Origin of the sequence: Aquabacterium sp. G14, assembly GCF_037482285.1 — a bacterium.
Classification (GTDB): Bacteria; Pseudomonadota; Gammaproteobacteria; order Burkholderiales; family Burkholderiaceae_C; genus Aquabacterium.
This window is the reverse complement of the sequence record NZ_JBBEYB010000001.1, coordinates 226,045-282,690: the sequence shown is the minus strand read 5'-3', so window position 1 is coordinate 282,690 and position 56,646 is coordinate 226,045. Positions and strand designations below refer to the sequence as shown.

Annotated in this window: 48 protein-coding genes and 1 pseudogene (1 of these 49 only partly in view); 23 read left to right on the top strand and 26 right to left on the bottom strand. The window is 66.3% G+C overall.

Annotated features, from left to right (window positions below; all coding sequences use genetic code 11):
- Positions 1–455, bottom strand: partial view of a cation-translocating P-type ATPase gene (locus WIT60_RS01325; RefSeq protein WP_339582145.1) — the start only. Its footprint begins 2,125 nt before the window's first position; only the first 455 of its 2,580 coding nucleotides appear in the window; it begins with the start codon at positions 453–455; its stop codon lies beyond the left edge, outside the window.
- Between the two features lie 185 nt (positions 456–640).
- On the opposite strand from WIT60_RS01325, the gene WIT60_RS01320 reads away from it, so the two are divergent.
- On the top strand, positions 641–2,251 hold the full coding sequence (locus WIT60_RS01320; protein WP_339582144.1) for a methyl-accepting chemotaxis protein: 1,611 nt from the start codon (positions 641–643) through the stop codon (positions 2,249–2,251).
- Between the two features lie 28 nt (positions 2,252–2,279).
- On the opposite strand, the pseudogene WIT60_RS16955 reads toward WIT60_RS01320, so the two are convergent.
- From WIT60_RS16955 to leuA, 4 genes and pseudogenes are all read right to left on the bottom strand, one after another.
- A pseudogene (locus tag WIT60_RS16955) lies at positions 2,280–4,229 on the bottom strand (putative bifunctional diguanylate cyclase/phosphodiesterase).
- 247 nt (positions 4,230–4,476) lie between these two features.
- A complete protein-coding gene (locus tag WIT60_RS01305; protein ID WP_339582143.1) occupies positions 4,477–6,384 on the bottom strand; it encodes a PAS domain-containing sensor histidine kinase in 1,908 nt (635 codons plus the stop codon).
- Between the two features lie 76 nt (positions 6,385–6,460).
- Positions 6,461–7,072 (bottom strand): methyltransferase domain-containing protein, encoded by a 612-nt coding sequence (locus tag WIT60_RS01300; RefSeq protein WP_339582142.1) that lies wholly within the window; start codon positions 7,070–7,072, stop codon positions 6,461–6,463.
- Positions 7,073–7,084: 12 nt separating this feature from the next.
- Positions 7,085–8,764: a 2-isopropylmalate synthase gene (gene leuA, locus WIT60_RS01295; protein WP_339582141.1), complete on the bottom strand. Its 1,680-nt coding sequence runs from the start codon at positions 8,762–8,764 to the stop codon at positions 7,085–7,087.
- Between the two features lie 112 nt (positions 8,765–8,876).
- Here leuA and WIT60_RS01290 point away from each other — a divergent pair, with 112 nt between their 5' ends.
- From WIT60_RS01290 to WIT60_RS01250, 9 genes are all read left to right on the top strand, one after another.
- Positions 8,877–9,368: an Lrp/AsnC family transcriptional regulator gene (locus WIT60_RS01290; RefSeq protein ID WP_339582140.1), complete on the top strand. Its 492-nt coding sequence runs from the start codon at positions 8,877–8,879 to the stop codon at positions 9,366–9,368.
- A gap of 68 nt (positions 9,369–9,436) precedes the next feature.
- Positions 9,437–12,403: a monovalent cation/H+ antiporter subunit A gene (locus WIT60_RS01285; RefSeq protein ID WP_339582348.1), complete on the top strand. Its 2,967-nt coding sequence runs from the start codon at positions 9,437–9,439 to the stop codon at positions 12,401–12,403.
- Positions 12,403–12,747 carry a Na+/H+ antiporter subunit C gene (locus WIT60_RS01280; protein WP_320364507.1) on the top strand — a complete coding sequence of 115 codons (345 nt, stop codon included), beginning with the start codon at positions 12,403–12,405 and terminating at the stop codon, positions 12,745–12,747. The genes WIT60_RS01285 and WIT60_RS01280 overlap by 1 nt, the downstream gene beginning before the upstream one ends.
- Positions 12,744–14,465 carry a monovalent cation/H+ antiporter subunit D gene (locus WIT60_RS01275; protein WP_339582139.1) on the top strand — a complete coding sequence of 574 codons (1,722 nt, stop codon included), beginning with the start codon at positions 12,744–12,746 and terminating at the stop codon, positions 14,463–14,465. The genes WIT60_RS01280 and WIT60_RS01275 overlap by 4 nt, the downstream gene beginning before the upstream one ends.
- Entirely contained in the window at positions 14,462–14,953 is a 492-nt protein-coding gene (locus WIT60_RS01270; protein WP_339582138.1) for a Na+/H+ antiporter subunit E, read from the top strand. The genes WIT60_RS01275 and WIT60_RS01270 overlap by 4 nt, the downstream gene beginning before the upstream one ends.
- Positions 14,950–15,228, top strand: coding sequence for a K+/H+ antiporter subunit F (locus WIT60_RS01265; RefSeq protein ID WP_339582137.1), 279 nt, complete (start codon positions 14,950–14,952; stop codon positions 15,226–15,228). Before WIT60_RS01270 ends, WIT60_RS01265 begins: the two co-directional genes overlap by 4 nt.
- Positions 15,225–15,626 (top strand): Na+/H+ antiporter subunit G, encoded by a 402-nt coding sequence (locus WIT60_RS01260; RefSeq protein WP_339582136.1) that lies wholly within the window; start codon positions 15,225–15,227, stop codon positions 15,624–15,626. Before WIT60_RS01265 ends, WIT60_RS01260 begins: the two co-directional genes overlap by 4 nt.
- Before the next feature lie 65 nt (positions 15,627–15,691).
- Positions 15,692–16,594 carry a patatin-like phospholipase family protein gene (locus WIT60_RS01255; RefSeq protein ID WP_339582135.1) on the top strand — a complete coding sequence of 301 codons (903 nt, stop codon included), beginning with the start codon at positions 15,692–15,694 and terminating at the stop codon, positions 16,592–16,594.
- 1 nt (position 16,595) lies between these two features.
- Positions 16,596–19,727, top strand: a complete 3,132-nt coding sequence (locus tag WIT60_RS01250) for a putative bifunctional diguanylate cyclase/phosphodiesterase (RefSeq protein ID WP_339582134.1) — start codon at positions 16,596–16,598, stop codon at positions 19,725–19,727.
- Positions 19,728–19,738: 11 nt separating this feature from the next.
- Here the strand turns inward: WIT60_RS01250 and WIT60_RS01245 are convergent, their stop codons facing one another.
- Complete coding sequence (locus WIT60_RS01245) at positions 19,739–20,830, bottom strand: GGDEF domain-containing protein (RefSeq protein WP_339582133.1); 1,092 nt, start codon at positions 20,828–20,830, stop codon at positions 19,739–19,741.
- Between the two features lie 238 nt (positions 20,831–21,068).
- Between WIT60_RS01245 and WIT60_RS01240 the strand changes: the two genes are divergently transcribed.
- Positions 21,069–23,309, top strand: coding sequence for an NADP-dependent isocitrate dehydrogenase (locus WIT60_RS01240; RefSeq protein ID WP_339582132.1), 2,241 nt, complete (start codon positions 21,069–21,071; stop codon positions 23,307–23,309).
- Between the two features lie 91 nt (positions 23,310–23,400).
- On the opposite strand, the gene WIT60_RS01235 is transcribed toward WIT60_RS01240, so the two are convergent.
- From WIT60_RS01235 to yghU, 3 genes are read right to left on the bottom strand one after another with little or no spacing between them, the layout of a single operon-like run.
- Complete coding sequence (locus WIT60_RS01235; RefSeq protein ID WP_339582131.1) at positions 23,401–24,237, bottom strand: M90 family metallopeptidase; 837 nt, start codon at positions 24,235–24,237, stop codon at positions 23,401–23,403.
- A gap of 52 nt (positions 24,238–24,289) precedes the next feature.
- Positions 24,290–24,925: a glutathione S-transferase family protein gene (locus WIT60_RS01230; protein ID WP_339582130.1), complete on the bottom strand. Its 636-nt coding sequence runs from the start codon at positions 24,923–24,925 to the stop codon at positions 24,290–24,292.
- Positions 24,916–25,800 (bottom strand): glutathione-dependent disulfide-bond oxidoreductase, encoded by an 885-nt coding sequence (yghU, locus tag WIT60_RS01225; protein WP_339582129.1) that lies wholly within the window; start codon positions 25,798–25,800, stop codon positions 24,916–24,918. Before yghU ends, WIT60_RS01230 begins: the two co-directional genes overlap by 10 nt.
- Positions 25,801–26,012: 212 nt before the next feature.
- Here yghU and WIT60_RS01220 point away from each other — a divergent pair, with 212 nt between their 5' ends.
- A complete protein-coding gene (locus tag WIT60_RS01220; RefSeq protein WP_339582347.1) occupies positions 26,013–26,921 on the top strand; it encodes a class I SAM-dependent methyltransferase in 909 nt (302 codons plus the stop codon).
- A gap of 3 nt (positions 26,922–26,924) precedes the next feature.
- Here the strand turns inward: WIT60_RS01220 and WIT60_RS01215 are convergent, their stop codons facing one another.
- Genes WIT60_RS01215 through WIT60_RS01180 form a run of 8 tightly spaced genes read right to left on the bottom strand, consistent with a single transcriptional unit; the run spans position 26,925 to position 35,282 of the window.
- Positions 26,925–28,610 (bottom strand): sigma-54-dependent Fis family transcriptional regulator, encoded by a 1,686-nt coding sequence (locus WIT60_RS01215; RefSeq protein ID WP_445207624.1) that lies wholly within the window; start codon positions 28,608–28,610, stop codon positions 26,925–26,927.
- 11 nt (positions 28,611–28,621) lie between these two features.
- Complete coding sequence (gene cynS / locus WIT60_RS01210) at positions 28,622–29,065, bottom strand: cyanase (RefSeq protein WP_339582128.1); 444 nt, start codon at positions 29,063–29,065, stop codon at positions 28,622–28,624.
- A gap of 54 nt (positions 29,066–29,119) precedes the next feature.
- A complete protein-coding gene (locus WIT60_RS01205; RefSeq protein WP_339582127.1) occupies positions 29,120–29,932 on the bottom strand; it encodes an ABC transporter ATP-binding protein in 813 nt (270 codons plus the stop codon).
- 58 nt (positions 29,933–29,990) lie between these two features.
- Positions 29,991–30,857 (bottom strand): nitrate ABC transporter permease, encoded by an 867-nt coding sequence (gene ntrB, locus WIT60_RS01200; RefSeq protein ID WP_339582126.1) that lies wholly within the window; start codon positions 30,855–30,857, stop codon positions 29,991–29,993.
- A gap of 1 nt (position 30,858) precedes the next feature.
- The gene (locus WIT60_RS01195) at positions 30,859–32,250 is read right to left on the bottom strand and encodes a CmpA/NrtA family ABC transporter substrate-binding protein (protein WP_339582125.1); all 1,392 of its coding nucleotides are present in this window, start codon (positions 32,248–32,250) and stop codon (positions 30,859–30,861) included.
- A gap of 48 nt (positions 32,251–32,298) precedes the next feature.
- On the bottom strand, positions 32,299–33,528 hold the full coding sequence (locus tag WIT60_RS01190) for an FAD-dependent oxidoreductase (RefSeq protein WP_339582124.1): 1,230 nt from the start codon (positions 33,526–33,528) through the stop codon (positions 32,299–32,301).
- Positions 33,525–34,676, bottom strand: coding sequence for an acyl-CoA dehydrogenase family protein (locus WIT60_RS01185; protein WP_339582123.1), 1,152 nt, complete (start codon positions 34,674–34,676; stop codon positions 33,525–33,527). The genes WIT60_RS01190 and WIT60_RS01185 overlap by 4 nt, the downstream gene beginning before the upstream one ends.
- A gap of 33 nt (positions 34,677–34,709) precedes the next feature.
- Entirely contained in the window at positions 34,710–35,282 is a 573-nt protein-coding gene (locus WIT60_RS01180; RefSeq protein WP_339582122.1) for an OsmC family protein, read from the bottom strand.
- Between the two features lie 394 nt (positions 35,283–35,676).
- On the opposite strand from WIT60_RS01180, the gene WIT60_RS01175 reads away from it, so the two are divergent.
- Genes WIT60_RS01175 through WIT60_RS01165 form a run of 3 tightly spaced genes read left to right on the top strand, consistent with a single transcriptional unit; the run spans position 35,677 to position 37,646 of the window.
- Positions 35,677–36,168, top strand: coding sequence for a DUF2844 domain-containing protein (locus WIT60_RS01175; protein WP_339582121.1), 492 nt, complete (start codon positions 35,677–35,679; stop codon positions 36,166–36,168).
- A complete protein-coding gene (locus WIT60_RS01170) occupies positions 36,165–37,424 on the top strand; it encodes a DUF3443 family protein (protein ID WP_339582120.1) in 1,260 nt (419 codons plus the stop codon). Before WIT60_RS01175 ends, WIT60_RS01170 begins: the two co-directional genes overlap by 4 nt.
- A 27-nt stretch (positions 37,425–37,451) precedes the next feature.
- On the top strand, positions 37,452–37,646 hold the full coding sequence (locus WIT60_RS01165) for an oxidoreductase-like domain-containing protein (protein ID WP_339582119.1): 195 nt from the start codon (positions 37,452–37,454) through the stop codon (positions 37,644–37,646).
- Between the two features lie 4 nt (positions 37,647–37,650).
- On the opposite strand, the gene WIT60_RS01160 is transcribed toward WIT60_RS01165, so the two are convergent.
- The 5 genes from WIT60_RS01160 to metE all read right to left on the bottom strand — a co-directional run bounded on the left by WIT60_RS01160 (position 37,651) and on the right by metE (position 43,367).
- Positions 37,651–37,968: a DMT family transporter gene (locus tag WIT60_RS01160; protein ID WP_339582118.1), complete on the bottom strand. Its 318-nt coding sequence runs from the start codon at positions 37,966–37,968 to the stop codon at positions 37,651–37,653.
- Between the two features lie 69 nt (positions 37,969–38,037).
- Positions 38,038–39,189 (bottom strand): flavin monoamine oxidase family protein, encoded by a 1,152-nt coding sequence (locus WIT60_RS01155; protein ID WP_339582117.1) that lies wholly within the window; start codon positions 39,187–39,189, stop codon positions 38,038–38,040.
- On the bottom strand, positions 39,186–39,848 hold the full coding sequence (locus tag WIT60_RS01150; protein ID WP_339582116.1) for a cupin domain-containing protein: 663 nt from the start codon (positions 39,846–39,848) through the stop codon (positions 39,186–39,188). The genes WIT60_RS01155 and WIT60_RS01150 overlap by 4 nt, the downstream gene beginning before the upstream one ends.
- A 24-nt stretch (positions 39,849–39,872) precedes the next feature.
- Positions 39,873–40,235, bottom strand: a complete 363-nt coding sequence (locus WIT60_RS01145) for a hypothetical protein (RefSeq protein ID WP_445207630.1) — start codon at positions 40,233–40,235, stop codon at positions 39,873–39,875.
- Between the two features lie 840 nt (positions 40,236–41,075).
- Positions 41,076–43,367 carry a 5-methyltetrahydropteroyltriglutamate--homocysteine S-methyltransferase gene (gene metE / locus WIT60_RS01140; protein WP_339582115.1) on the bottom strand — a complete coding sequence of 764 codons (2,292 nt, stop codon included), beginning with the start codon at positions 43,365–43,367 and terminating at the stop codon, positions 41,076–41,078.
- Positions 43,368–43,471: 104 nt separating this feature from the next.
- Here metE and WIT60_RS01135 point away from each other — a divergent pair, with 104 nt between their 5' ends.
- Together WIT60_RS01135 and WIT60_RS01130 are read left to right on the top strand one after the other, a co-directional pair.
- Positions 43,472–44,365 (top strand): LysR family transcriptional regulator, encoded by an 894-nt coding sequence (locus WIT60_RS01135; RefSeq protein ID WP_339582114.1) that lies wholly within the window; start codon positions 43,472–43,474, stop codon positions 44,363–44,365.
- Between the two features lie 218 nt (positions 44,366–44,583).
- A complete protein-coding gene (locus tag WIT60_RS01130; protein ID WP_339582113.1) occupies positions 44,584–45,222 on the top strand; it encodes an MBL fold metallo-hydrolase in 639 nt (212 codons plus the stop codon).
- A 49-nt stretch (positions 45,223–45,271) separates the two neighbouring features.
- Here the strand turns inward: WIT60_RS01130 and WIT60_RS01125 are convergent, their stop codons facing one another.
- From WIT60_RS01125 to WIT60_RS01115, 3 genes are all read right to left on the bottom strand, one after another.
- Positions 45,272–46,147 (bottom strand): hypothetical protein, encoded by an 876-nt coding sequence (locus tag WIT60_RS01125; RefSeq protein ID WP_339582344.1) that lies wholly within the window; start codon positions 46,145–46,147, stop codon positions 45,272–45,274.
- A gap of 385 nt (positions 46,148–46,532) precedes the next feature.
- On the bottom strand, positions 46,533–47,474 hold the full coding sequence (locus WIT60_RS01120; protein ID WP_339582112.1) for a M48 family metallopeptidase: 942 nt from the start codon (positions 47,472–47,474) through the stop codon (positions 46,533–46,535).
- Between the two features lie 65 nt (positions 47,475–47,539).
- Positions 47,540–49,063, bottom strand: a complete 1,524-nt coding sequence (locus tag WIT60_RS01115) for an MFS transporter (protein ID WP_339582111.1) — start codon at positions 49,061–49,063, stop codon at positions 47,540–47,542.
- Between the two features lie 81 nt (positions 49,064–49,144).
- On the opposite strand from WIT60_RS01115, the gene otnI reads away from it, so the two are divergent.
- The 4 genes from otnI to WIT60_RS01095 all read left to right on the top strand — a co-directional run bounded on the left by otnI (position 49,145) and on the right by WIT60_RS01095 (position 53,191).
- The gene (gene otnI / locus WIT60_RS01110) at positions 49,145–49,957 is read left to right on the top strand and encodes a 2-oxo-tetronate isomerase (RefSeq protein ID WP_339582110.1); all 813 of its coding nucleotides are present in this window, start codon (positions 49,145–49,147) and stop codon (positions 49,955–49,957) included.
- A 56-nt stretch (positions 49,958–50,013) separates the two neighbouring features.
- Positions 50,014–50,886 (top strand): alpha/beta hydrolase, encoded by an 873-nt coding sequence (locus WIT60_RS01105; protein ID WP_339582109.1) that lies wholly within the window; start codon positions 50,014–50,016, stop codon positions 50,884–50,886.
- Between the two features lie 53 nt (positions 50,887–50,939).
- Positions 50,940–51,503: a YaeQ family protein gene (locus WIT60_RS01100; protein ID WP_339582108.1), complete on the top strand. Its 564-nt coding sequence runs from the start codon at positions 50,940–50,942 to the stop codon at positions 51,501–51,503.
- 137 nt (positions 51,504–51,640) lie between these two features.
- The gene (locus WIT60_RS01095; RefSeq protein ID WP_339582107.1) at positions 51,641–53,191 is read left to right on the top strand and encodes a methyl-accepting chemotaxis protein; all 1,551 of its coding nucleotides are present in this window, start codon (positions 51,641–51,643) and stop codon (positions 53,189–53,191) included.
- Between the two features lie 73 nt (positions 53,192–53,264).
- Here the strand turns inward: WIT60_RS01095 and WIT60_RS01090 are convergent, their stop codons facing one another.
- A complete protein-coding gene (locus tag WIT60_RS01090) occupies positions 53,265–54,464 on the bottom strand; it encodes an amino acid aminotransferase (RefSeq protein WP_339582106.1) in 1,200 nt (399 codons plus the stop codon).
- A gap of 148 nt (positions 54,465–54,612) precedes the next feature.
- Between WIT60_RS01090 and WIT60_RS01085 the strand changes: the two genes are divergently transcribed.
- Both WIT60_RS01085 and fghA read left to right on the top strand, forming a co-directional pair.
- Positions 54,613–55,731: an S-(hydroxymethyl)glutathione dehydrogenase/class III alcohol dehydrogenase gene (locus WIT60_RS01085; RefSeq protein WP_339582105.1), complete on the top strand. Its 1,119-nt coding sequence runs from the start codon at positions 54,613–54,615 to the stop codon at positions 55,729–55,731.
- Between the two features lie 16 nt (positions 55,732–55,747).
- Positions 55,748–56,608 carry an S-formylglutathione hydrolase gene (fghA, locus tag WIT60_RS01080; RefSeq protein WP_339582104.1) on the top strand — a complete coding sequence of 287 codons (861 nt, stop codon included), beginning with the start codon at positions 55,748–55,750 and terminating at the stop codon, positions 56,606–56,608.
- Positions 56,609–56,646: the final 38 nt, after the last annotated feature.

The window sequence follows — 56,646 nt, the reverse complement described above, 5'->3', positions numbered from 1 at the left end:
GACTCGTCGGTGTGCAGTTCGTGCGCCTCGCACAGCACGGCGTCGGCGGGCACGCGGTCGCCCTCGGCCAGCACGATCAGGTCGCCCGGCACCACCTCGCGCCCGGCCACACGGCGGCGGCGCCCGTCACGGATCACCAGCGCGCGCGGGCTGCTGAGGTCGCGCAGGGCCTCCATCACCCGCTCGGTGCGCGTCTCCTGCACCAGGCTGATCGACAGCGACAGCACCACGAAGGCCAGCAGCGCCAGCGCCTCGGCCACGTCCCCCAACACCAGGTAGATCAGCCCGGCCGCGATCAACAACTGCAGCATGGGCTCGCGCACCACCTCGGCCGCGATGCGCCACACCGAGCGGGGGCGGGCCTGCGGCAACTCGTTGGGGCCGTGCGTGCGCAACAGCTCGCTGGCCACGGGCTCGCTCAGGCCGGTATCGTCAAAAGAGGGCGTCGTCGCCATGAAAAGCATCCGCGCAGTGGGCCATTCGGCATCCTATCCGACCCAGAAACGAGGTCAATGCGGCACTTGTAGACACAAAAGCCCGCCTTGTGACAAGCTGCCGCGTCTTGTATGGCCCAATCGAATTGATACAAATCAACTTCACGATTGGATGTTGGCGCACTTTCCGACACCAGGCCCTTGACATGCGACTGAATCTTCCCGTCACTCAACGCGAGTACCCCTTCCCTCCGAACCGCACCCTGGTGTCCGTGACCGACCTGAAAGGCCGCATCACGTACTGCAATCCTGCGTTCATCGAGGTGAGCGGCTACAGCCGTGAAGAGCTGCTGGGCCAGCCGCACAACATCCTGCGCCACCCCGACATGCCCGCCGAAGCCTTCCGGGACATGTGGGCCACGATCGAGTCGGGCCGCCCCTGGTCGGGCGTGGTCAAGAACCGCCGCAAGAATGGCGACCACTACTGGGTGGTGGCCGGCGCCACCCCGATGATGGACGGCGACCGCATCACCGGTTACCTGTCCGTGCGCCACGAGCCCACGCGTGAGGCCATCCAGGCGGCCGATGCCTTGTATGCCACCATGCGCGCCGAGGCAGAAAGCGGCACGCTCAAGCATGTGCTGCGCAGCGGCCAGGTGCTGCGTGCCGGCTGGTGGGGCGGTGTGCAACACCAACTGCGTGCCAGCACCCGACTGCGCCTGGTGGCTGTGCAAGGCACCGGTGCCGCGCTCACCGCGGGCGCCGCCCTGCTGGGCGCCCCTGCCGCGGTCACGGCCGGGTTGGCTGTGCTCGCCGGGGTGGGCAGCTACCTCGCCACCCGCGCACTGACCATCATGCCCATCCAGCGTCTGCTGGACGATGCCTACCACCTGTCTGCCGGCGACCTCTCGTTCCCGATCGGCACCGGCGCGCGCGGCGCCGCGGGCCAGTTGCAACAGGCGATGATGCAGATGTCACTGAACCTGCGCACCGTGGTGCAGGACGTGCGCAACGAGGTGGACCACCTCAGCACGGCCGTGGCTCAGATTGCCGCCGGCAACCAGGACCTGGCCTCGCGCACCGAGTCGCAGGCCAGCAGCCTGGAGCAGACCGCCGCCTCGATGGAGCAGATCAACGGCACCGTGCAGCAAAGCGCCGATGCCGCCCTGCGTGGCGCGCAACTGGCGCAGGACACCTCGCACATCACCCACCGTAGCAACGAGGCGGTGCAGGCGGTCACGCAAACCATGGCGGGCATCGCCGAGTCTTCGCGACGCATTGGCGAGATCATCCATCTGATCGAAGGCGTGGCCTTCCAGACCAACATCCTGGCACTCAATGCAGCGGTAGAAGCGGCCCGGGCCGGCGAGGCAGGCCGTGGTTTTGCCGTGGTGGCATCGGAAGTGCGCTCGCTGGCCCACCGCACCAGCGAGGCCGCCCGCGAGATCAAGCAGCTCATCCACGAATCGGCCGAGCGTGTGCAGGAAGGCGAAGCCCGCACCAACGATGCGGGGGCCCGCATGCGCGAAGCGATCGAAGCGGTGCAAAAGGTCAGTGACGTGCTTGACGCCATCAGTGGCGCCTCGCGCGAGCAGCAACTGGGCATCGGCCAGATCAACGAGGCGGTCTCCCACATGGACTCGATCACCCAGCAGAACGCCGCGATGGTCGAAGAGCTCGCTTCCACGGCACGCTCCCTCACGTCGCAAGCGCAAGGGGTGAGCCACTCTATGCGGCTGTTCCGCCTGCAGCGCGGCGAACACACCCTGACCGATCTGGACGCCGTGGCCCTGCGCCGCGAGGCCAAAGGTCACTGAGCCCCCAACGTACCCGAACCACGTCCCGTCAGATCGCCTGACGGCGCTCGGTCAACCAGGTCAGCAGACCGGTCTCATCGAGCGGGCGGGCAAACAGCCACCCCTGCCCCTCTTCGCAACCCAGCTCGCACAAAGCCTGGCGCTGCGCCTCGGTCTCCACCCCTTCGGCCGTGATGCGCATGCCCAGGCTGTGCCCCAGGCTGATCACCATGCGGGCAATGCTGTCGTCGTGATCGAGTTCGTTGATGAAGCTGCGGTCGATCTTGAGGCGCTGGGCTGGCAGGTGGCGCAACACGCTCAGCGACGAGAAGCCCGTCCCGAAGTCGTCGATCGCCACACTCACGCCCAGGGCGCGCACGGCATCGAGCAGCGGACGGATCACCGCCAGGTCGTCTGCGGCCATCGACTCGGTGATCTCCAACTCCACCTGGGAAGCCGGCACCTTCGCATCGTCAAGCGCGTGCTGCACGGTGGCCACAAAGTCGGGCTCGCGCAGTTGGGCTTGCGAGACATTGATGGCCATGACCAGTTCATGCTCGCCCGCCGCACGCAAGCGCGCCAGTTGCTGACAGGCGCTGCGCAGCACGAAGGTGCCCAGCGCGCCCATCAGACCCGACTGCTCGGCCAGCGGAATGAAGCGGTCCGGCGGCACCAGCTGCCCGTCGCTCATGCGCCAGCGCAACAGTGCCTCGACCCCCTGAGGGCGCCCGTCGTGCAGCGACACCTTGGGTTGGTAGACCAGGAACATGTGCTGGGCATCGAAGGCATGGCGCAAGCCGGACAGCAGGCGCATGCGCTCGCGGGCGTCCTGGCCCATGGCCGCCGAGAAGTACACGGCACTGCCACGCTGGCGCAGCTTGGCCTGCTTCAAGGCCACATGCGCATCCTTGAGCACCGCCACCCCGGCATCGATGCGGTCGGCCAGTGGCACCAGCCCCATGGTGGCCGACACGCGCACGTGCTGGCCGTGGATCTGCACCGCGTCATGCAACACCTGCTGCAGGTGGCCGACGGCTACCTCGTCACTGGGTCCCAGCACCCCGAAAATGTCCGGCCCCAGTCGGGCCAGATGGCTGCGCGGCAGGCCCTGGCTCAGTCGGTGCGCCACCGCCTGCAGCACGGCGTCACCGAATTCGTGGCCCAGCGTGTCGTTGAGTGCCGAGAAGTCGTCGATGTCGATCAAGGCCAGCGTGCTGTCGGCGCGCTCCATCAGACGCGCGTCCAGCATTTCGAGCAGGCGGTTGAGGTTGGGAATGCGCAGCAGCGGGTCCACATAGGCCTGGTCCACCAGACGGTCGTAGAGCAGCACGTTCTCGAACCCCACGGCCATGCTCGCGCAAAACACCTGCAGCAGCTGACGGTCGATGTCGTTGAGCGCGCGCTTGACATCCACATAGGCGGCCAGCCCACGCCCGTTCTCCATCGAGAAGTACAGCAGCATGTGAGGCTCGAAGCTGCTGCGACGCTGGGCCAAGCAGTTCGCCAGCGCCTCCTGCACCGTGGGCAGCTCCAGCTCATCCAGGGGACGGTGGATGAGGTGGCTGAAACGCCCCGCCGCCGCGATGACGCGGGCCGGCTCGTCCTCCGCATGCAGACCATCTTGTGCGCAGATGAGCCCGGCGGGCTCGACGTTGAGCAAGGCTCACAGCTGGCTGACCACGCCTTGCGCGAACATCTGCATGCCATGCATCTTGGTCAGCTCGGTGCTGGCCTGGATGACCATCTCGAACCCACGGCGGATCTCCTCGTGCGCACGCATCTGCCGGTACGAGCGCACCGCCGTGGTCAGGCTGGTGAACAGGCGCACGCGCGTCAGCTCCGACTTGGTCTTGTAGTCGTTGATGTCGTAATGACGGATGGTGTCGAGCTCGGGGGCATAGCCCGGCTGGCCCGTGCGCAAGATGATGCGCACGGCCTCGCGCTGCAGGTCCTGTCGCACATGGCGCACCAGTTGCAGGCCGGCATCCTCGGTTTCCATGACCACGTCGAGCAGGATGACCGCCAGATCGGACACCGCCTCGACCGCGGCGCGCGCTTCGCCCGCCGAATAGGCATGCACCAAGCTCAAGGGACGGCCTTCCACCAACAGGCCGCGCAAGGCCAACTCGGTGGCACGGTGCACATCCTGATCGTCATCGACCACCAGCACGCGCCAGGTTTGCATCGCATCGCCGGCATCGGGGCTTGCGGGGGCGTCGTCCTCGTCAATGAGGATCAGGTCGTCGTCAACCATGTTGCACCATGTTGTGAGAAGCGGCGGTATGAGGCGCCTCGCAAGGCAGGTCCAGGGTGACCGTGCACCCTTGATCGGGCTGGCTGCTCACCTGCACACTGCCCCCCAACAGGCCGGTCACCAGGGTGTAGACGATGTGCAGTCCCAGGCCGGAGCCGCCGCGCCCCAGCTTGGTGGTGAAAAAAGGATCGAAAAGACGCGACAGGTGGGCCGGGTCGACCCCGCAGCCGTTGTCGGTCACGGTCAGGCGCACCCGCTGGGCGGGCAAGGACTCGGCGCGGATGCGCACCTGGTGCGGATGGGGCCGGTCGTCGAAGGCGTGCACCACGGCGTTGTTGACCAGGTTCATGAGCACCTGGGTGAGCGGGCCGGGGTAACTGTCCATGCGCAAGCCAGGTGGCGCCTCGTCGATGAGTTCGACCTGGCTGCGGCGCAGCGTGGGGCTGAGGGTGAGGTGCAACTCGTGCAGGACCTCGCCCAGCTCGAATGGCCGGCGCTGGTAGCTGGACTGGTCCACCGCCACCTGCTTGAAGCTGGCGATGAGTTCGGCCGCGCGCCTCAGGTTGCGCTCGATGACCTCCGTGGCCTCGCGCCAGTGCCCTTGGAACTGCTGCAAGGTGCTGCGCTTGAGCCCTTGGGTCACGCTGTCGTCAAACTGCTGCTGCAGGTCACGCAGGGTGCTCGACACCATCACGGCATTGCCGATGGGGGTGTTGAGTTCGTGGGCAACCCCGGCCACCAGGGCCCCGAGGCCGGCCAGCTTTTCGGAGCGCACCAGCTCTTCCTGCGTGCGCTGCAGGTGATCGATGGCCGATTGCAGGGCCTGGGTCCGCTCTTGCACGCGGCCCTCCAGCGAGGCGTTCAGGGCCTCCAGCTCGGCCTGAGCGCGGCGCGGCAGCGTCACGTCCACAAAGCTGGTCATCAGCTCCTTGCCCACCATGGCCCCGCCCACCAGCACATTGCGCATCTGCCCGTCTTTGCAGCGCACCTGCACCTCCGTGGGCTGCATTTCACGGCCCTGGTCCATCACAGCGGACAGGGCCTGCTCCCACAGGGACAAGGCCATGGCGCGGTAGGTCTGATCCGGGTAGGCCAACTCGACCCACGTCGGGATGTCGGGCACTTCGTCGAGGGTGTAGCCCAGCAACTGGGTCCACTGACGGTTGACCGCCAGCACCCGCCCACGCGGCTCCAGCAGCGCCAGCGGCACCGGGGCCAGTTCGAACAGGCGCTGAAAGCGCTCGGCACTGTCCTTGAGCGCCTGCTCGACCTGCAGACGTTCGGTCACGTCGCGCATGATGGACACGAAGCGGCCCTGACGGGGCTGCCCGCTGTCATCTGTCAGGGTGTGGGCCGGGTTGAGCACGACCTCGGCCGTGAACTCGCTGCCATCCGGGCGCAGATGGCGCCACAGAAAGCGGCGGCGCACCCCCGACAGGGCATCTGCAATCCGACGCTGGGCCAACTCCATTGAAGGGATGCCGCCCTCCTGAAAAGGCGGAGACAGGTCGCCCGGGTGTTGCCCGATCAGGTCCGTCCGCGAGCGGCCAAACAGCAAGGTGGCCGCTGGATTGCATTCGATGATGCGGTTGTGCTCGACCAGCAAGATGGCATCGTTGGCGCTTTCGACCATCTCTCGGTATTCGCCGATCGAGGCTTGCGCGGCGGCGCGCTGCACCGTCACATCCTGGTAGCTGGACAGCAGTTGCATCTGCCCGGCGATGTGCAGCAGACGCCCGGCCACCAGCATCTGACGCACCCGGCCTTGTCGGTCGGTCAGGGCCATCTCCAGCACCTGCGGCTCGCCTGCCTCGCCCTCTGCCAGGCCTTGGTTGATCAGGCGGTGCACCAAACCGGCATGCACCAAGGGATCCAGCCAGGGGGACGCGGTGGCAAACATGTGGTGCCAGGCACGATTGCCTCGCCAATGCACGCCCCGGCGTCCAGCCCCCACTCAGGGCCCATTTAAAAGAGGGTCAACGACGCGTCAAGGTCAGCGCCAACTCGTGCTGCAACGTGGGGTGTGGCACCTTGTCGTAAGGCGGCTTGGGCCAGTCCCACAGCGACGCCGGCAAGAGCGCCCGCATCGCGTTGATGTCGCAGTGGTAGGGCGGGCCTTGCACCACGCCTTCCTGGCTGGCCGCCGCGCGCAGCATCTGCATGAACAACACCCACAGTTGGCCACCCGGCTTGAGCCAGCGCTGCAGCTGTGCGGTATAGGTCTGCCAATGGTCCGGGTGGATGGCGCACAGGCAGGTTTGCTCGTAGATGGCGTCAAACGGCGCGCGGGGCTCGTAGGTCAGCGCATCGGCGCGCACCACCTCGGCCTTCACACCTCGCTCGGCGCACAGGGCCTGGGTCAGGTCCACGGCGGCCTGGGTGTAATCCAGCCCGACGACCTCGAAGCCGCGGCGGGCCAGCTCGGCCACTTCCCAGCCGCTGCCACAGCCGGGCACCAGGATGCGACAGGGTTGCAGCGCGCCGCTGTCGAGCCAAGCCAGCAGTTGCGGGCTGGCCGCGCCGCGGTCCCAGGCGATCTCGTTCTTGTCAAACTTCTCTTGCCAGAAATCGGCGGTGGGGCCTGCCATGCGGTGCTCCCCTCAGGCCGCGTTGCGCATCGGCACGGCACCCGCGCGGTTGAGGCTGCTGACCAAGGCCTTGAGCGAGGCGGTCACGATGTGGCCATCAATGCCCACGCCGAAGTGCTCCTTGCCGTTGACGGCCACTTCGATGATGGCGCAGGCCTGGGCGCCACCGTCCACGCTGCCGCCCTTCATCGAGCGCTCTTCATAGCTGCGCACCTCGACCACGATGCTGGCGCTGGCGAAGGCGTGCACCGCCGCCTGGATCGGACCGTTGCCCTCGCCGGTGAGGATGTGGGTCTGGCCGTCGATGTCCACCGTGAGGCGGATGCCCTGGGCGTCGCCGTTCTCATAGAGGTGGTGTTCGCGGTAGCGCACGGGGGCCACCGGCTCGATGTAGGTCTGGGCGAACAAGCCCCAGATGTCGTCGGCCGTGACCTCGCCGCCGTGCGTGTCGGTGTGCTGCTGCACCACGCCCGAGAACTCGACCTGCATGCGACGCGGCATGACCACGCCGTGCTCGGTCTCCATCAAATAGGCGATGCCGCCCTTGCCCGACTGGCTGTTGACGCGGATGACCGAGTCGTAGGTGCGACCCACGTCGGCCGGGTCGATGGGGAGATAAGGCACCGCCCAACGCTCTTCTGCCTTGTGGGCAGCAAACCCCTTCTTGATGGCGTCCTGGTGGGAACCGGAGAAGGCCGTGAACACGAGATCGCCCACATAGGGTTGGCGTGGGTGGATCGGGAGCTGGGTGCAGTACTCGTAGGTGCGGGCCACGGCGTTGATGTCGCCGAAGTCCAAGCCGGGCTCGACGCCCTGCGTGTGCATGTTGAGCGCCAAGGTGACGAGGTCGACGTTGCCGGTGCGCTCGCCGTTGCCGAACAAGCAGCCTTCGACGCGGTCGGCGCCGGCCATCAAGCCCAACTCGGCGGCGGCCACGGCGGTGCCGCGGTCGTTGTGCGGGTGCAAGCTGATGATCACGCTGTCGCGGCGGGCCACATGGCGGTGCATCCACTCGATCTGGTCGGCGTAGACGTTGGGCGAGGCCACTTCGACGGTGGCGGGCAAGTTGAGGATGACCTTGCGCTCGGGCGTGGCACCCCAGGTTGCGGTCACGGCATCGCAGACCTCGCGGGCAAAGTCGAGATCGGTGGACGAGAAGTGCTCGGGGCTGAATTCGAGCGTCACGCGGGTCTCTGGCATCTCGGCGGCGAGCGACTTGATCAACTCGACGGCGGCCACGGTCATCTTCACCACCTCTGCGCGGTCCATGTTGAACACGGTCTCGCGGAAGGCGTCGTCGGTGGCGGCGTAGAAGTGCACGATGGCCTGCTTGGCGCCCTTGATCGACTCGAAGGTGCGGCGGATGAGGGGCTCGCGGGCCTGGGTGAGCACCTCGATGCTCACACCCTCCGGGATGCGGTCTTCTTCGATGAGGCTGCGCACGAAGTCGAACTCGGTCTGCGAGGCCGAGGGGAAGCCCACTTCGATCTCCTTGAAGCCGATGTCGCAGAGCATCTGGAACATGCGCATCTTCTTGTCGACGTTCATCGGCTCGAACAAGGCCTGGTTGCCGTCACGCAGGTCGGTGCTCATCCAGATCGGCGCGCGGTCGATCACGCGGTTGGGCCACTGGCGATCGGTGAGGACGATCGGGGCGAAAGCGCGGTACTTGACGTGGGAGGAGGCAGACATGGCGGGCATCTCGTTGTGAATCTCAATGCCCAAATTCTAGGAAAGAAGGACTGGCAGGTGCTTGCGTTGTGTGCCATGATTTGGCATCCATTTGGCAGAAAGTTGCGCAAACATGAATTCAGACGGCAATCTCATTGAGCTAGACCGCTACGATCGGCAAATTCTGGCCGTCTTGCAGGAGGATGGCCGCATCAGCAACCAGGACCTGGCCGACCGCATCGGCCTGTCGCCCTCGCCCTGCCTGCGCCGCGTGCGCGCCCTGGAGGACGCCGGCCTGATCCGCGCCTACCGCGCCCTGCTCGACGCCAAAAAGCTGGGCCTGACGCTGATGGCCCTGATCGGCATCTCGATGGACCAGCACACGCCCGAGCGCTTCGCCAGCCTGGAGCAGGCCATCACCGCCCTGCCCGAGGTACTCGAATGCCTGCTGATCACCGGCCAGCAGTCCGACTACCAGCTCAAGGTGGTGGTGCGTGACATGGACGCCTACCAGGACCTGCTGCTCAACAAGATCACCAGCATTCCTGGGGTGACTGGGGTGCACACGAGCTTCGTGCTGCGCCGCGTGGTCGACCGCACCGCGCTGCCCGTGGGGGCCGGCTAGGTGACGCCTTCACCCCATCACATTGGTACAAATTTGATGGCGATTAAACTCGAGCAGGTATGACGACCCTGCCCCTCCTCTCCCTGGTCGCCCTGCCCTTCCTTGGCAGCCTGCTGGCGGCGTTCCTGCCCGCGAACGCACGCAATACCGAATCGACCCTCGCCGGCTTGATCGCGCTGGCCTGCGCGGTGCAGGCTGCGATGTACTTCCCCGAGGTGGCCGCCGGCGGCGTGATCCGCCAGGAGTTCAACTGGCTGCCCAGTCTGGGCCTGAACTTCGTGCTGCGCATGGATGGCTACGCGTGGATGTTCTCGATGCTGGTGCTGGGCATTGGCGCGCTGGTGATGCTGTACGCGCGCTACTACATGTCACCGGCCGACCCGGTGCCGCGCTTCTTCTCTTTCCTGCTCGCGTTCATGGGGGCGATGAGCGGGGTGGTGCTGTCGGGCAACCTGATCCAGATCGTGCTGTTCTGGGAGCTGACCAGCCTGTTCTCCTTCCTGCTGATTGGCTACTGGCATCACCGCCGCGATGCCCGGCGCGGCGCCCGCATGGCACTGACGGTGACAGGCGCGGGGGGCCTGTGTCTGCTGGCGGGCATGCTGGTGCTGGGCCACATCGTGGGCAGCTACGACCTGGACGTGGTGCTGGCCTCGGGCGTGCAGGTGCGCACCCACCCGCTCTACACCGTGGTGCTGGTGCTGGTGCTGCTGGGCGCGCTGACCAAGAGCGCGCAGTTCCCCTTCCACTTCTGGCTGCCGCATGCGATGGCGGCCCCCACCCCGGTGTCGGCCTACCTGCACTCGGCCACGATGGTGAAAGCCGGCGTGTTCCTGATGGCGCGCCTGTGGCCGGTGCTGGCCGGCACCGACGAGTGGTTCTGGCTGGTCACCAGTGCCGGGCTGGCCACGCTGCTGATCGGGGGCTTTGCGGCCATCTTCCAGCACGATCTCAAAGGGTTGCTTGCCTATTCCACCCTGTCGCACCTGGGCCTGATCACCACGCTGCTGGGCCTTAACAGCCCGCTGGCCGCCGTGGCGGCGGTGTTCCACATCCTCAACCACGCCACCTTCAAGGCCTCGCTGTTCATGGCGGTGGGCATCATCGACCACGAAACCGGCACGCGCGACATCCGGCGCCTGAGCGGCCTGCGACGGGCCATGCCCATCACGGCCACCCTGGCGTGCGTGGCCAGTGCGGCCATGGCCGGTGTGCCCCTGCTCAACGGTTTCATCTCCAAGGAGATGTTCTTCACCGAGGCGGTGTTCGTCACCGCCACCCCGCTGTTCGAGCGCCTGCTGCCCATCGTGGCCACGGTGGCCGGCATGTTCAGCGTGGTCTATTCGCTGCGCTTCACGGCCGATGTGTTCTTCGGCCCCGACACCTGCGCCACCCTGCCCAAGCGCCCGCATGAGCCACCGCACTGGATGCGCGTGCCCATCGAGGTGCTGGTGTTGGCCTGCCTGCTGGTGGGCGTGGCCCCGCAATGGGCCGTGCAGGACATCCTCAACGCGGCCGCCGCGCCGGTGGTGGGCGGGCACCTGCCCGCGTTCGATCTGGCCGTGTGGCACGGCTTCAACCTGCCGCTGGTGATGAGCTTCGTGGCCCTGGCCGGCGGCATCGTGCTCTACGCGCTGCTGCGCGGCCCCATGCATGGCGGGCACCTGCAGCGCACCCCGCTGCTCAGCCAGATCCGCAGCAAGCAGATCTTCCACGATGTGCTGGCCTGGCTCACCGCCCTGAGCCGGCGCGCGCTGCGCCTGTTCGGCACGCGCCGCCTGCAGCCGCAACTGCTCTTGCTGGTGGGCGTGACCGTGGGCAGCGCCACCGCCACCTTGTGGCTGCACGGCCTGGGCCCGGTGGTGAGCACGGGCACGCGGCCACCGCTGACCTTCTCGCCCATGTTCGCGCTGCTGTGGGCCGTGGGCATCGGCGCCTCGCTGGGCGCCGTCTGGCAGGCCAAGTACCACCGTCTCACCGCCTTGGCGCTGATGAGCGTGTCGGGCCTGGTGACGGTGGTGACCTTTGCGTGGTTCTCGGCGCCTGACCTGGCGCTCACGCAGCTGTCGGTGGAAGCCGTCACCACGGTGCTGATCCTGCTGGGCCTGCGCTGGCTGCCCAAGCGGCTCGAAGAGCAGGTGCCGCGTCGCAACTGGTGGGGCCGCCTGAAGGTGCGCACCCGCCGCGCCCGCGACCTGACGCTGGCCCTGCTGTCCGGGCTCGGCATGGCCGCCTTGTCCTACGCCCTGATGACGCGGCCCTTCGAGCAGACCATCTCGCCCTTCTTCCTGGAGCGGGCCTTGCCCGAAGGCGGCGGTCGCAACGTCGTCAACGTGATGCTGGTGGACTTCCGCGGCTTTGACACCCTGGGCGAGATCACCGTGCTGGGGGTGGTGGCGCTGACGGTGTACGCGCTGCTGCGCCGCTTCCGTCCGGCCCCCGAGAGCACCGTGCTGCCCCCGCAGCAGCAGGCCGTGCCAGCCGACCTGGCCACCGACCTGATCAACCCCCACATGGTGGCCGACCCGGCCCAGGGCTACCTGATGGTGCCCGCCGTGCTGGTGCGCCTGGTGCTGCCACTGGCCGCCGTGGTGGCCGTCTACCTGTTCATGCGCGGCCACAACGCGCCGGGCGGCGGCTTCGTCGCCGGTCTGGTGCTGTCCACCGCCTTCATCTTGCAGTACATCGTCTCGGGCACGCAGTGGGTGGAGGCGCACATGCACCTGCGCCCGCAGCGCTGGATCGCCACCGGCTTGCTGATCGCCACGGCCACCGGCCTGGGCGCCTTCGCGCTGGGCTACCCCTTCCTGACCACGCACACCGCGCACGTGCACCTGCCGCTGGTGGGGGACTTCCATGTGGCCAGTGCGCTGTTTTATGACATCGGCGTCTTCGCGCTGGTGGTGGGGGCCACGCTGCTGATCCTCACCGCGCTGGGCCACCAGTCGGTGCGCGGCCACCGCCGCCCGCGCCAGGCCTCGGCCGCTGACGCCACACCCGAAGTCGCCCCCGCCCTCGCCCAAGGAGAACACTGATGGAGATCGTCCTGGCCATCGCCATCGGGGTGCTGACCGCCAGCGGCGTCTGGCTGCTGCTGCGCCCCCGGACCTACCAGGTCATCATGGGCCTGTGCCTGCTGAGCTATGGGGTCAACCTCTTCATTTTCAGCACTGGCCGCCTGGCCGTGGACAGCGAGCCCGTGCTCATCCCCGGCGTGCCTGAAACCCTGCAGAACTACACCGACCCGATGCCACAAGCCTTGGTGCTGACGGCCATCGTCATCGGCTTTGCCATGACGGCGCTGTTCCTGGTCGTGCTGCTGGCGCAACGGGGCTTCTGGGGCAATGACCATGTGGACGGCCAAGGGGATGCCGAATGAGGTGGTCGACCTACCCGCTCACCGAAGCGCTGATGCCGCACCTGAGCATCGCCCCCATCTTGCTGCCACTGCTGGCCGCCTGCCTGATGCTGTTCCTGAGCGAGCGCCGCCAGCGCGCCAAGACCGGCGTCAGCCTGCTGGCCACGCTGCTCAACCTGATCCTGGCGGTGCTGCTGTTCCAGTGGACGGCGCGCGGCGACGTGCAGGGCACCTACAGCGTCTACCTGCCCTCGAACTGGGACGTGCCCTTCGGCATCGTGCTGGTGCTCGACCGCCTCTCGGCCCTGATGCTGCTGCTGGTCGGCCTGGTCGGACTGATGGCGCTGCTGTTCGCGGTGGCGCGCTGGCACAAGGCCGGGGCGCACTTTCATCCGCTGTTCCAGATCCAGTTGATGGGGCTCAACGGCGCCTTCCTCACCGGCGACCTGTTCAACCTCTTCGTGTTCTTCGAGGTGATGCTGGCCGCGTCCTATGGCCTGCTGCTGCACGGATCGGGCCCGGCGCGGGTGAAGGCCGGCCTGCACTACCTGAGCATCAACCTGGTGGCGTCCTCGCTGTTCCTGATCGGCGCGGCCATGATCTATGGCGTGGTGGGCACGCTCAACATGGCCGACCTGGCCGCCAAGATCCCGCAGGTGTCGGCCATCGACCGGCCGCTGCTGCACGCGGGCTGCGCCATCCTGGGCGTGGCCTTCCTGGCCAAGGCCGCGATGTGGCCGCTCAACTTCTGGCTGGTGCCGGCCTACTCCAGCGCCAGCGCGCCCTCGGGGGCCATCTTCGCGCTGCTCACCAAGGTCGGCATCTATGTGCTGCTGCGCCTGTCCACGCTGTGGTTCTCGCCGCAGGCGGGCGAATCGGCCGGGTTTGGCAGCGCCTGGCTGGTGTGGGGTGGCATGGCCACGCTGGCCTTTGGTGCCCTGGGCATGCTGGCCTCCCAAAGGCCGGCGCGCCTGGCCGGCTATGCCGTCATCGTGTCCTCGGGCACGCTGATGGCGATGATCGGCCTGGGGCGCCCTGAGGTCACTGCCGGCGCCCTGTACTACCTGCCCACGTCCACCTTCGCGATTGCCGCCTTCTTCCTGCTGACCGAGCTGATGGACCGCTCGCGCAGCGCCGACCCCGGCGCCCACCGCCGCCCGGAAGATGAGGAAGACCACCTGCCGTTTGCGCTGGCCGATCTGGAGTTGCAGCAAGGCGCCAACCTCGACGACGACGAGGAGTTGCTGGTGGGGCGGCCCATGCCGGCCTCCATCGCGCTGCTGGGCCTGGCCTTCATCGGCTGCACCCTGCTGGTGGCCGGCCTGCCACCGCTGTCGGGCTTCATCGGCAAGTTCGCGATGCTCTCGGCCCTGTTGAGCACGCCCGAAGCCGGCGGCGAACTGGCCCACATTACCTGGACGCTGTTGACCCTGGTCGTGCTCTCAGGCCTGTTTGCGATGATCGCGCTGTCGCGCACCGGCATCCGCTTCTTCTGGGCCCCGGTGGGGCGCGCAGCCCCCATGCTCAGCAGCGTCGAGTACCTGCCGGTGGTTGTGCTGATGGGGCTGTGCGTGTTCTTCACGGTGCGCGCCGAGCCGCTGATGCGCTACGCGCATGACACGGCCCAGGCGCTGTACCAGCCGCAGGGCTACATCGACGCTGTGCTGTCGGCCCAGCCCAAGCTCACTCCCACCAACGCTGAGCGCCTGCGGGCGCCCACCGCCCCGCTCCAGCCATGATGCGACGCCTGTTTCCCGCCCCGCTGCTGTCCCTGGCCCTGCTGGCGATGTGGCTGGTGCTCAACCGCGACTACAGCCTGGGCCAGTGGCTGCTGGGGGCCGTCGTGGCCACCATCGTGCCGGTGATGACCCATTCGCTGCGCCCCACCCCCGTGCGCATCCGCCATCTGGGCCTGGCCTTTCGCCTGTCCATGATGGTGGGCTGGGACGTGATCGTGTGGAACTGGAAGGTGCTGCGAGGCACCCTGGCCTCGTCGGCGACACAACCGAAGGGCGGCTTCATCACCGTGCCGCTGGACCTGCGTGACCCCAACGGCCTGGCCGTGCTCGCCGCCATCATGTGCGTGATCCCCGGCACCATCTGGTCGGAGATGGCCCTGGACCGCAGCGCCCTGCTGGTCCACATCTTCGACCTGAACGACCCGGACGAAGAGATCCGCCTGATCAAGGCCCGCTACGAGCGCCCCCTGATGGAGATTTTCGAATGAGCCCCTTCCTCTTTGGCGCCATCGTGTTCACCCTGGGCTGCTATGTGCTGGCCATGGCGCTGGCCCTGCTGCGCCTGTACCGCGGCCCCTCGGCGCAAGACCGCGTGCTGGCCATGGACCTGATCTACACCATCGGCATGCTGGTGCTGATGGTGCTGGCCATCCGCTACCGCAGCGCGATGTACTTCGAGGCGGCCCTGCTGATCGCGCTGTTCGGCTTCGTCAGCTCCATGGCGATGGCCAAGTTCCTGCTGCGCGGGGAGGTGATCGAATGAACCCCGAGCTGTTTGGCTGGGTCGAGGTCATCGTGGCGCTGCTGCTGATGCTCAGCGGCCTCTTCACGCTGGCGGCGGCGGTGGGCATCGTGCGCTTTCAGACCTTCTTCCAGCGCATGCACCCGCCCGCGCTGGCCTTCAGCTTCTCGTCGTGGTGCGTCACCCTGGCCACGGTTCTGTACTTTTCGGCGCGCAAGGAGCACCTGGCCCTGCATGCCTGGTTGATCATCATCTTGCTGTCCATCACGGTGCCGGTGACCACCATCTTGCTGTCGCGCACCGAGCTGTTCCGTCGCCGCACGCACAGCACGCCCAGCCCCGACATCCCGCCGGCCCTCAGCCACATCGTGCCACCGCCCCCAGGGGCAGACGATGCCCCCACACAGACACACGACTGAGCCCCACGTGGGCGGGTCTTGTGTCATGCTTGTCGCATTGTGAACTTTCCACCGACCATCACCTCATGAACGCCCTGCATCCTCGCATCGGCCTGGCGCTGGGCAGTGGCTCGGCGCGCGGCTGGTCGCACATCGGGGTGATCCGGGTGCTGGAGCGCGCGGGCATCTCGCCCGACATCGTCTGCGGCACCTCGATCGGGGCGCTAGTAGGGGCAGCCTATGCCGCCGGCGAGCTCGATCGCCTGGAGCCCTGGGTGCGTGGACTGACCTGGCCGGCCGTGCTCGGCCTGCTCGACCTGAAGATGGGCGGCGGCCTGATCGAAGGTGGTGAACTGGTGGAATTCTTTCGCCGCCACTACAGCGGCCCCGAGATCCAGCACCTGCCCAAGACCTATGGGTGCGTGGCCACCGCCTTGCGCAGCGGCCGCGAGCTCTGGCTGCGCGAGGGCCCGGTGATCGACGCCGTGCGCGCCTCCATCGCCCTGCCCGGTCTCTTCACCCCGGCGGTGCGCGAGGGACAGTTGCTGGTGGACGGCGGCCTGGTCAACCCGGTGCCCGTGTCGCTGTGCCGGGCCCTGGGGGCCGACATCGTCATCGCTGTCGACCTCAACTGGGACCTGATCGGCCGGCGCACCCGCGCCCAGGTTCTCGACGGGGATGCACCGGCCGCCCCCGAGCCTGCCGACAATGGCCTGCTCGACGCCATCCTGGCGCGCTTTCGCAGCGACGAGGTGCCCGCCTCCCCGGCCGACCACCCCTCCATGCTGGACGTGCTCACCACCAGCCTGAACATCATGCAGGTGCGCATCACCCACAGCCGCCTGGCAGGCGAGCCCGCTGACGCCATGATCCGGCCGCGCCTGTCCCACATCGCGGCCATGGACTTCCACCGCGCCGAGTCCGCCATCGCCGAAGGCGAGCGGGCCGCCGAGGCCGTGCTGCCCCTCATCCGCGACCTGCTGAACTGAGATGACCCACGCGCGCGCGCCCCGCTCCTTCGCACGCCAGATCGGCTACACCCTGGCCACGCTCAGCGCGATGATCGTGGCCTTCGCGGTCTACACGAACGCCGAGAAGGCCATCGATGGCGCCAACGAGGCCCGCCTGCGCGCCTTCCTGCTGGCCGACGAACTGCACCAGTCCTCGGACGACCTCACCCGCATGGCCCGCCTCTACGTGGCTAGCCAGCACCCCCAGGCGCGCCAGCATTACCAGCGCATCCTCGACATCCGCGACGGGATCCACCCTCGTCCGCTGGGCTACAGCGGCATCTACTGGGACCTGGTGCTGGTCGATGGCCAGCCGCCTCGCCCCGACAGCACCGAACGCATCCCCCTGATGGAGCTGATGCGCCAGGCCGGCTTCCCGCCTGAAGAGCTCGACATCCTGATCCAGGCCAAGGCGCACTCCGACCGGCTCACCCAGATCGAGCGTGAAGCCATGGCCCTGCGCGATGCCGAGGGCCCTGGTGCGGACAGCCGCCATGCCGAGGCCCTTCAGATGCTGCACGATGCACGCTACCTGTCGGCCAAAGCCGCCATCCTCGCACCCATCGACCGGGTTCACGCCCTGATGCGAGATCGGACCAACAAGGCCGTGGCCCAAGCCGAGCGCCATGCACTGTACGCACGTGGCGTGCTGATCGCCTGCGGTCTCATCCTGATGGTCATGCTGTTTCGCGCGGCCCAGATGCTGCGCCGCGTGCTGGGGGGCTCGGTCGACGACGTGCACGCCCAGATCGCTCGCATCGGCCAGGGCAACTTCACGCCCACCCGCTCGGCGCAGGATGCCCCGGAAGGCTCGCTGCTGGCCCGCCTGATCGACACCCAGCGCAAGCTGCAGGACCTCAGTGCCGAGCGCGAGCGCACCCAGGCGGAGTTGCACCGCAGCGAAACCCGCCTCCTCGAAGCCCAGCGCCTGGCCCAGTTGGGCCACTGGGAGCTCGACCTGCGCACACATGCCCTGCAGTGGTCTCACGAGGTCTACCGCATTTTCGAGCAAGACCCGGCGCGTTTCGAGCCCACCTGCGCGGCCATCCTCGCCCTCATCCACCCGGACGACCGCGAACGCGTGGACCGCGACTTCCAGGCGGCCATGCGCAGCCACACCCCCTGCGAGATCGCTTACCGCCTGCAGTGGCCGGACGGTCGCGTGAAGTTCATCAACCAGCGCTGTGAAGCCCTGTTCGACGGTGCAGGACAGGCCACCCAGATCATCGGCACGATGCAGGACGTCAGCCACAGCAAGCAGACCGAGCGCGCGCTGCAGCGCCTCAACCGCGACCTGCGCCTGCTGAGCGACTGCAACATGGCCCTGGTACACGCCCAGGACGAGCCCACGCTGTTGCGCGAGATCTGTCGCCTCAGCGTGGAAAGCGGCGGCTACAGCCTGGCGTGGGTGGGCTTTGCCCAGCAAGACGAAGACCGCAGCGTGACCGTGGCGGCCGAGTGCGGCGATCGCAACGGCTACCTCGCACAGGTCAACATAAGCTGGGCCGACACGGCGCGGGGCCGCGGCGTGGTGGGCACGGCCATCCGCACGGGACAGCCCAGCCTGGTGACCGACATCCCGCGCGATCCGCGCATGCAACCCTGGGCGGCCAAGGCTGCCGAGTTGGCACTGCAATCGTGCGTGGCCCTGCCTCTGATCTGCGATGCGCGCGTGCTCGGCACCCTGACGCTGTACGCCCGCGAGCCCGACGCCTTCGACACCAACGAGCTCAACCTGTTGATGGAGCTGGCCAACGACCTGGCTTATGGCATCAGTGCCCTGCGCGCCCGCGCCGAACACGCCGAGGTCAAAGCCCGGGTGGACTTCCTCTCGCATTACGACCCGCTCACCCACCTGCCCAACCGCCTGCTGCTGGGCGACCGCTTTGCACACGCGGCCGCCGTGGCCCGCAGCGAGCAACGCACGCTGACGCTGCTCTACCTGGACCTGGATCACTTCAAGCACATCAACGACAGCCTGGGCTATGCCGTGGGCGATCAGGTGCTGGTGCTGGCCGTCGAACGCCTGCGCCAGTGCCTCCCCCCCAGCGCCACCATCAGCCGCATGAGCGGCGACGAGTTCGTGGTGCTGCTGACCGGCCCGGACGACCTGGCCCGCATTGCCGGCCTGGCCGACACCGTCAGCAAAGCCTTCAACGAGCCCTTCCAGGTGGGGGAGCACGCCCTCAACGCGTCCTGCTCCATCGGCATCGCCCTCTTCCCCACCGACGGGGATGATTTCGACACCCTGTTCCGCCACGCCCACACCGCCGTCAACAGTGCCAAGGAAGCGGGCCGCAACGCCTACCGCTTCTTCTCGCACGAAATGAACGCGGGCCTGGTCGACCAGATCCGACTGACCGGGGCACTGGCGCAGGCTGTGCGCCGCGAGGAATTCCGCCTGCACTATCAGCCCCAGCTCGACCTGCGCAGCGGCCACATCGTCGGTGTGGAGGCCCTGGTGCGCTGGCAACACCCCGAGGCGGGTCTGCTGCCACCCGGACAATTCATCGCGCTGGCCGAGCGCAGCGGCCACATCATCCAGATCGGCGAATGGGTGCTGCGCGAAGCCTGCCGCCAAGGCCGCGTCTGGGCCGATGCCTTGCCTCAGCCCCCGGTGGTGGCCGTCAACCTCTCGGCCCTGCAGTTCAAGCGCGGCGACGTGCTGGCCCTGGTGCGCGAGGCCCTGCGCGCCAGCGGCCTGCCCGCCCACCTGCTGGAGCTGGAGCTGACCGAATCCATCCTGCTGCAAGACGTCGACAGCACCATCGCCACCCTGCAAGGGCTCAAGGCGCTTGGCGTCAAGCTCTCGATCGACGATTTCGGCACCGGCTATTCCAGCCTGTCCTACCTGAAGCGACTGGCCGTGGACAAGCTCAAGATCGACCAGTCCTTCGTGCGCGACATGCTCACCGATGCCGACGGCGCCTCCATCGTCAAGGCCATTGTCCAGTTGGGCCACAACCTGCAACTGACGGTGATCGCCGAGGGCGTGGAAACCCCGGCGCAACGCCAGGTGTTGACCGACATCGGCTGCGACGAAGCGCAGGGCTACCTGATCGGTCGGCCCGCCACCGCCGACGCCTGCCAGGCCCTGCTGACGCAGACCTGAGCCAGGCCCGCTCAGCCGGGGGCCGACACCACCCGGTTGCGCCCTTGTGACTTGGCCATGTAGAGGGCCTGATCGGCGCGGTGCTGCAAGCTGGCAGCCGACTCCTCCGCCGCCAAAGTGGCCACGCCGATGCTGACGGTGACCCCGGTCACCGGCATCGTGTCGGACTGGGCAATCTGGCTGCGAATGCGCTCGGCCACGTTGAGCGCGGATGTGGCCCCGGTGTCGCTCAACAGCACGGCGAACTCCTCGCCCCCGATGCGTGCGGCCACATCGATCTCGCGGGCGCTGCGCTGAATCAAGGCGGCCAAGGCCTGCAAAACCCGGTCACCGACGGCATGGCCATGCTGGTCGTTGATCGACTTGAAGTGATCGGCATCGATCAACAACACACTCAGCGCCGCACCGTTGCGCTGCACACGCCGCCACTCCCGTGCCAGCTCCTGATCGTAGGCGCGGCGGTTGTACAGGCCGGTGAGGGCATCGGTGTGCGCCAGTTCGGACAGGCGTTCGTTGAGCACGCCCACCTTGTGCATCTCCTCGGCCAGCAAGCGGTTGGCCTCGGCCAGCCGCACCAGCGCCTGGCGCAAGGTGATCTCGCGCAGAGTGGCATGGGCCAACTCGGTCAGCACTGCCACATCGCGCTCGGTCCATTGGCGCGGCTGCATGTCCACCGCACAAAAGCTGCCCAGAATCTGCCCGTCAGGCGTCACCAGAGGCACCCCCGCATAGGCCCGCACGCCCAGGGTGCGCACGGTGGGCACCGCCGCCAATCCGGGCAAGGCCCGAACATCGTCCAGCAGCAGCGGCCTGGGCGAGAGCAAGGCGAAATGGCAGAAGGTGCGGCCCTTGAGTTCGCGCTCACTGGCCAGAGGCTCGCCAAACCCCACAGCGCTCTTGTAGAAGTCTCGCTCGGCATCCACCAGGGACACGAAGGTCGCGGGCACCTCCAGCAGCATGGTGGCCAGGCGAGTGAGCCGGTCGAAGCTTTCCTCCGGCGGCGTGTCCAGCAGCCCCGTGTCACGCACAGCCTGCAGCCGAGCCGGGTCCAGACGGGCGGCGTCGACGGCGTCATCCGGGGGAACGGGGTCAGAGGTGCTCATGACGGGTTCGAACGATGAAAGGTTCAGTGTGCCCCAAGTTGGCGCAGCGCAGCGGCACATCTCCTGCTTGCACCGGCTATACGGCAGAGATCATCGCGCGACTTCTTGTCCCCAGGCAAGCATTTCGCCGCCAGAGGCGATATCGTTACGCCTTTGCCAAAACCATGGCACCGTGATGCCCGCCGTAACTGTGATCCAGCCGGCGGCATTGTTCTCATCCCTATCCGGAAAGCAAGTTATGAGCACCCAGCAGCCCACCATCATCTACACCCTGACTGACGAGGCGCCGCTGCTGGCGACCAGCTCCTTCTTACCGATCGTCCGCACCTTCGCTGCGCCGGCCGGCATCAACGTCACCACCAGCGACATCTCGGTGGCCGCCCGCATCCTGGGCGAGTTCCCCGATTTCCTGACCGAAGCGCAGCGCGTGCCGGACAACCTGGCCGAACTCGGCCGCCTGACGCTGCTGCCCGACACCAACATCATCAAGCTGCCCAACATCAGCGCCTCGGTGCACCAACTGGTCAGCGCCATCAAGGAGTTGCAGGGCAAGGGATACGCCGTCCCTGACTTCCCGGAAGACCCCAAGACCGAGGAAGAAAAGGCCATCCGCGCCCGCTACGCCAAGTGCCTGGGCAGCGCCGTCAATCCCGTGCTGCGTGAAGGCAACTCCGACCGCCGCGCCCCCGCCGCCGTCAAGAACTACGCCCGCAAGAACCCGCACAGCATGGGTGATTGGAGCCAGGCCTCGCGCACCCACGTGGCCACGATGAAGCACGGCGACTTCTACCACGGTGAAAAGTCCATGACCCTGGACAAGGCCCGTGACGTGAAGATGGAGTTGGTGACCGCCGGCGGCAAGACCATTGTGCTCAAGCCCAAGGTGTCCCTGCTGGAAGGCGAGATCATCGACAGCATGTTCATGAGCAAGAAGGCCCTGTGCGCCTTCTACGAAGAGCAGTTCGAAGACGCCCGCAAGACCGGCGTGATGCTGTCGCTGCACGTCAAGGCCACGATGATGAAGGTCTCGCACCCCATCGTGTTCGGCCACGCCGTCAAGATCTTCTACAAGGAAGCCTTCGAGAAGCACGGCCAGCTCTTTGACGAGCTGGGCGTGAACGTCAACAACGGCCTGGTCAACCTGTACGACAAGATCGAGCAGCTGCCCAGCTCGCAACGTGACGAGATCATTCAGGACCTGCACGCCTGCCACGAGCATCGCCCCGAGTTGGCCATGGTCGACTCGGCCAAGGGCATTTCCAACCTGCACGCCCCCAACGACGTGATCGTGGACGCCTCGATGCCCGCCATGATCCGCATCGGCGGCAAGATGTGGGGCGCCGACGGCCGCCCGAAAGACACCAAGGCCGTGATCCCCGAGTCGACCTTTGCCCGCATCTACCAGGAGATGATCAACTTCTGCAAGACCAACGGCAACTTCGACCCGCGCACCATGGGCACCGTGCCCAACGTCGGCCTGATGGCCCAGCAGGCCGAAGAGTACGGTTCGCACGACAAGACCTTCGAGATCCCGGAAGCCGGTGTGGCCAACATCGTCGACATCGCCACCGGCGAGATCCTGCTGTCGCAAAACGTGGAAGAGGGCGACATCTGGCGCATGTGCCAGGTCAAGGACGCCCCGATCCGCGACTGGGTGAAGCTGGCCGTGACCCGAGCCCGCCACTCGGGCATGCCCGCCGTGTTCTGGCTGGACGCCTACCGCCCGCACGAGGCCGAGCTGCGCAAGAAGGTCGAGCGTTACCTGAAGGACCACGACACGACCGGTCTGGACATCCAGATCATGTCGCAGGTGCGCGCGATGCGCTACACCCTGGAGCGCGTGATCCGCGGCAAGGACACCATCTCGGTGACCGGCAACATCCTGCGCGACTACCTGACCGACCTGTTCCCCATCATGGAACTGGGCACCAGCGCCAAGATGCTGTCCATCGTCCCGCTGATGGCCGGTGGCGGCATGTACGAAACCGGCGCGGGCGGCTCGGCGCCGAAGCACGTCAAGCAACTGGTGGAAGAAAACCACCTGCGCTGGGACTCGCTGGGTGAGTTCCTGGCGCTGGCCGTGTCGCTGGAAGACCTGGGCCTGAAGACCGGCAACGCGCAGGCCAAGATCCTGGCCAAGACGCTGGACGCCGCCACGGGCAAGCTGCTGGAGAACAACAAGAACCCGTCGCCCAAGACCGGCCAGCTGGACAACCGCGGCAGCCAGTTCTACCTGGCGATGTACTGGGCTCAGGAACTGGCGGCGCAAACCGACGATGCCACCCTGGCCGCCAAGTTCGCCCCGCTGGCCCAGGCCCTGGCCGCTCAGGAAGCCACCATCGTGGCCGAACTGGCGGCGGTGCAAGGCAAGCCGGCCGACATCGGCGGCTACTACATGCCCGACACCGCCAAGCTGGACGCCGTGATGCGCCCCAGCACCACCTTCAACGCCGCCCTGGCGAGCGTGCTGGCAGCCTGATCGGGTGACCTGACGCGCGACCTGCGCGTCGCGTGCAACGGCCTCGCAAGAGGCCGTTTTTTCATGGGCGATCGCGTGATGTCGTGTCAGCTCACCAGCCAGCCGGATCCACTCGGTAGAAGCGCGCCAGTTCGGTATACAGCGCCGGCTGGACCTGCTTGAGATCCTGCGCCCGCTCAAAGAAGGCCTCGGTGGCCACGGCAAAGAACTCCACCGGCTCGCTGGCCCCATAGGGATCGAGCACGGTTTCCTCCCCACGGGCCACCTGGCCTTGCAGCTCGGCAAATGCCGCCCGCATCACCTCAGCCCAGCGTACATGGCGCTGCGGGCTGCCCAGATCGGGCGCCCCGTTGCTCAGGCCGTTCTCGGCATCGAGCTGGTGGGCAAACTCGTGCAGCACGACGTTGAACGCATCATCCGGAATGCGGGCGCCATCACGGGCCTCATCCCAAGCCAGGATCACCTGCCCCTCGTCCCACGACTCCCCGGCGCGCAACTCGTCGTCGGCATGCACGAGGCCGTGCTCATCGGGCTGGGTGCGAGGCACCCAAAAAGCGCGGGGATAGACCAGGATCTGGCGCAGACGCGGGTAGTAGTCGGTGGGGCGGTTGAGCAACAACAGGCAAGCCTGGGCCGCCACCGTGATGCGCACCTCGTCGGTGATGGGTTGGCCTTCGCAACCGATGAAGGCCTTCTCTGCGACGAAGACCTGGATATGCCGCTTGAGCTGTGCCAGCAAGTCAGGTGGCATGCTGCGGGTCAAGGGCACCCGTCGGCGCAAGATGCGCTCCCAGGCTTCCGGAAAAGGGGCCGCCTGCAAGCGTTCGCGACGGTGCGCCTGACGACGGGGCTGGCGCCACAGCCAGACCACCCACAGCCCGGCCAGCACGACCACGATCAACAAGGGAAGGGGACTGGCAACACTCACGTCTGACACAAGGCCTTGCGGCACGGAAACCTACGCCGCGCCCATTGTGCCCTCACAGCGACATCGACGGTCGCTCGGCCATGGCGGCCCGCCAGCGCATCAAGTGCGGGTGCGCCTCGGTGACACGCACCTTGATGACCCGCGCGAAATCGACGGCCACCACCGCGGTGATGTCGGCGATGCTGAAACGCTCCGTGGCAATGAAGGCCCGATCGGCCAGACGTTCATTGAGCATGTCAAAAAACTGCTGTGTCCGCAGCACGCCCCGCTCGGCCAGGGCCGGGATCTGCGGGTGGTCCTGGGGGCCCGGCAAGGCACGGTTGGCCATGGCCGGGCTCCCGTTGCGAAAAGCCTCGGCCACGGCCATCAGCCCTTCAAATTCCATGCGCCAGTTCCAGCTGGCCACTTCGGCCTTTTCAGCGGGCGAGACACCCAGCAATCGGTGCTGGGGATACTGCGCCTCCACGTAGGCAGCAATCGCCGCATTGTCGGTCAGCAGCAGGCCGCTCTCGGTACGCAGGACCGGCACGGTGCACAGCGGATTCACGGCCCGAAAGGCCTCGCTCAGCTGCTCGCCGGTGCGCAGGTCCACCTGCACCGTCTCATGGGCGATGCCCTTTTCGGCCAGCAGGATGCGCGCGCGGCGCGGACTGGGGGCGGTGGCGCAGTCGTAGAGGATCAGGGGCATGCCAATTTGTCCTGGGTCTTCGTTTCGAAATCGCGGGCGTCATGACGTTCGTGCAACTGGCTGGCCGGGTCGCCCATCACGCGGTTGACCATGCGTCCCCGTCGCGCCGCCGGACGCTGCGCAATCTCATCCGCCCAGCGTACGACATGGGCGTACTCGTGGACCTGCAGGAATTCCCCAGCCTCGTAAAGCTGGCCTTTGGACAAGGCACCGTACCAGGGCCAGATGGCCATGTCGGCGATGGTGTAGTCATCGCCCACCATGTAGCGATGCGTGGCCAGATGGCGGTTGAGCACGTCCATCTGACGCTTGACCTCCATGGCGTAACGGTCGATGGGGTACTCGAGCTTGACGGGGGCGTAAGCGTAGAAGTGGCCAAAGCCGCCCCCCAGGAAGGGCGTGCTGCCGACCTGCCAGAACAGCCACGACAGGCACTCGGCCCGCTGCGCGGGGGTGGTGGGCAAGAAAGCGCCGAACTTCTCGGCCAGGTACATCAGGATGGCGCCGGACTCGAAGACGCGGATGGGCTCGGGGCCGCTGCGGTCCATCAGCGCCGGGATCTTGGAGTTGGGGTTGACGTCGACAAAGCCCGAGCCGAATTGCGCGCCCTCGTTGATGCGGATCAGCCAGGCGTCGTACTCGGCGCCGGTGTGGCCGGCAGCCAGCAGCTCTTCGAGCATCACCGTCACCTTCACGCCATTGGGGGTGCCCAGCGAGTAGAGCTGCAACGGGTGCTTCCCCACGGGCAGGTCCTGCTCGTGCGTGGGGCCAGCGATGGGGCGGTTGATGTTGGCAAAACGGCCGCCGTGGCCTGGGGTCCAGGTCCAGATGGCGGGTGGGGTGTAGCCGGGGGCATCGTCGCGTGTGTCGCTCATGTCAGGCGCTCCAGAGAATCGGTGTCAGGCGGCGCACGAGGTGCGCAAGCGTGCAGGTTAGCAAAGCTGCAGACGCCGGGTAGGGCACAAGGTCATCGGCCCACCTGAGTGCTCACCCCCATGGCCGACAATACACGCCAGCCTTGTCGCCCCCATTTTTGCCCTTCTGCCCCGCCGTGACTCCACAAGCCCTGCTCGACGCCATCGCCACGATGACGCTGCCCACTGATGCCCAACGCCTGTTCCACGGTCGCGGGGGCGTGTACCCCGGCAGCGAGCCCTGGGCGCTGGACTGGTATCCCCCCGTCTTGCTGCTGACCTGCTACCAACCGGTGAGCGAGGCCGAGTTGGCCCCCATCCAGGCTGCGCTGACGGCCCGCTGGGCGGAACTGATGCCGGACCAGCCCTTGAACCTGGTCTTCCAGCACCGCGACGAGGTGCGTGCCGATACCCGTCTGCTGTGCGGTGCCGTGCCCGACCCGCATGTGGTCAGCGAACAAGGCGCGCAGTTCAAGGTGCACCTGATGCGCGGCTTCAACCACGGCCTGTTTCTGGACATGGCCGAGGGGCGCCGCTGGGTGCGCGAACACGTGGCCCAGGCCAGCGCCACGAACCCACGCTTCAAGGCGCTCAACCTGTTTGCCTACACCTGTGCCTTCTCGGTCGTGGCCATGCAGGCCGGCGCCCGCCAGGTCATCAATGTGGACATGGCCGCCGGCGCCCTGTCGATTGGCAAGCAGAACCACCACCTCAACGGCATCACCTCGGACGTGAGCTTTCTGCCGCACGACATCTTCAGCTCGTGGGGCAAGATCAACCGCAGCGGCCCCTACGACCTCATCATCCTCGACCCGCCCACCTACCAGAAGGGCAGCTTCGTGGCCGAGAAAGACTACGCCCGCCTGATGCGACGCCTGCCCGACCTGCTGATGCCCGGCGGGCACGCACTGCTGTGCCTGAACTCGCCCAAGCTGGGACCGGCGTTCTTGCAGGATCTGATGGCGGTGGAGGCACCGGAGCTGAGCTTTGTGGAGCGCGTGGCCAACCCGGCCGCATTTGCCGATGTGTCGAGTGACCGCGCCTTGAAGGTGCTGGTGTACCAGGCCCCTGACCTGGCGTGAGCGTCACTTGACCAAGTTGGGCGGCGCGGCGTTCAGCTTGAGCATCCGATAGTTGAACTGCCTGAGGGTCAGGCCCAGGGCCTGCGCGGCGCGCGAGCGGTTGCCGCCATGCTGGCGCAAAGCCTCGGTGAGATCGGCCAGGGCATGCGAGCCCGCTGGCAGATAAGGCCGCACCGCGGACATCTCCATAGCGGGAGGCCGCATGGGACGCTCGTCGGCCGGCCACCGCGCCCGCAAAGCGTCCGCCGCGGACGTGCGGGGCAGAAAGCGCTCAATGTCGGCGACATCCAGCACGCTCTTGTCACCCAGCAGCACCATGCGCTCGATCAGGTTGGCGAGCTCACGGATGTTGCCGGGCCAGGGATGCGCCTCCAGGCGCTGCAGGGCCCGCGCGCTGAGGTTGACGTTGCGCTGGTTGGCCTGGTTGAAGCGGTTGAGAAAATGGATGGCCAGCTCATGGACATCGGTGCTGCGCTCGCGCAAGGCGGGCAGCCGGATGGGAATGACGTTGAGCCGATAGAACAGGTCTTCGCGGAACGCGCCCAGGGCCACCTCGTGCGCCAGATCGCGGTTGGTGGCGGCCACCAGCCGGGCGTCGAGGTGCACCTCGCGCTTACCTCCCAGGCGCACGATGGTGCCCTCCTGCAAGGTGCGCAAGAGCTTGGTCTGCATGGACAGGGGCAACTCGCCGATTTCATCGAGGAAGATGGTGCCGCCATCGGCCTGCTCGAACAGACCGGCCCGTGCGCCCACGGCCCCGGTGAAAGCGCCCTTCTCGTAGCCAAACAGCTCCGACTCGAACAGCGTTTCGGGAATGGCCGCGCAGTTGACCTTGATGAAAGGGTGATCCCGGCGCGGGCTGGCCAGGTGCAGCGCGCGGGCAAACATCTCCTTGCCGGTGCCCGACTCCCCCAGCAGCAGCACACTGGCCTTGGTGGCGGCCACCTGCTCCAGCTCGGCGATCGATCGCAGCAAAGCCGGCGAGGTGCCGACGATGCCATAGCGGGCGGGCGAGGCCTCCAGCGCCTGCGTGAGGGCCATGTTGTGCGCCTCCAGCGTGCGGGTGCGTTGCTCCACGGTGAAGCGCAACTCCAGCAACTGGCCGATCAAGGTGGCCAGGATGCCGAGGATGCTCAGGTCATCGGCCAGGGAGCGGAAGCGATGGCGGATGCGGTGGCAGGCCAGCACCCCCACCGTGGACAGCCCCACCCGCACCGGCAAGGCGATGAACGACACCGGGCCCGCCGGCAGATCGGCACGCTGGACCGTGCGGCACAGGAAGGTGGGCTCCTGATCGATGTCCTGCACGATGATCAGTTGCCCCGTCGCCAGCACCCGACCGGTGATGCCCTCGCCGGCGCGGAAATGGCCGCGCTCACGCTCGGCCTGTGTGAGCCCATACGCGTAGGCGATGTGGGCCGAGGACACCTTGAGGCTGCTGCCGGGCGGCAGGTCCATCACGGCCTCCAGGTTGTCGGCCAGGACGATGCGCCCCCGGTTGAGGCCCAGCAACTCCGAGCACAGGTGCAGCATCTCGCGCAGCACGACATCGGGCGACAGGCTCTTGCCGATGTGCTTCATCACCTCCCGCATCAGCAGCATTTCCTGCGCACGCCAGCTCTCCGCGCCCACGGCGGCCTCGGCCGAAGTGGGCGCAGTGGCATCGTGGCTCGCGGCCGGTGTGCGCATCGCGTTAGCGGTCAGTACTGCTTGTAGGGCAGGAACTTGCCCGACAGCACGACGTTGACGCGATCGCCCTTGGGGTCGCCCTGACGCTGGATGTCCATGCTGAAGTCGATGGCGCTCATGATGCCGTCACCGAACTCTTCGTGGATCAGCTCCTTGATGGTGCTGCCATAGACGCTGACGATCTCATACCAGCGGTAGATCAACGGATCGGTGGGCACGGGCGTCGGCAACGAGCCCTTGTAGGGCACCACTTGCAGCCACTTGCGCTCTTCTTCTGTCAGGTCAAAGATGTCGCCAATGATGGCGGCCTGGGCGGCATCAAAGGTCATCTGACCCAGGCAGCCGGCTGTTGTCCACTCCTTGGACAGGCCCACTTTCTGAGCCACCTCTTCCCATTTGATGCCCTTGGACACCTTGTTGCTGATGATCTTTTCGGTGACGTCCATGCGGTTCATGAAAACTCCAGTGTGGGTGAGAAAAACAAACAGGTCGTGACACGTCGCGGGGCGTCAATGCGCCTTGGCCCGCGACACCAGAAAATCGACGATGTGATTGCGCAGGTCGTAGTAGCCATCGAGGTGGTGCAAGGTGGCGCGGGTGCGCTCGCGCGGCAGCGGGTTGACCACCACCTCGGCGATGCCACCCGGCTTGTAGCCCTGCTCGGTCTCAGCGCCATTGCTCATCAGCAGGATGCGATCGGCCAGCAAGATGGCCTCGTCCACATCGTGGGTGATCATGAACACGGTCTGATGCGTCTCGCGCACGATGCCCATCAGCTCGTCCTGGATCGTGCCGCGCGTCAGCGCATCGAGCGCGCCGAAGGGCTCGTCGAGCAAGAGCATCTTGGGCTGGATGGAGAAGGCGCGTGCAATGCCCACGCGCTGCTTCATGCCGCCCGAGAGCTGGCTGGGCTTCTTGTCGATCGCGTGGGACAGGCCCACCAGTTGCACGAACTTCTCGACATGTGCGTTGGTCTGCGCCGCCGACCAATCGGGCCAGCGTGACTTCACGGCGAAGGCGATGTTCTCGCGCACGGTCAGCCAGGGCATCAGCGCATGCCCCTGAAACACCACGCCACGCTCCAGGCTGGGCCCGACCATCTCGCGGGACTCCATGAACACATGCCCTTCGGTGGCCGTGTCCAGCCCGGCCAGCACGTTCAAGATCGTGGTCTTGCCGCAGCCGGAGTGCCCGATCACGCACACGAACTCGCCACGCTCGAGCGTGAAGGACACATCGGCGAACACCGGCTTGTCGGCCACATAGGCCTTGCCAAGGCGTTCAATTTGCAGCAGTGGCGTGGTCACAGGGGCCTTTCTCATGAGTACATCGGTCTGCGGGGTCGAGGCTGCGGTCTTCAGGCCATCAACGGCCGAGGTGTCAATCCACATAGGTCACCGCCTTTTGCAGTCGGCCAAAGGCCAGGTCCAGCAACATGCCCACCACGCCGATCACCAGCACGGCAAAGATCACGTTGCTCAGCGACAGGTTGTTCCACTCGTTCCAGACGAAGTAGCCGATGCCCGTGCCGCCCACCAGCATCTCGGCCGCCACGATCACCAGCCAGGCAATGCCCATGCTGATGCGCATGCCCGTCAGGATGGTGGGCGCGGCCGCCGGCAGGATCACTTGCAGGGCCTTGCGCAAAGGACTGACTTCCAGCGTGGCAGCCACGTTGAGCCATTCCTTCTTGACCGAGGCCACGCCAAAGGCCGTGTTCACCAACATGGGCCAGATCGAGCAGATGAAGATCACGAAGATGCCGCTGGTGGTCGAGTCCTTGATCGTGTAGAGCGCCAAGGGCATCCAGGCCAAGGGGCTGATGGGCTTGAGCACCTGGATGAAGGGATCGAGCGCGCGGTGCAGCAAGGGCGACATGCCGATCACGAAGCCCAGCGGAATGGCCACCAGGCAGGCCAGGCCGAAGCCCAGGGCCACGCGCCCCAGCGAGTGCGCCAACTGGATGCCCACGCCTTTGTCGTTCGGACCGTTGTCGTAGAAAGGCTGCGACAGGTGCGACCACACGGTCTGCCCCATCTGGCCCAAGGTGGGGAAGCCATCGGTTTTGGTGGCCGACGGGTCCTGGCCCATCATCTGGGCGTACTCGATCTGCTCGGGGGTCAGCCCGGCCCCGGAGGCCGCCGCCCCCGACGGCGCGGTCGCCACGTACCAGATGCCCAGGATCACCACCAGGATCAGGGCGGACAAGAGGCCCGCTCGCAGCTTGAGGTTGTTGGCAACACCCATCTCACACCGCCTTTCGGATGGCAAAACTCTTCATGTAGGCATCGGCCTTGGCCATGTCGAACTCCTTGCCCATGACCTTGAACTTCGGCGATGCACCGGTCGGCACGGGCTGGCCAAGCTCCTTCATGCGCTTTTTCGCATCGGTCATCAGGAACACCTTCTCGGCAATCTGGCGATAGTTCACATCGCCCTTGAGGTAGCCCCAGCGCTGCATCTGCGTGAGCATCCACACGGCCATGCTGTCCCAAGGCATCGGGTCAAAGTCGGCCCGCGAGGGGACGTTCTGCACATTGCCCAGGCCATCGGCAAAGCGGCCGGTCAGCACCTGCTTGACCACCACCTCAGGCTGGTTGAGGTACTGCGGCTTGGAGATCACACCGGCGATCAGTTCGCGGTTCTTGGGCCCACGCGCCATGGCGGCGGCAGTCAAGACCGCGCGGTACAAGGCCGCAAAGGTGTTGGGGTTCTTCTGCACGAACTCGACGCTGGTGCCAAAGGCGCAGCAGGGGTGACCGTCCCAGATGTCCTTGGTCAGCAGGTGGATGAAGCCCACCTCTTCGTACACCGCGCGCTGGTTGAAGGGATCGGGGCCCAGGAAGCCGTCGATGTTGCCGGCACGCAGGTTGGCCACCATCTCGGCCGGAGGCACCACACGCAGTTGCACATCGGTGTCCGGGTTCAGACCGGCTTCGGCCAGGTAGTAGCGCAACAGGAAGTTGTGCATGCTGAACTCGAAGGGGATGGCGAACTTGAAGCCCTTCCAGTTCTTGGGGTCGCGGTTGTTCTTGTGCTTGAGCGCCAGCGTGATGGCCTGACCATTGACGTTCTGGATCGTGGCCACCTGCATGGGCTTGGCATTCGAGCCCAGTCCCAGCGAGATCGCCAGCGGCATGGGGCTGAGGAAGTGCGAGGCGTCGTACTCGTTGTTGAGCATCTTGTCGCGCACCAGGGCCCAGCCCGCGGTCTTGCTGAGCTCCACGTTCAGCCCCTGCTGGCGGTAAAAGCCCAAAGGGTGCGCCATGATCAAGGGCGTCGCGCAGGTGATGGGGATGAAGCCGATCTTCAGGTCGGTCTTTTCCAGCGCCCCCTTCTCCTGGGCCATGGCCTGCAAGCTGGTCAGGGGCAAGACGCTGGCGATGGCCGCCATGGCGGTGCGCTGTCCCACCGCGTTCAAGAAGGCACGGCGCGTGGCCTCCACCGGGAACAAGGCCTTCACCGCCGCGGCTTCGATGAAGTCACGCGACAAGGTCTCGACATCGGAGGCGCGGACCTCGGTCACGGCCTGCAGGGCGGCGTCATGCTCGGCCCCGCTGGCATGTTGCCCGCAGGGGCAGCCGCCCAGTCGCGATACCGGCGAATACGGGCGATAGATGTTGTCGTCAGAGTTCGTCATGGCGTGGCCTCGGTCAAAGATGAAAGAAAGGGATCAGCGGTGTGCGCCTCAATGCAGGGTCAAGGGCATCGACGTCGTCTTGACTCGCACCACCATGGGGCGGACCTGATAGGGCTCAGGCTCGTCTCCACAGATCTGCGAAGCGATGGTGCGAGCCTGCCGAACGATCGGTTCGATGTAACGGCTGGCCTGGCCATCGACGGTGATGCAGTCACCCAATGCATAGATGCCTGGTCGATTGGTACGCAAGGTTCGTGCCTCCACGGCGATGCCATCGCACCAGTTCAAACCGGCCGACTGCGCCAGACGTGAAGGCGTGCGCAAACCCGTGGCCGCGATCAGCTGATCGGCCTCGAACACCCGATGGCATCGGGTGGTCACGCGGATGCGCGCGCCCACTTTCTCCACCGATGCCACCTCGACGCCACCCACAAACTGGATGGGCAGATCACGCCAGGCTTGCAGCACCTTCTGACCTGCCTGCTCGGCCTGCCAGCGCGACAATGGCGTGGTCTGCGTGTCCAGCAGGGTGATGCGGTGGCCGCCCAGCGCCAGGTCATTCGCCAGTTCGGAACCAATGAGACCGGCCCCGACGATCACCAGCTCATGCGATGAGCCATCAATGGCTTGACGCAGTTTCTGATATGCAGACAGATGGTTCACGCGCCAACACAAGGACTCCGGCAACGCAGGCGGCAAGCCGGCTTGTGCGCCATGCGCCAAGATGAGGTGTCGATAAGGCAGTGGCCCTCGCGTGGTGCGCAGCTGGTGCGTGGCCTCGCACACACGCACCGCATGGGTGTGCGCCATCAGCGTCACGCCCAGACGGCGCGCCGCCTGCGCCCCCGACTCCTTGACTAACTGCGTGACGCTCAAGCCGCGTGCCACGGCCACCGACAGCAGCGGCTTGTCGTACACATCGCCGGCACAGGCGCTCACCAGGGAGATGGGGATCTTGGCATCCCGTGCACGCAAGGCCTCGGCCATCTGCCAACCGGCGCGCCCCGCCCCCACGATGACCACGCCCGCTGCGGATGCCGCACGCCGACGGGGCTGTGCCGCACTGCGGGCCTGGGCACGCAACTGCCCCAGGTCGGGCGCCACATAAGGCACGAAGTCGTGCTTGCTCACCCCGCACAGCGGACAGGCCCAGTCTTCCGGGATGTCGGCCAAACGGGTGCCAGGCGGCAAGCCCCCGTCGGGATCCCCCAAGGCTTCGTCGTACACGTAGCCGCAGGCTTCGCAGATGTACTGCGCAAAGGGCAGGTCGATGCTCATGCCGGCATTTCCTCTTCGCTCAGGCGTGCGATCTCCTTGCGCAGGTGCTTGATCGCCGGGGTCACGATGGCCACGAAATGCGACTCACGCACCCGCCTCTGGACATCGGAGCTCAAGAGATAGCCGCGCGCACCCTGGTGCATCAGGGCCGACTGCGCCGCCCGCAGGCACAGCTCTGCACCGTGGGCGCGTGCGTCCAGCACATCGATGAAGAACGCCTTGCGCGCGTCGAAAGGCGTCTCGGCCAGCTTCATGACCCGCGCGGTCAGCTCGTCCAACTCGGCCTGCAAGGCATCGGGGCGGTCTTCCAGAAACTGGTTCACATGGCCCAGCTGCCCTTCCACCGCCCACATGGAATCGATGGCCCCTTGCGTGACACCTACCGCCATGCCGCACTGCAGCATCACAAACGCCGCACGGATGCTGGCAATGAACGGCCGGGTGGGGTCCGCGATGATCTGATCGGCGCCCACGAAGTGATCGGTCAAGCGCAAGGCGTAGGTCCCCGTGCCTTCCATGCCCGAGAAGCTCGGGCATTCGCGCATCTCTACGCCTGGTGCGTCACAGCGCAGCAGGAACATGACCTCATGAGGCTCATCGGATGAGCCCTCATCAATCGAAGCGATCGCGCCGCAGTACTGATGGGGCCCAAGGTTGCTCACCCAGGGCAAGGTGCCACTGACCCGATATCCGCCGTCCACTGCACGGGCGCGCAACAGCATGTGCTCGATCTGGGCATAGCTCTTCATCGGATTGGACAGTGCCGTCCCGCCCAGGCCTTCGCCACGCAGGTGTGCCTGCAGCACCTCGCCGGTGAGCGCCGGGTTGCCGCTTTGCTGCAGGTACAGACCGCACACCGCCTGGCACCACATCATGAAGCCGGTGGCGCCACACACGCGGGACACCTCGGCCATGGCCCGGATGGCCAGACCGTAGTCGCCCGGCTGCCCCGCTGCGTCCAGATGGGCACTCATGCCCCCCACCTGGGCCAGACCTTGCAAGATCGACGTCGGGTACAGCCCGCGGTCGATGGCCTCGACTTGCTGCTTCAAGGGGCCTTGGGCAATGGCCTGAACGGCAGCCATCAGCGTGTCAGCCGCGCTTGCCGGCTCACACAGCATGGCCGAGGGGGTGTCAGCGGGGTTCATGAGGGACTCCTTCGTGCAGCAAGCGGTCGAACCTCAGTCAGCCAGACTGATGGTGAAGGGGATGGGGTTGCGCATCGTGTTGGCCACCGGCGAATAGAAGTTGGCGTGCTGCACGATCTCGTCGAGCACCTCACGCGGGGCATCGCCCTCGACGACCACCTTCACGCGGATGGCCTGGAAACCCATCTCCGGCGGGGTCTTCTCCAGGGCCCCACCGGCGCCCCAGGCTGCGGGGTTGCCGATGTCCCCTTCCATGAACACCTCCAGACGGGTCAGCTTGACCTGCTTCCAGGTGGCCACGGCCGTAATGCCCACCGCCAGGCACCCACCCAGCCCCGACAGCACGATCTCGCCCGGTGCAGGCGCCGTGTCCTGCCCGAACAGATGCAGCGGCTCGTCCACCACCACCGGGGTGTGGTTCCCCACATAGCTGAGCGAGCGGTACTGGCCCTCCATCACGGTGTGCACTTTGTTGGTGCCGCGAGAGGCGGGGTTGTTGCGCCCCTTCTCGGCAAAGGCCATCAGGCCGTCGCGGTCGATGGGGCGCAGATAGGCCTTGACGGTCGTGGGGGCGGTGGCAGGGGTGGGGGCAGTGGCGAGAGACATGAAAGCTCCTGAACAAGGGAAAGAAGAAGGTCGACTTGGCAATGTCAACATCGCAAGGGGTGTGCCAACCGTCCGAGGCACACCCTCCACAACCCTTAAGTCATTGATCCAATGGATGTTTCCTTCCTTTCCCGTTGGGGATCAGCATCGTCATCCACCGTCGCCCTGCAGCCCGCCACCCGGACAATGTGAACAATATGTTCACACAATGCTCGGCGCTGCCAGTGGCATGGCTCGGCCGTCACACGGCCTGTCCCTCAAGTGAACGGATCCACAAGCCCCCACCGAGCACCAAGGGGGTGCAAGATGCGGTAGGCTGTACTGCATCGTGTTGCGCGTCGCTCGACCTTCCCAGGAGAGGCTTGGCGCACTTTTCATCACAGCGTCACACCCCATGTTCAGCCATCTGTTCGCTCACTGGCGCATCGTTGCGCTGTCCCTGGCGACCACCTTGCTGCCGATCACGGCCGCCCAGGCGGCGCTCGGTCGCGCGCCTCAAGCCGTTGCCAGCGCCGTCGCGGAAGGCGCACCTGCCGCTCGCCAGTTGCGCACCGCATCGCCTACATCGCCCTACACGGTCTCGACCGCCGTCGCCCCCAACGGCACCGTCGTCCAGGAGTTCGTCAATGGCGAGCAACGGGTGTTCGCCGTGGTCTGGCGGGGGCCGGTCCTGCCCAATCTGTCGCGCTATTTCGGAGAACACTACAGCGCGTTTCAGCAAGCGGTGCAGCAAAAGCGCGCAGCAGGCCAGCGTGGTGGCGCGGTGATGACGCAGCAGCCTGACCTCGTCATGCTCTCTCGCGGTCGCATGGGCCGCTTCGAGGGCCACGCCTACATCCCCTCCCTGGTGCCCGCCGGGCTTGACATCCAGACCTTGCTGCCATGAGCTCTTTCCTGCACTCCATCTGGTGGAAACGCTGCCTCGGCATGACCTTGGCGAGCCTGCTGGCAGGCTGCGGCGGGGGAGGCTCCTCCGGCTCGCGCAACGACCCGCCCGTCTCCACGCCCACACTGTCGGGACCGAACGTACAAGCCGTTCGGGTGGGCAGTGGGCCGGCCGGCTTGTCCGTGCGCGTGGCCAACCTCCTCTACACCAGCGTCAAGGTGTGCGAGCCAGGCACCAGCAACTGTCAGGTCATCGATCATGTGCTGGTCGACACCGGCTCGACCGGTCTGCGGCTCTTGCGCTCGGCCGTGAGCCTGTCCCTGCCCCAGGTCCAGGCCGAGGGCAAGCCGCTGTACAACTGCGTGCAGTTCATTGACCAGAGCTACATGTGGGGCCCGGTCGTCAGTGCCGACGTGTCCATGGGGGGCTCGCAACTGGATGGGCAGCAGGCCGCCCAGTTGCGCATCCAGTTGGCGGGTGCCACAGGCACCCCAGCCGCCCCCTCGGACTGCGCGCAAGACAGCCTCACGCCCAACAACAGCATCAACGATCTGGGGGCCAATGGCATTCTCGGCGTGGGCAGCGACCGTCAGGATTGCGGCACGCTGTGTGAAGACGTCACCGACAACGGTTACTACCACGCTGACCACGGTGGCGGCGTGCTCATGGGCATCGCCGTGCCGCGCACCGAGCAGATCCAGCAACCGGTCAGCCAGTTCAGCCCCCACAACAACGGTGTCATCATCCAATTGCCGGTGGTCGCGGCCAGCGGATCGCCCAGCGCGACAGGCAACATGATTTTCGGGATCGGCACCGCGGACAACAACCAACCCACCAGCACCAGTGTCATGGCCCCCAACCTTTGGGGCTACTTCACCACCGAGTTTGCCGGCCGGGTGCTGACCAAAGGCTTCGTGGACTCGGGGTCGAACGGCTGGTTTTTCGGCACGACCGCCTCCCCAGCCTACAGGCTGTGCACCAACGCGCCCCAGTGGTACTGCCCGACCAGCGCGCAAACGGCACAAGCCACCAACAGCAGCGTGAATGGCCAGACCAGTTCGGTCAACGTCACGGTGGCCAACGCCCGCGACCTGTTCAACAACAGCGCAGCGTACGCCTACAGCAACCTGGCCGGCCCCGTGGGCGATCCCGCCGCCTTCGACTTTGGCCTACCCTTCTTCTTCGGGCGCAGTGTGATCACGGCGCTGGACGAGGCGAACACCCCCTTGGGACAAGGCCCCTACGTGGCGTACTGATACCCCGGCTGGGCGAAAATATCGCCCATGAGCACCCCGCCCCCCGCTTCGCCCGAATCAGATCCCAAGCCCCAGCCGCCCGTGCAGCCCGATCTGGATGCCTGCTGCGGCAACGGTTGCGACCCGTGCATTTTTGATCAATACGATCTGGACATGGACGCCTACCGCCAGGCCCTGCGCGCCTGGCAGGCACGCCATCCGGCGGACACCCCCGCCACCTGATCTCTCAGTGCGCCAGCTTGAGCGTGACCACCCCGGCCACGATGAGCAACACCCCCATGTAGCGCATCAGGGACGATGGGTCACCAAAGCACATCACCCCGACCAGAAAGGTCCCGGCCGCGCCGATACCGGTCCACACCGCGTAAGCCGTGCCCATGGGAATGTGGCGCTGCGCGAGCCACAGGAAAAATCCGCTGCTGGCCATGAAGCCCACCGCAGCCGCGATGCCCCACCAACGGGTCGCGGGCTCTTGCGCCATCTTCAAGCCCACTGGCCAACCGATCTCCAACAGCCCGGCCACCACCAGGTACAACCAACTCATTGCGCTTCTCCCAAGCATGCGCCGCGTGCCCGTCGGTGCCCGCAAAGTGACCCCGGGGCTGCCGCCATATCACGTACCAAGTATTGGAACACGCGCATGCCCCGTAGCCAGCATCGCCCGCACCCCTTCGGTGGCCGCATCGACCGCCCCTGCCAGGTACCCCGAAAACTCCCGCGACCACTCGCTGCCGATGCCAGTCAGACACCCCTGCCATGGCCCGGCCCCCGGGCTCCGAGGCGGCGCCTCGACGTGGTGACCCAAGGGATGCTGGTCATCGTCCGTGGCCGTCATCGGGTCCGCTGCCCAATCTTTCAATGCGTCGGCCACCGGCGCCGCCGCACGCGCGCCCCACAAGCGTCCCAACTGAGCACGACAGTGCGCGCGCAAGTCGGCCTCGGAGACCTGGCTGCGCACCTGCGCGGGCACACCCAGGAAGCCGAACAAGGCGGCATGGCCCCCCGGCATGGACACATCATGGATCTCGGTCATCGGCCCCACGGCACTGCGCGCTGAACCCGACAGACCCTGTTCGCGCCAGAACGGCGCCTCATAGATCGCCACGTACTTCGCATGCGGTGCCATCCAGGTGGGTGTCTGCCGCCAACGATGCAGCAACTCGGATGGCAGCGTCGGCTCGAAGGAGATGCGGTGGGCTGCCAAGCGCGGCGGCAGCGCCAGCAAGACCTGGTCGACACGCCAGGTGGCTCGCCCCCCCTCCGCCTTTTCGACTTCGACGTCCACATGCGCCCCAGCGCGACGCACACTGCACACGGAGTGCCCCGTGCGCAAGCTGGCCGGATCCAGCCGCTGGTGGAGCGCCGCAATCAGCGCACCCGTGCCCCCCTGCCAACGCATCGATGCCGGCGCACTGGGGTATCCCTGCACGCGCAAAGGCGCCTGATGCGGGGTGCGCTCGACCAGCACATCGCCCTCATCGAACTGAGGAAAGCGTGCCAGCCCCAGCTCCGCCACAAAGTGATCGAATTGCGGCTGAAGCGCCGGCCAGAACCAGGTCGGCCCGAGGTCGAAGCGATCGATGGCAGGGACCGTGGCATCCACCGCCGCGCCCTGGGCGTCGACCGACAGGATGCGCCCGCCCAGCCCCGAGCGAGACTCCAGCAGCACCACATCGTCGATGCCCTGCTGCGCCAGCAACCAGGCCGCCGTCAGACCGCTGAGACCACCTCCGACGATCGCCACACGTGCACGCTGGAGGCTCATACGGTGAGCGCGCTCAAGTGCCCGGTCTTGAGGTAGATGGTCACCCCTCCCTCGCCCGCAGACAGCTCGCAAGGCACGTTCGGTGGCCAGCGCAGCCAGCCGCCCCGCAACAGCCGCTCTCCAGCCGCCCACAACGTGCCCTGTGTCACCAACAGTTCGGCCCCCCCGTGCATGTCCAGCTTGACGGCAGCCCCGTCCGGGTAACGCCTCAGGCAAACCTGCTCGGACTCGCTGTCGAACAGGGGGCAGACCGCCCCCGACTCATCATGGCGCCACGCCGCGGGATCGCGGGTGTCGATCCGCACAGTGTGTTGATCATCGGGCGCCATCTGCCAGAGCTTCACGAAGATGAGCGCCCCCTCGGCACTCGAAGGCTGGTGCGAAGAGCCTGGGGGGTTGCGCAGATACCAGCCGGCGCCATGATCCCCGCTGTCATCCGTGAAGGTCCCTGACAGCACCAGGATCTCTTCGCCTCCGGGGTGACCATGAGCCGGGAAAACCGAGCACGGTGCGTAGCGCACCAGGCTGGTGGCACGCGCCTTTTCCTCGCCCAGCCGATCAAGCATGACCCGCTCCACGCCAGGCTGCGGTGACGACACCCACTGGTGATCTTCCGCCTTCAGAAGGGCGGGACGCGAGAAATCCGGATGAATGAGCATGGACGGCCGTGGCGAACAAGTGAGTCAGACCTTGAGCGAGCGCTCGATGTCGGTCAACTTGTATCGTGCCAGAGCCAGATTGCCCTTGGCCTTGTCGAGGACAAGGTAGAGGAAGAGCCCTTGGTTGTTGGGCACCAGACGGATCAGATGGTACTGGTCCGACAGGGTGATGAGGATGTCTTCGATGCCGCGGCGCAGCCCCAGCGACTCCATGGTCTTGAGCTTCGCGTTCACGACCTGGGTGTTGCCTGCGGCAGCCAGATCCAGATTGAGCCCACCGCCGGCTTGGGCCAGGCACATGCCACTGCGATAGTCCACCAGGGCCGCCGCCAAAGCGCCGTCGATGGTCATCGCGGCATCCATGCATTGCTTCAGATTCGAACTCATGTCGTTGGGAAGTGAGGAGTGAAGGAGCGGCTCGTCCACGACGGGCAACTTGCCCAGTTGCGCCATCAAGATGAACCAGAGGGTTTGCGGACTGCTGTCCGGCAGCTGATAGGCCAAGGTGCAAGCGGCCTGTGCCGCAGGCAGCCCCTTGAACAGCGCGGACTCCATCAGGGCGTTGGGCATCACGAAGGCCCAAACTGGCGCCTGGGTGACAGGCGCCAACCACGCGAGCGCCACGCGCAACAGGCTGGCAGAGCCCGGGCCCACAAGCAAGATCGTGGCCGCGGCCTCCGATGGTGGCAGCGCAAAGGCATCGCCCCCGGCAGGTCGCCACCAGTCGAGTCGAGGTGCCATGCCCCCCTGACCCAAGGCAATCTGCGGCCAGTGGCCACGCTCGGAGGCTGTGGTGATTCCCAGATCCGCCAAGGCGTGCAAGCCCAGTCGGGCGGTGAGGTCGATCACGCGAACGGCAGGAGGAGGACGGGCCATGCGAATCCTGATGCAACAAGCGGGCATTCCGAAACAGAGCCGCAAGTGTCCTCACCTTGGCGCCTGTTTGGCGCACCTTGACCCGCCCAATTCGATTCACAGGTGAGTCAACCGTTGGACCCGAAGCGCCATCGGACCTCAACCGCTCCCTCATTGCAATGATTGCTGCGGCCTCACGCCGCAGACAGAGTCCGTCAGGCCTCACGGCCACGACATCCAACACTGCCGGGCCCCCGGCGAGTTCTGTCCAGTGGTTTGACTGGGGCACAGGTCGGCTCAGCGATCAACAGGAAATTCAGCCGTCAAGGCCTGCACCATCGGTGCGCTGGCCACGCCCGCGAGGCGGACTGGTCAGGCGACTTGGCGCAAGGCCTTGGCCGCGGCAACCATGTTGGTCAGTGCCGGGATCACCTCGGGCCACTGACGGGTCTTGAGACCGCAGTCCGGGTTCACCCACAGGCGCTCAGCCGGCACACGCTCAGCGGCCTTCTTCATCAGCTGCACGATGTGCTCTTGCGTCGGGATGTTGGGCGAGTGGATGTCGTACACACCCGGGCCGATCTCGTTGGGGTAGTGGAAGTTCTCGAAAGCGTCGAGCAGCTCCATGTCCGAGCGCGAGGTCTCGATGGTGATCACGTCGGCATCCATGTCGGCAATCGCTTTGATGATGTCGTTGAACTCCGAATAGCACATGTGGGTATGGATCTGGGTCTCGTCGTCCACCCCGTTGGCGGTGATGCGGAACGACTCCACGGCCCAACCCAGGTAGGTCTGCCATTGGGCCTGGCGCAGCGGCAGGCCTTCGCGCAGGGCAGCTTCGTCGATCTGGATGATGCGCACCCCGGCCCTCTCCAGGTCCAGCACTTCTTCGCGGATGGCCAGCGCCAGCTGGTAGCACGACACCGAGCGAGGCTGGTCGTCACGCACAAAAGACCAGTTCAGGATGGTGACGGGGCCGGTCAGCATGCCCTTCATGGGGCGCTGGGTCAGCGATTGGGCGTACTTGATCCACTCGACCGTCATGGCCTGGGGGCGGGTGATGTCACCGAACAGGATGGGCGGCTTCACGCAGCGCGAGCCGTAGGACTGCACCCAGCCGAACTGGCTGAAGGCATAACCTTCGAGCTGCTCACCGAAGTACTCGACCATGTCGTTGCGCTCGGCTTCGCCATGCACCAACACGTCCAGATCCAGCGCCTCCTGCTCACGCACCGCGCGCTCGATCTCCTTGCGCATCGCAGCCTGGTAGCCAGCTTCATCAAGGCGCCCGGCCTTGAATTCGCTGCGGGCATGGCGAATGTCGGCCGTCTGAGGGAACGAACCGATGGTGGTGGTCGGATAGGCCGGCAACTTCAGCAGCGCGGCTTGTTTGGTCGCACGCTGGGCATACGGGCTCTGTCGCTTGCCCAGCTCGTGCGTGATCTTGAGCAGCGCAGCCTTGACAGCCGGGTTGTTCACGCGCGGGGAGGCACTGCGGGCATCGATGGCCGCCTTGTTGACGTCCAGCACCGCCTTGACTGCCGCTCGGCCGTTGTTCAGTGCACTGGCCAGCACGCGAAGTTCATCGAGCTTTTGCAGTGCGAAGGCCAACCATGACTTCACTTCGGCGTCCAGCTTTTGCTCGCTGTCCAGATCCACCGGCACATGCAGCAGCGAACACGACGGGGCAATCCACAGGCGCTCACCCAGGCGTTCTGCGATGGGTTCGATCCAGTCCAGTACGGCATTCAGGTCGGTCTTCCAGATGTTGCGGCCGTTGATGACGCCCAGCGACAGCACCTTGTGGGCGGGGAGCAGGTTCAGCAAGGGCTGAACATCCTCGCGGCCGTTGATGGCGTCGATGTGCAGGCCGGCCACGGGCAGGTTGGCTGCCAGGTGCAGGTTCTCCGCCAACTGACCGAAGTAGGTGGCCAGCAGCAGCTTGACCTTGGTGGCCTTGAGCTGGTGGTAGGCGGTGTTGAACGCGTGCTTCCAGTCGGCATCGAGTTCCGTCACGAGCATGGGTTCGTCGATCTGCACCCACTCCACACCTTGCGCCGCCAGCGTGTCCAGCAATTCGGCGTACACAGGCAGGATGCGATCGAGCAGGGCCAGCTTGTTCGAGTCATCCTTGGCCTTGCCTTGCGCGAGGTAGGTCACGGGACCGATGATCACCGGCTTGGGGTTCAGGCCCAACTGCCGGGCTTCAGCCAGTTGCGTCAGAAGGCGCGAGGCGTCCAGCTGGAAAGTGGTGGCCGAGGTGAACTCCGGCACGATGTAGTGGTAATTGGTGTCAAACCACTTGGTCATCTCGCCAGCGGCCACGCCACCGCCGCAACATGCGGCATGTTCAGCGCTCTGCGCAGAACGGCCACGGGCCACGCGAAAGTAGTTGTCCAGCACATCGCCCTGAAAGCCCTGCACACGCTCGGGCAGATTGCCCAGCGTGAAGCTCATGTCCAGCATCTGGTCGTAGAACGCGAAGTCGCCCACCGGCACGAAGTCCAGCTCGGACTGGTTGCCCCAGTGGCGGCGGCGTAGTTGAGCGCCGAGAGCCTTGAGGGCGTCGCGCGACGATTCGCCCTTCCAGTAGGACTCCAGAGCGAACTTCAGTTCGCGCTTGGCGCCGATGCGGGGAAAGCCCAGGTTGTGTGTGATGGCCATGATCCGTTGCTTTGGATGTTCAAGAATGGCCGCAAGGTTAAGGACACAAGATCATGAAGTAAAATGGTATTAATTCAACAATCCATGAGATTTGCTCATTCATCATGTTGGAGCGCATGCACCTGGCCATCGTCCAGGAGGTTGAAAAGCAAGGATCACTGACCGCCGCAGCCGATGTGCTGTGCGTCACCCAGTCGGCACTCAGCCACTCGATGAAGAAGCTGGAGCAGCAACTGGGCACCGACATCTGGCTGCGCGAAGGTCGCAGCTTGCGCCTGACACAGGCGGGTCAGTACGTGCTGGCCGTGGCCAACCGGGTGCTGCCGCAACTGACACTGGCCGAGGAGCGGTTACACCAGTTTGCCCAGGGCGAGCGGGGCACCCTGCGCATCGGCATGGAGTGCCACCCGTGCTACCAGTGGCTGCTCAAGATCGTCTCGCCCTATCTGGCCGCCTGGCCGGATGTCGACGTGGACGTGAAACAGAAATTCCAGTTCGGCGGCATCGGCGCCTTGTTTGGCTACGAAATCGACATGCTGGTCACGCCCGATCCGCTCTACAAGCCAGGCTTGCATTTTGAGCCAGTGTTCGACTACGAGCAGGTGCTGGTGGTCAGCACCGACCACCCGCTCGCGGGTGCCGGCCATGTCAAGCCCAGGCAGCTGACGGACGAGGTCTTGATCACCTATCCTGTCCCCACGGATCGGCTGGACATCTACACGCAGTTCCTCATGCCCGCAGGCATTGCCCCCAAGCGCCACAAAGCCATCGAGACCACGGACATCATGCTGCAGATGGTGGCCAGCAACCGGGGCGTGGCGGCCTTGCCGCGCTGGCTGGTGCAGGAATACGCCCAGCGCATGGAGGTCGTGCCGGTGCGTTTGGGTGCCAAGGGCATTGCCAAGCAGATTCACCTGGGTGTGCGCGAAGCTGACACCGACATCGACTACGTGCACGCATTCATTGAGCTGGCACGTCACTCGGCCGATATGGCTTGAGCCACGGTTGCAGTTGCTCAAACTGCTCACGCCTCGTTGGGTTGGAAGCACGGATCACGCTCAAAGACTGTGCGCAATGAAGGAGCGAATCCCCGGCCGCTGAGTTCCATCAGCGATAGCCCTCCCATGCACGCCCCCAGGCCCAAAGATGCTACGCTCCCTAAAGTCGTTTCAAATCAACACGTTTTGAGACTTTGTTGTCCACATCCTCTTGCCCCATGTTCCAGCGCCTCACCATCCCCGTCACCCCGTTCGAACAGAACTGCTCGCTCGTCTGGTGCGACGCCACGCACGAGGCGGCCCTGATCGACCCAGGGGGTGACCTGGGCAAGCTGCTCGAGGCCGTGGAAGAGCGCGGCCTGGTTCTCAAGGCGCTGTGGCTCACGCACGCGCACATCGACCACGCGGGCGGCACCGGCACGCTGGCGCGTGAGCTCGACCTCCCCATCATCGGCCCGCACACCGGCGATCAGTTCTGGATCGACGGGCTGCCCAAGCAAAGCCAGATGTTCGGGTTCCCGCAGGCCGAACACTTCACGCCCACGCGCTGGCTGCACGACGGCGACGAGGTCAGCATCGGCGAGCACACGCTCAAGGTGCTGCACTGCCCCGGCCACACGCCCGGCCACGTGGTGTTCTTCCACGAAGGCACCCGCCATGCCTTCGTGGGCGATGTGCTGTTTGCCGGCAGCATCGGCCGCACCGACTTCCCGCAAGGCAACCACGCCGACCTGATCCACGCGATCAAGTCCAAGCTGCTGCCACTGGGCGACGACGTGACCTTCACCCCTGGCCACGGCCCGGAAAGCACCTTCGGCGAAGAGCGTCGCTACAACCCCTTCCTGCAAGGCCGCTGAGCCGGAACGACCCACCTCGTCCACCTGAGAACAGGCGAGCAGGCCTGCCTCAAGCCAGCGGCGAAGGCCCCGCCCAGCAGCCACTCATCAGGCCCTCGGGCTTGCGCTCGGCCATGACCTGGGCACTGGCCGCCCAGGTGTCCACCTGCACGCTCAGGCCTGCGTAGACGCCGTAGCCGCCTCCGGCACAGATCTCGCCATGCGCGCACAGGCTCTCGCCCGCCTTCACGGCCCCCTGCGCCTGGATCGACCCGCCCGACTTCACGCCCCACCCCGCCTCCAGGTGCATACCGCAGGCGATGTCGTCGCCGGTCCAGATGCCCTGTCCCGCACGCAGGCTGTCGGCCACCCGCAGACGCCGGCCAACGCGCACGCTCTTGCCGCATTGCACCGCCGCCTGTGCGATCAGGTCCTGGCCCACCACAATGTGGCCGTCCACCTGGAGCTTGTCACCGCAGATCAGGTCCCAGCCGGCGCGCACGTCGTCGGCGCACGTCAGGGCCCGCTGCACCTCAATGCCCCAGTCGGCCCGCACGTCGCCGCCCGAGCTCAAACGGCCTTCGCAGCGGATGCCGCCGCCCACCCGGATGCCTTCGCCGGCCACGATCTCCTCGCCCGCGCGGATGCCCCCACCAGCCCGGATCATGCGACCGGCCCGCAGCACCGTGCTCACCTCAATGTGACCACGCACCTCCAGCGTTCCCGAGAACACGATGGCCTCGGCCTCGATGGCGTCCACCGTCAGCACGGCATCGGTCGGGCCGAACTGGTCGAGCAGCCAGCAGGCGTCGCCCACACGACCCGCCTGCACCAGCGTGTCCAGGGCCTCCTGGTAGCTGGTGCCGTCTTCGATGTGGCGCACGAACCAGCGAAAGCCGTTGGCGCAGGGATTCTTGGCGCGCAGAAAGCGCTTGGTGAACTCCATCGCCGCAGCGGGGTTCGGGGCGGACAGCGTGGCGGGCTTCGTCGACATGACGCATCTCCATCAAGGCGGCCTCCCGCATCCGCGTGACACGGCAAGGCACGATCGCGCTGAGCAGGGGCCCGGCGATGATGGTGTGCGCAAAAAGAAGGAGGTGGGGTTATCGCCGGGCCGGGGAATGTGCAACCGGCTTGTGTGGCCAGCGTCGTGCCGCCAACAGGCCGGTGCCCCCCTGCAGGCACACGCCAGCTGCCATCCCAGGGTGGGCGGCGCACAGCAGGCAGCAAGAGGCGAAGGCCGAGCGATGAAGCATAGGGGCATGTTAACAAACCCCGCCCCGACTGTCCGGGCGCGGGGTTTGTGGGTGCGACCTCAGGGCGGCCGAACCTCAGTCCCGCGTCAACAGCGGCGAGGTACCCCGGCCCCAGAAGGCCAGTGGCTCCTGACTCAGGTAGTAAGCGCCGGTGCGGGCGGGCGCGTCGTAACGGCGCGGCGGCTTGGCGGCACGCTCATACAGCGGCATCACCTGCGGCATGGCCGCTTCCATCTCCTGGATGCGGGTCCCGCTGGCCGGGTGGGTGGACAGCCATTGCGGCGGCGCGCCCTTCGAGGCCGCGGCCATCTTCTTCCACAGGCTGATGCCAGCCCGCGGGTCATAACCGGCGCGGGCCGCCAGTTCCATGCCGACCAGATCGGCTTCGGACTCGTTCTCGCGGCTGAATTTCAGCGTCAGCAACTGCCCGCCCATGTTCAACAAGGTGTCGCCCGCACTGCCCAAGCCGAGCAGACTCGAGATCAGGCTGGCGCCAATCTGCGTGGCCGAACTCTTGCCCATGCGCTCGCGGGCGTGCTCACGCAGGGCATGCGCCATCTCGTGGCCCATGATCATCGCGGTCTCGTCGTCGGTGAGCTTGAGCGTTTCCAGGATGCCGGTGTAGAAAGCAATCTTGCCGCCGGGCATGCAAAACGCGTTGAGCTCCTTCGAGTTCAGGGCCATGACCTGCCACTGCCACTGACGGGCACGGCTGTTCCACTCCAGGGTGTAGGGCACGATGCGCTGGGCAATCGCCTTCAGCCGCACCACCTGAGGGTGGTTGTCGGGCAGCAGCGCGTTCTGCGCCTTGGCCTGGGAGGCCATCTGGTTGTATTGCTGCTGCGCAGCGGCTTCCACCTGGTCGGCGGGCACCAGGCGCGCAAAGCCCGAGTGCTGCTTGCTGACGTCCACCCCCTCGCGGGCCAGGGCCCAGGGACTGGCCAGCGCCAGCGATACCACGCCCAGCGACAGCAGGCGACGGGGGAGTTCACGCACGGCAGAGAAGGAGGGGTTCATGGCAGGCAGGGGTTTCGGGTCAACAGAGGGGATCAGATGGGCGCGACGTGCCGCCCTTCAAGTCCTTAACGCGTCTCGTCGCGGCCGAGCATACGCCGGACGGCCGGCAGCAACAAATACGCCGGGAAAGACAGCCAGAAGGTGAGGAAAAAGAAGGACGCGTAGCCCATCTGCTCCACGCCCAGGCCGCCAGCCCACCCCGCCACCGCCCGCGAAAACGCAAAGATGGACGACAGGATGGCGTACTCGGTCGTGGCGCGGGCCTTGCTGGTGATGCCCATCAAAAAGGCCAGAAAGGCCCCGGTGCCCAGGCCGCCGGTGAAGCTCTCCAGACCACTGGCCGCGTACACCACAGCTTGATAGTGAACACTCACTTGCATACCAGGCTCGGTGGGCGGGACATACCAAGCTGCCAGCGCATAGCCCAGGTTGGACAAGGCCTGCCACAGGCCCAGCACCCACAAGCCCTTGAAGATGCCCACGCGGTCCACATAGGCCCCGCCGATCAGCCCCCCCAGAATGGACAGGCCCAAGCCCACGTTGACGCTGACCAGACCAATCTGGGCGGGCGTGAAACCCGCGTCCACCCAGAAGGGTTTGACCATGAAGCCCATGGCCGCGTCCCCCAGCTTGAAAGTGAGGATGAAGACCAGCACGGCGAGCATGCCGGGGCGGGCCAGCAGGTCCACCCAGGCGCCGAACACCGGGCCTTCGGACATGACGTGCGCCTGCGGACCCCGCGCCGCGCGCACCATCAGGATGGCACCGGCGAACATCAGGCCCACAGGCACCGCACCCTTGAACCACCAGGTGCTGCTGATGGCCTGCACCCAGGCCCAGTTGAACGCCTTGCCCACCGGGCCCAACACCGGCCACAGCAGACCGGCCAGCAGCAAGCCCAGCGCCACCAGCCACAGCGGCTGTGCACGCACGGCCGCCCATTCGCGCGACGATGCCCCCTCGACGCGGGCAGCGCGCGGCGGTTGCGGTGGCGCCGTCACAATCACCATGGCATTGAGCAGCATGAGCAGCGCGCCCATGCCATAGGCCGCCGCCCAATTGGGCTGCCCTGGTGTACCCGACCAGCCCGCCACCACCAGCAGGGCACCGGCCGCCAGCATGCCCACCCGGTAAAAGCCGATGCGCAGGCCATTGGCCACGCCGTACTGGCCCTTGGACAGCAGCTCGATCGTGTAGCCGTCGGTGGCGATGTCGTTGGTGGCCGACAGGAAGGTGAAGGCCGCCAGCAGCACCCAGGGCCAGGTCGCCCCCTGCCCCAGCGCCTGGGGATTCAAGGCCAGCGTCGCCAGCACCAGAGCCATGCCGGCATTGGCCCCGGCGATCCACAGGCGGTGCCCGCGCCAGGCATCCACCAACGGTGCCCACAGAAACTTCACGGTCCAGGCCAGGCCCAGCAAACTCAACAGACCGATCTCGGCGGGCCCCACGCCCGACTGGCGCATGTGCACCGGAAACAGATCGTAAAAAACGCCCAGCGGCAGCCCCTCCGAGAAGTACAGGAGGGCCACCCAGAACATCAGACGGCGGGTCACAGGCACGCGCGCCTGGTCGGGGGAAGGTGAGGACATGCGTCGATTGTAGGAAACCCCCGTGACTGTCCGTGCCCATGACCTGCGGACGCGGGGCGTTCTCGGCTACGCTTCGGTGCCATGTCTGCCCTGAAATTCGCCGCCAACCTGTCCTGGTTGTACCCCGAACTGCCCTTTCTCGACCGCTTTGCTGCCGCGGCCCGCGATGGCTTCAACGGGGTCGAGTGCCTGCTGCTACACGAACACCCTCTGGCCGAGATCCAGGCGCGCCTGCACGATCTGAACCTGCAGTTGGTGCTGTTCAACGCCGAGCCCGGTGAGTGGGCACGCGGCGAGCGTGGGCTGGCCAGCCTGCCAGGACGCCAGGCCGATTTTCAACGCGTGGTGCGTGAGGCCCTGGCCCGCGCTGTGGCGCTCGACTGCCCCCGCATCCACATCATGGCCGGCCTGCCTCCCATGAGCACCCCGGAAGAACGTGCCGACGCCTGGGTACGCTTCGAGCTGAACCTGCGCTGGGCCACGGAACAGGCCAAACACCATGGCCGCATCCTGGTGATCGAGCCCATCAACCCGCGCGACATGCCCGGCTACCTGCTGACCCACCAGACCGCGGCACACGCCCTGGTGCAGCGCATCGGCTCTCCGCACCTGCAGGTGCAGATGGACCTGTACCACTGCCAGATCGTCGAGGGGGATGTGACCATGCGCCTGCGCCAGTGGCTGCCCACTGGTCAGGTCGGCCACCTGCAGATCGCCGCCGTGCCTGACCGGGGCGAACCCGACGACGGCGAGTTGGCCTGGCCCTGGGTGTTCGACGAACTGCGACGCCTGAACTGGGACGGCTGGATCGGCTGCGAATACCGCCCCCGCACCACCACCTCCGTGGGCCTGAGCTGGCTGCGCCGGCTGCGCGGTGCCGGCCATGCTCTCTGAGCCGCCCGCCTGGCCTCCCGCCCCTCTTTCCTCGCCCCCTTAACGAAAGCCTCTCCATGCCGCAACGCCTGCCCACCACCGTCCGCACCCGCGATGGCCTGGACCTGCACCTGCACCACTGGCCCCTGCCGCCCGAAGTGCGCGGCCGCGGCGTGGCCCTGATCGTGCACGGCCTGGGTGAACACGGTGCCCGTTACGCCCATGTGGCCGCTCACCTCAACCGCCTGGGCTGGAGCGTGGTCAGCTACGACCACCGCGGCCATGGCCGCTCACCCGGGGCCCGTGGCGTGCTGCAGCACGATGACGATCTGCTGCACGACTTGGCCAGCGCCATCGATCTGGTGCGCCTGGGCTACCCCGGCCAGCGCCTGCTGCTGATCGGACACAGCCTGGGCGGCGCGATTGCCGCGCGCTTTGTCGCCGCGCAGCAGACCCAGCCCGCCGAAGCCGCGCCCTGGGCCCGCCCGGTGGAAGCGCTGGTGCTGTCCTCCCCCGCGCTGGCCATCCCGCTGAGCGGGGTGCAGAAAGCACTGCTCCACACCGTGGCCCGCCTCACGCCCAATGTGGCGGTGGGCAATGGTCTGAAGCCCGAGTGGATCTGCCACAACCCCGCCACCGTGGCCGCCTACATCGCCGACCCGCTGGTGCATGACCGCATCAGCGGCCGCCTCAGCCACTTCCTGCTCGATGCGGGCGCCGTGGTCCGCCAACGCACCCCGGCCTGGCACACCCCCACCCTCATCATGTGGGGTGAAGACGACCGCTGCGTGGATCCGGCCGGCTCCGCCGCCTTTGCCGCCGCGGCGCCCACGACCTGCGTCACCGCCCGCCCCTGGCCTGGGCTGAGCCACGAAATCTTCAACGAAGTGGCACAAGATCAGGTGCTGCAGGCCTTGAGCGACTGGCTGGCGCGTGTTTTTGCGGGATGATCGCGGTTTGGGCCGCCGTGCGGCCCGTTTTCCGCTCCTGACAGGTTCTCCCCATGGCCATCAAAGCCACGATCTACAAAGCCCAGCTCAACCTGGCCGACATGGACCGCAACGTCTACGTCGACACCAACATCACCATCGCCCGCCACCCCTCTGAGGCCGACGAGCGCATGATGATCCGCGTGCTGGCCCTGGCCCTGGGCTGGCCGGCTGACACCTCCGAGGGGACGATCGAGCTGGCCAAAGACATGTGGGAGCCCGACGAGCCCGCGCTGTGGCAAAAGAATTACTCCGACGAGATCCTGCACTGGGTCGAAGTGGGCCAACCCGATGACAAGCGCCTGATGAAAGCCGCCGGCCGCGCCCGCAAGGTCAGCCTCTACGCCTTCCAGAGCAGCACCAACGTCTGGTGGAGCAACATCGCCACCAAGCTCACGCGCGCGCAGAACCTGACCGTGTGGCAGATCCCTTCCGAGCAGAGCCAGGCCCTGGCGCAACTGGCTCAGCGCAGCATGCAGCTGCAGATCACGGTGCAGGATGGCACCCTGTGGGTCAACGACGGCACGCACGACAGCGTCGAGATCACCCCGATCAAACTGATGGGGCCGGACACCTGAGAACCATGATCCAGGAACATTGTGCGACATCGCACACCCCTGCATCTCCTGTGCGGGTCAATGCGGGTATCCGCCTTTGACGGCGGCGGCTTTCGTGGCAGAGACTGCGGAAATCCCTGATCCCCCATCGGACCACCATGGCTTCCTGGCTCCATACCGCCTCCTTGGCGGCCAAACTCCGCGCGACCACCATTGGCACCGTGCTGGTGGTGATCGGCATTGCCAGCTTCCTGCTCTACAACCAGTACCAGCTGAGCCTGGAGGACCGACGGCAGGCCATGCGCGACCAGGTCAACAGCGCCGTGGCGGTGCTCACCTGGCTGCAAAAAGAGGTGGATCAGCAGCACCTGCACCCCGAGCAGGCCCGCACCCAGGCCGCCAACGTCTTGCGACAACTGCGCAACGGCGAAGACGGCTACCTCTTCGTGCTGAGCCAGGATGTGCGCATGGTCATGCACGCCGACCAGCCCAAGCTGGACGGGCAGGACATGACCCAGGTGAAGGACGCCGACGGCAAGCCGCTGTTCAACGACCTGGTGCGGGTCGGCTCTCAGCCGGGCGGCGGCGTGCACCACTACAGCTGGAAGCGCCCCAGCACCGGCAAGCCGGCCGTCAAGGAAACCTATCTGGCACCCTTCGCTCCCTGGGGCTGGGTGATCGGCTCAGGCGTGTACCTGGAGGACCTGCAGACCCTCTACGCCCAGCGTGCCCTGCTCTACCTGCCCATCTGCTTGGCTGCCGCGGCCTTGCTGTGGTTCGTCATGCGCAGCATGAGCATCTCCATCACCACCCGCCTGGGCCGCGCGCGCGACCTCACCAACGCCATCGCCCAGGGCGACATCAGCCAGTCCATCCAGTGGCGCGTCAAGGATGAAATCGGCGAGGTGATGGCAGCCCTGCAGGCCATGGCCGATGGGCTCAACCGCACGGTCGGACAGGTGCGCGGCAGCGTGGACAACATGGTCACCGCCAGCCAGGAAATTGCCCTGGGCAGCCAGGACCTGAGCCAGCGCACCGAGCAGACCGCGGCACGCCTGCAAGAAACCCACTCGTCAGTGGGCATGCTGCACCAGGCCGTGCAGGAGAACACCGAGGCCTCTCGCGCAGCCAACCAGATGGCGTCCTCGGCCCGTGACAACGCGGTGCGCGGTCACGAGGTGGTCAGCCAGGTGGTGAGCACGATGGACGACATCCAGACCAGCTCGCGCAAGATCGGCGACATCATCGGCGTGATCGACGGCATCGCCTTCCAGACCAACATTCTGGCTCTGAACGCGGCCGTGGAAGCCGCCCGGGCGGGCGAGCAAGGCCGGGGCTTTGCCGTGGTGGCCAGCGAGGTGCGCACCCTGGCTGGGCGCAGTGCCGAGGCAGCGCGCGAGATCAAGAGCCTGATCGCCGCATCCACCGAGCGGGTCGAGTCTGGCTCACGCCTGGTGCAAGAAGCAGGTTCCGCCATGCAGGCCATCCTGGCCAGCGTCGAGCAGGTCGATCAGACGATTGCACGCATCGCCGAGAACGCTGGCGAGCAAGCCCAAGACATTGGCCTGGTCAACGAAGCCGTCTCTCACCTGGATGCCATGACACAGCAGAACGCTGCGCTGGTGGAGCAGTCCGCCGCTGCCGCCTCCAGCATGCAGGAGCAGACGGCCAAGCTGACCGAGGCGGTGGGCTGGTTCAAGCTGCGCTGAGCTTCAGCGCCAGCCTGCCCGTTCGCCACCGCACCGGTGGCCGCTCACGCGGCCCCTTTTTTCATGGAACGGCTCAGCCCTTGGCCAGCACGGCCGCAAAGGCCTCGGCCACACGGTCGACGTTGTTGACGTTCAAGCCGGCAGCACACATGCGGCCCGAGCGCAGCACGTACACGCCGTGCTCGGTGCGCAGGGCTTCGGCCTGCTCGGGACTCACGCCGGTGTAGCTGAACATGCCGCGCTGGTCGATGAAGTAGCGCACGTCCCGGCCCGGCAGCTGCGCCACCACACCGTCGTACAGGCGCTGACGCATCACCTTGATGCGCTCGCGCATGGCAGTCAGCTCATCGGCCCATTGCTGGCGCAGCGCGGGCGTCTGCAGCACCTTGGCCACCAGCACGCTGCCGTGGGTGGGCGGGCTGGAGTAGTTGCGGCGCACGGCCGACATCAGCTGGCCGATCACCAGGTTGGCTTGCTCTTTGTCCGGGCAGACCACACTCAAGCCGCCCACACGCTCGCCGTACAGCGAGAAGCTCTTCGAGAAGGAGTTGGCCACGAAGAAGCTCACGCCCGCGTCCGCCAGCGCGCGCAGCGCGAATGCGTCCTCATCGATGCCGTCGCCAAAGCCCTGGTAAGCAATGTCCAGATAGGGCAACAGCTTGCGGGCCTGGATCACCTCGATCAGCTGGGTCCATTGCGCCGGGTTCAGGTCCACGCCGGTCGGGTTGTGGCAGCAGGCGTGCAGCAGCACGATGCTCTGTGCCGGCAGCGCCTCGATGGCGGCCAGCATGGCGTCGAACTTCAGGCCTTTGGTGACGGGGTCGTAATAGGGGTAAGTGTTGACCTGGAAGCCCGCCCCTTCAAAGATGGCCTTGTGGTTGTCCCAGGTCGGATCGCTCACCCACACCTGCGAGCCGGGGAAGTAGCGCTTGAGGAAATCGGCACCGACTTTGAGACCGCCCGAGCCACCCAGGGTCTGGATGGTGGCGATGCGGCCACTGGTCACGGCCTCGTGCTGGGCGCCGAACAGCAGTTCTTGCACAGCCTGGCGGTAGGCGGGGTTGCCGGTCATCGGCAGATAGGGCTTGGGGCCGATGTGGCCCAGCAGTTCGGTCTCGGCGGCGCGCACGGCGTCCATCACCGGCAGGCGGCCTTCCTCGTCGAAGTAGATGCCGATGCTGAGGTTGATCTTGCCCTGACGCGGGTCTTTCTGGAAATCCTCGTTGAGGGTGAGGATGGGGTCGCCAGGGTAGGCGTCAACGTGACGGAACATGGATGGGTCTCCTGTGGGCGCCTGTAATGGCGCAGCTGACATGCCCTCGATTATCGGCTGCCCGGACAACCCGAAAACGTGCCAGGTTTCCCGGGTTGTGGGATAGTGAGCGCCATCCCAAGAACACGACCCCACCAAGGAACACACCATGAAGACACGTGCCGCCGTGGCCTGGAAAGCAGGCGCTCCGCTGACCATCGAAACGCTCGACCTCGAAGGCCCGCGCGAAGGCGAGGTGCTGGTCGAGATCAAGGCCACCGGCATCTGCCACACCGACTACTACACCCTCTCGGGCGCCGACCCGGAAGGCCTGTTCCCCGCCATCCTGGGCCACGAAGGCGCGGGCGTGGTGGTGGACGTGGGCCCGGGCGTCAAGTCGCTGCGCAAGAACGACCACGTCATCCCGCTCTACACGCCCGAATGCCGCGAGTGCAAGTTCTGCCTGAGCCGCAAGACCAACCTGTGCCAGAAGATCCGCAGCACGCAGGGCAAGGGCCTGATGCCCGACGGCAGCTCGCGCTTTTCGCTCAACGGCCAGCCCATCCTGCACTACATGGGCACCTCCACCTTCTCGAACTACATCGTGGTGCCCGAGATCGCGCTGGCCAAGGTGCGTGAAGACGCGCCCTTCGAGACCATCTGCTACATCGGCTGCGGCGTGACCACCGGCGTGGGCGCCGTGCTGTTCACCGCCAAGGTGGAAGCGGGGGCCAACGTGGTCGTCTTCGGCCTGGGCGGCATCGGCCTGAACGTGATCCAGGGCGCCAAGATGGTAGGCGCCGACAAGATCATCGGCGTGGACCTCAACCCCGAGCGCGAAGCCATGGCCCGGGCTTTCGGCATGACCCACTTCCTGAACCCGAAGGACATCGCGGCCGCCGGCGGCAACATCGTCGATGCCATCGTGCAGCTGACCGATGGCGGCGCCGATTACAGCTTCGAGTGCATCGGCAACACCACCACGATGCGCCAGGCCCTGGAGTGCACGCACAAGGGGTGGGGCCGCTCCATCATCATCGGCGTGGCCGAGGCTGGCGCCGAGATCAGCACCCGCCCCTTCCAGCTGGTGACCGGCCGCAAGTGGGAAGGCTCGGCCTTCGGTGGCGCACGCGGCCGCACCGACGTGCCCAAGATCGTGGACTGGTACATGGACGGCAAGCTCAAGATCGACGAGCTGATCACGCACAAGCTCAAGCTGGAGCAGATCAACGAAGGCTTTGACCTGATGAAGCGCGGCGAGTCGATCCGCTCCATCGTCGTGTACTGATCGGGAAGGATCAGGCATGAGCACGCTGGAGTTGCTGTCGGAGCACGCCTGCTTTGGCGGGGTGCAACGCTTTTACCGCCACGCCTCGGGCGCCATCGGCCTGCCGATGCAGTTCGGCGTGTACTTGCCGCCGCAGGCGCTGCACGGCGGGGCCAAGGTGCCCGTGCTGTTCTACCTGGCTGGCCTGACCTGCACGGAAGAAACCTTTGCGATCAAGGCTGGCGCGCAGCAGCATGCGGCGCGACTGGGCCTGGCCATCGTCACCCCCGACACCAGCCCGCGCGGCACCGAGGTGCCGGGGCAGTCGGACAGCTGGGACTTCGGCGTGGGCGCCGGCTTCTATCTGGACGCCACCCAGCGCCCCTGGTCGGCGGCCTGGCAGATGGAGACCTACATCACCGAGGAGCTGCACGCCCTGGTGGGCAAGCACCTGCCGGTGGACCTGAGCCGCGCCGGCATCTTCGGCCACTCGATGGGCGGGCATGGCGCCCTGACCTTGGCGCTGCGTCATCCGGGCCAGTACCGCACCGTGTCGGCTTTTGCGCCGATTGCGCATCCAAGCCGTTGCCCCTGGGGCGAAAAGGCCTTCAGTGGCTACCTGGGAGACGATCGGGATGCGTGGGCCGAGCATGACGCCACCGCGCTGATGAGCCGGGCCACCTCGGCGCCCTACCCGCAAGGCATCCTGATCGACCAGGGCCTGGCCGACAAGTTCCTGCCCACGCAACTGCACCCGCAGGCCTTTGAAGAGGCGTGTGCGCAGGTGGGCCAGCCGGTGGCGGTGCGCCGCCACGAGGGCTACGACCACGGCTACTACTTCATCCAGAGTTTTGTGGCCGACCACCTGACGCATCACGCGCAGGGTCTGGTCGACTGAGCAAAAGCGGGCAGCCTCGCTGCCCGCATGCCCGATGA

What these genes read in the sequence shown, in the direction of transcription:
- WIT60_RS01320 (WP_339582144.1), top strand. Translation starts at nt 641, where the DNA reads ATGCGACTGAATCTTCCCGTCACTCAACGCGAGTACCCCTTCCCTCCG.
- WIT60_RS01305 (WP_339582143.1), bottom strand. Translation starts at nt 6,384, where the DNA reads ATGTTTGCCACCGCGTCCCCCTGGCTGGATCCCTTGGTGCATGCCGGT.
- WIT60_RS01300 (WP_339582142.1), bottom strand. Translation starts at nt 7,072, where the DNA reads ATGGCAGGCCCCACCGCCGATTTCTGGCAAGAGAAGTTTGACAAGAAC.
- leuA (WP_339582141.1), bottom strand. Translation starts at nt 8,764, where the DNA reads ATGTCTGCCTCCTCCCACGTCAAGTACCGCGCTTTCGCCCCGATCGTC.
- WIT60_RS01290 (WP_339582140.1), top strand. Translation starts at nt 8,877, where the DNA reads ATGAATTCAGACGGCAATCTCATTGAGCTAGACCGCTACGATCGGCAA.
- WIT60_RS01280 (WP_320364507.1), top strand. Translation starts at nt 12,403, where the DNA reads ATGGAGATCGTCCTGGCCATCGCCATCGGGGTGCTGACCGCCAGCGGC.
- WIT60_RS01275 (WP_339582139.1), top strand. Translation starts at nt 12,744, where the DNA reads ATGAGGTGGTCGACCTACCCGCTCACCGAAGCGCTGATGCCGCACCTG.
- WIT60_RS01270 (WP_339582138.1), top strand. Translation starts at nt 14,462, where the DNA reads ATGATGCGACGCCTGTTTCCCGCCCCGCTGCTGTCCCTGGCCCTGCTG.
- WIT60_RS01265 (WP_339582137.1), top strand. Translation starts at nt 14,950, where the DNA reads ATGAGCCCCTTCCTCTTTGGCGCCATCGTGTTCACCCTGGGCTGCTAT.
- WIT60_RS01260 (WP_339582136.1), top strand. Translation starts at nt 15,225, where the DNA reads ATGAACCCCGAGCTGTTTGGCTGGGTCGAGGTCATCGTGGCGCTGCTG.
- WIT60_RS01255 (WP_339582135.1), top strand. Translation starts at nt 15,692, where the DNA reads ATGAACGCCCTGCATCCTCGCATCGGCCTGGCGCTGGGCAGTGGCTCG.
- WIT60_RS01250 (WP_339582134.1), top strand. Translation starts at nt 16,596, where the DNA reads ATGACCCACGCGCGCGCGCCCCGCTCCTTCGCACGCCAGATCGGCTAC.
- WIT60_RS01245 (WP_339582133.1), bottom strand. Translation starts at nt 20,830, where the DNA reads ATGAGCACCTCTGACCCCGTTCCCCCGGATGACGCCGTCGACGCCGCC.
- WIT60_RS01240 (WP_339582132.1), top strand. Translation starts at nt 21,069, where the DNA reads ATGAGCACCCAGCAGCCCACCATCATCTACACCCTGACTGACGAGGCG.
- WIT60_RS01230 (WP_339582130.1), bottom strand. Translation starts at nt 24,925, where the DNA reads ATGCCCCTGATCCTCTACGACTGCGCCACCGCCCCCAGTCCGCGCCGC.
- yghU (WP_339582129.1), bottom strand. Translation starts at nt 25,800, where the DNA reads ATGAGCGACACACGCGACGATGCCCCCGGCTACACCCCACCCGCCATC.
- WIT60_RS01220 (WP_339582347.1), top strand. Translation starts at nt 26,013, where the DNA reads ATGACGCTGCCCACTGATGCCCAACGCCTGTTCCACGGTCGCGGGGGC.
- WIT60_RS01215 (WP_445207624.1), bottom strand. Translation starts at nt 28,610, where the DNA reads ATGCGCACACCGGCCGCGAGCCACGATGCCACTGCGCCCACTTCGGCC.
- cynS (WP_339582128.1), bottom strand. Translation starts at nt 29,065, where the DNA reads ATGAACCGCATGGACGTCACCGAAAAGATCATCAGCAACAAGGTGTCC.
- WIT60_RS01205 (WP_339582127.1), bottom strand. Translation starts at nt 29,932, where the DNA reads ATGAGAAAGGCCCCTGTGACCACGCCACTGCTGCAAATTGAACGCCTT.
- ntrB (WP_339582126.1), bottom strand. Translation starts at nt 30,857, where the DNA reads ATGGGTGTTGCCAACAACCTCAAGCTGCGAGCGGGCCTCTTGTCCGCC.
- WIT60_RS01195 (WP_339582125.1), bottom strand. Translation starts at nt 32,250, where the DNA reads ATGACGAACTCTGACGACAACATCTATCGCCCGTATTCGCCGGTATCG.
- WIT60_RS01190 (WP_339582124.1), bottom strand. Translation starts at nt 33,528, where the DNA reads ATGAGCATCGACCTGCCCTTTGCGCAGTACATCTGCGAAGCCTGCGGC.
- WIT60_RS01185 (WP_339582123.1), bottom strand. Translation starts at nt 34,676, where the DNA reads ATGAACCCCGCTGACACCCCCTCGGCCATGCTGTGTGAGCCGGCAAGC.
- WIT60_RS01180 (WP_339582122.1), bottom strand. Translation starts at nt 35,282, where the DNA reads ATGTCTCTCGCCACTGCCCCCACCCCTGCCACCGCCCCCACGACCGTC.
- WIT60_RS01175 (WP_339582121.1), top strand. Translation starts at nt 35,677, where the DNA reads ATGTTCAGCCATCTGTTCGCTCACTGGCGCATCGTTGCGCTGTCCCTG.
- WIT60_RS01170 (WP_339582120.1), top strand. Translation starts at nt 36,165, where the DNA reads ATGAGCTCTTTCCTGCACTCCATCTGGTGGAAACGCTGCCTCGGCATG.
- WIT60_RS01165 (WP_339582119.1), top strand. Translation starts at nt 37,452, where the DNA reads ATGAGCACCCCGCCCCCCGCTTCGCCCGAATCAGATCCCAAGCCCCAG.
- WIT60_RS01160 (WP_339582118.1), bottom strand. Translation starts at nt 37,968, where the DNA reads ATGAGTTGGTTGTACCTGGTGGTGGCCGGGCTGTTGGAGATCGGTTGG.
- WIT60_RS01155 (WP_339582117.1), bottom strand. Translation starts at nt 39,189, where the DNA reads ATGAGCCTCCAGCGTGCACGTGTGGCGATCGTCGGAGGTGGTCTCAGC.
- WIT60_RS01150 (WP_339582116.1), bottom strand. Translation starts at nt 39,848, where the DNA reads ATGCTCATTCATCCGGATTTCTCGCGTCCCGCCCTTCTGAAGGCGGAA.
- WIT60_RS01145 (WP_445207630.1), bottom strand. Translation starts at nt 40,235, where the DNA reads ATGAGTTCGAATCTGAAGCAATGCATGGATGCCGCGATGACCATCGAC.
- metE (WP_339582115.1), bottom strand. Translation starts at nt 43,367, where the DNA reads ATGGCCATCACACACAACCTGGGCTTTCCCCGCATCGGCGCCAAGCGC.
- WIT60_RS01135 (WP_339582114.1), top strand. Translation starts at nt 43,472, where the DNA reads ATGTTGGAGCGCATGCACCTGGCCATCGTCCAGGAGGTTGAAAAGCAA.
- WIT60_RS01130 (WP_339582113.1), top strand. Translation starts at nt 44,584, where the DNA reads ATGTTCCAGCGCCTCACCATCCCCGTCACCCCGTTCGAACAGAACTGC.
- WIT60_RS01125 (WP_339582344.1), bottom strand. Translation starts at nt 46,147, where the DNA reads ATGGAGTTCACCAAGCGCTTTCTGCGCGCCAAGAATCCCTGCGCCAAC.
- WIT60_RS01120 (WP_339582112.1), bottom strand. Translation starts at nt 47,474, where the DNA reads ATGAACCCCTCCTTCTCTGCCGTGCGTGAACTCCCCCGTCGCCTGCTG.
- WIT60_RS01115 (WP_339582111.1), bottom strand. Translation starts at nt 49,063, where the DNA reads ATGTCCTCACCTTCCCCCGACCAGGCGCGCGTGCCTGTGACCCGCCGT.
- otnI (WP_339582110.1), top strand. Translation starts at nt 49,145, where the DNA reads ATGTCTGCCCTGAAATTCGCCGCCAACCTGTCCTGGTTGTACCCCGAA.
- WIT60_RS01105 (WP_339582109.1), top strand. Translation starts at nt 50,014, where the DNA reads ATGCCGCAACGCCTGCCCACCACCGTCCGCACCCGCGATGGCCTGGAC.
- WIT60_RS01100 (WP_339582108.1), top strand. Translation starts at nt 50,940, where the DNA reads ATGGCCATCAAAGCCACGATCTACAAAGCCCAGCTCAACCTGGCCGAC.
- WIT60_RS01095 (WP_339582107.1), top strand. Translation starts at nt 51,641, where the DNA reads ATGGCTTCCTGGCTCCATACCGCCTCCTTGGCGGCCAAACTCCGCGCG.
- WIT60_RS01090 (WP_339582106.1), bottom strand. Translation starts at nt 54,464, where the DNA reads ATGTTCCGTCACGTTGACGCCTACCCTGGCGACCCCATCCTCACCCTC.
- WIT60_RS01085 (WP_339582105.1), top strand. Translation starts at nt 54,613, where the DNA reads ATGAAGACACGTGCCGCCGTGGCCTGGAAAGCAGGCGCTCCGCTGACC.
- fghA (WP_339582104.1), top strand. Translation starts at nt 55,748, where the DNA reads ATGAGCACGCTGGAGTTGCTGTCGGAGCACGCCTGCTTTGGCGGGGTG.